50 protein-coding genes and 1 tRNA gene (1 of these 51 only partly in view) are annotated in these 57,671 nt (G+C 42.6%); 26 read left to right on the forward strand and 25 right to left on the reverse strand.

The annotated features are described in order from the left end of the window. Positions 1-534, forward strand: the 3' portion of a protein-coding gene (mdh, locus tag L4C39_RS12560; protein WP_017051159.1) for a malate dehydrogenase. The gene continues 402 nt to the left of window position 1, outside the view; the window shows 534 of its 936 coding nt (coding positions 403-936); its start codon lies off the left edge, out of view; the stop codon is at positions 532-534. Positions 535-718: 184 nt separating this feature from the next. Here the strand turns inward: mdh and ispB are convergent, their stop codons facing one another. Beyond that, complete coding sequence (ispB, locus tag L4C39_RS12565; protein WP_429746206.1) at positions 719-1,690, reverse strand: octaprenyl diphosphate synthase; 972 nt, start codon at positions 1,688-1,690, stop codon at positions 719-721. 268 nt (positions 1,691-1,958) lie between these two features. Between ispB and rplU the strand changes: the two genes are divergently transcribed. From rplU to folA, 6 genes are all read left to right on the forward strand, one after another. Further along, entirely contained in the window at positions 1,959-2,270 is a 312-nt protein-coding gene (gene rplU, locus L4C39_RS12570; RefSeq protein ID WP_017051157.1) for a 50S ribosomal protein L21, read from the forward strand. A gap of 19 nt (positions 2,271-2,289) precedes the next feature. Beyond that, complete coding sequence (rpmA, locus tag L4C39_RS12575) at positions 2,290-2,547, forward strand: 50S ribosomal protein L27 (RefSeq protein ID WP_017051156.1); 258 nt, start codon at positions 2,290-2,292, stop codon at positions 2,545-2,547. A 231-nt stretch (positions 2,548-2,778) separates the two neighbouring features. Beyond that, positions 2,779-3,951 carry an Obg family GTPase CgtA gene (cgtA, locus tag L4C39_RS12580; protein ID WP_017051155.1) on the forward strand — a complete coding sequence of 391 codons (1,173 nt, stop codon included), beginning with the start codon at positions 2,779-2,781 and terminating at the stop codon, positions 3,949-3,951. 124 nt (positions 3,952-4,075) lie between these two features. After that, positions 4,076-4,843, forward strand: a complete 768-nt coding sequence (locus tag L4C39_RS12585) for a threonine/serine exporter family protein (RefSeq protein ID WP_017051154.1) — start codon at positions 4,076-4,078, stop codon at positions 4,841-4,843. Further along, positions 4,825-5,322, forward strand: coding sequence for a threonine/serine exporter family protein (locus tag L4C39_RS12590; RefSeq protein ID WP_029203212.1), 498 nt, complete (start codon positions 4,825-4,827; stop codon positions 5,320-5,322). The genes L4C39_RS12585 and L4C39_RS12590 overlap by 19 nt, the downstream gene beginning before the upstream one ends. 71 nt (positions 5,323-5,393) lie before the next feature. Continuing rightward, positions 5,394-5,921, forward strand: a complete 528-nt coding sequence (folA, locus tag L4C39_RS12595) for a type 3 dihydrofolate reductase (protein ID WP_371730205.1) — start codon at positions 5,394-5,396, stop codon at positions 5,919-5,921. A gap of 45 nt (positions 5,922-5,966) precedes the next feature. Here folA and apaH read toward each other — a convergent pair whose 3' ends face one another. From apaH to lptD, 6 genes are all read right to left on the reverse strand, one after another. Beyond that, positions 5,967-6,770 (reverse strand): bis(5'-nucleosyl)-tetraphosphatase (symmetrical) ApaH, encoded by an 804-nt coding sequence (gene apaH, locus L4C39_RS12600; protein ID WP_429746209.1) that lies wholly within the window; start codon positions 6,768-6,770, stop codon positions 5,967-5,969. Positions 6,771-6,790: 20 nt separating this feature from the next. After that, on the reverse strand, positions 6,791-7,171 hold the full coding sequence (apaG, locus tag L4C39_RS12605) for a Co2+/Mg2+ efflux protein ApaG (protein WP_017051150.1): 381 nt from the start codon (positions 7,169-7,171) through the stop codon (positions 6,791-6,793). A 71-nt stretch (positions 7,172-7,242) separates the two neighbouring features. Beyond that, positions 7,243-8,058, reverse strand: coding sequence for a 16S rRNA (adenine(1518)-N(6)/adenine(1519)-N(6))-dimethyltransferase RsmA (gene rsmA / locus L4C39_RS12610; RefSeq protein ID WP_017051149.1), 816 nt, complete (start codon positions 8,056-8,058; stop codon positions 7,243-7,245). After that, on the reverse strand, positions 8,055-9,047 hold the full coding sequence (gene pdxA / locus L4C39_RS12615; protein ID WP_017051148.1) for a 4-hydroxythreonine-4-phosphate dehydrogenase PdxA: 993 nt from the start codon (positions 9,045-9,047) through the stop codon (positions 8,055-8,057). The genes rsmA and pdxA overlap by 4 nt, the downstream gene beginning before the upstream one ends. Beyond that, the gene (surA, locus tag L4C39_RS12620; RefSeq protein WP_429746212.1) at positions 9,047-10,336 is read right to left on the reverse strand and encodes a peptidylprolyl isomerase SurA; all 1,290 of its coding nucleotides are present in this window, start codon (positions 10,334-10,336) and stop codon (positions 9,047-9,049) included. The genes pdxA and surA overlap by 1 nt, the downstream gene beginning before the upstream one ends. A 74-nt stretch (positions 10,337-10,410) precedes the next feature. After that, positions 10,411-12,753 (reverse strand): LPS assembly protein LptD, encoded by a 2,343-nt coding sequence (gene lptD, locus L4C39_RS12625; protein ID WP_429746214.1) that lies wholly within the window; start codon positions 12,751-12,753, stop codon positions 10,411-10,413. A gap of 152 nt (positions 12,754-12,905) precedes the next feature. Between lptD and djlA the strand changes: the two genes are divergently transcribed. Further along, a complete protein-coding gene (gene djlA / locus L4C39_RS12630) occupies positions 12,906-13,751 on the forward strand; it encodes a co-chaperone DjlA (RefSeq protein WP_371712016.1) in 846 nt (281 codons plus the stop codon). A 13-nt stretch (positions 13,752-13,764) separates the two neighbouring features. Continuing rightward, positions 13,765-14,301, forward strand: a complete 537-nt coding sequence (locus tag L4C39_RS12635; RefSeq protein ID WP_261888571.1) for a DUF924 family protein — start codon at positions 13,765-13,767, stop codon at positions 14,299-14,301. A 31-nt stretch (positions 14,302-14,332) separates the two neighbouring features. On the opposite strand, the gene L4C39_RS12640 is transcribed toward L4C39_RS12635, so the two are convergent. From L4C39_RS12640 to leuA, 5 genes are all read right to left on the reverse strand, one after another. Next, positions 14,333-15,112 (reverse strand): DUF547 domain-containing protein, encoded by a 780-nt coding sequence (locus L4C39_RS12640; protein ID WP_429746216.1) that lies wholly within the window; start codon positions 15,110-15,112, stop codon positions 14,333-14,335. 151 nt (positions 15,113-15,263) lie between these two features. Beyond that, positions 15,264-15,866, reverse strand: coding sequence for a 3-isopropylmalate dehydratase small subunit (gene leuD / locus L4C39_RS12645; RefSeq protein WP_429746218.1), 603 nt, complete (start codon positions 15,864-15,866; stop codon positions 15,264-15,266). Positions 15,867-15,878: 12 nt separating this feature from the next. Further along, a complete protein-coding gene (leuC, locus tag L4C39_RS12650; RefSeq protein WP_429746220.1) occupies positions 15,879-17,294 on the reverse strand; it encodes a 3-isopropylmalate dehydratase large subunit in 1,416 nt (471 codons plus the stop codon). Between the two features lie 15 nt (positions 17,295-17,309). Beyond that, complete coding sequence (leuB, locus tag L4C39_RS12655) at positions 17,310-18,401, reverse strand: 3-isopropylmalate dehydrogenase (protein WP_113799557.1); 1,092 nt, start codon at positions 18,399-18,401, stop codon at positions 17,310-17,312. A gap of 83 nt (positions 18,402-18,484) precedes the next feature. Then, positions 18,485-20,032 (reverse strand): 2-isopropylmalate synthase, encoded by a 1,548-nt coding sequence (gene leuA / locus L4C39_RS12660; RefSeq protein ID WP_113799555.1) that lies wholly within the window; start codon positions 20,030-20,032, stop codon positions 18,485-18,487. 649 nt (positions 20,033-20,681) lie between these two features. Between leuA and L4C39_RS12665 the strand changes: the two genes are divergently transcribed. The 8 genes from L4C39_RS12665 to L4C39_RS12700 all read left to right on the forward strand — a co-directional run bounded on the left by L4C39_RS12665 (position 20,682) and on the right by L4C39_RS12700 (position 33,911). Beyond that, complete coding sequence (locus tag L4C39_RS12665) at positions 20,682-21,332, forward strand: TetR/AcrR family transcriptional regulator (protein WP_017051138.1); 651 nt, start codon at positions 20,682-20,684, stop codon at positions 21,330-21,332. Then, positions 21,332-22,672: an efflux RND transporter periplasmic adaptor subunit gene (locus L4C39_RS12670; protein ID WP_136994192.1), complete on the forward strand. Its 1,341-nt coding sequence runs from the start codon at positions 21,332-21,334 to the stop codon at positions 22,670-22,672. The genes L4C39_RS12665 and L4C39_RS12670 overlap by 1 nt, the downstream gene beginning before the upstream one ends. After that, positions 22,669-25,782: an efflux RND transporter permease subunit gene (locus tag L4C39_RS12675; protein WP_429746223.1), complete on the forward strand. Its 3,114-nt coding sequence runs from the start codon at positions 22,669-22,671 to the stop codon at positions 25,780-25,782. Before L4C39_RS12670 ends, L4C39_RS12675 begins: the two co-directional genes overlap by 4 nt. Positions 25,783-26,275: 493 nt before the next feature. After that, positions 26,276-27,235 carry a transcriptional regulator LeuO gene (leuO, locus tag L4C39_RS12680; RefSeq protein ID WP_017051135.1) on the forward strand — a complete coding sequence of 320 codons (960 nt, stop codon included), beginning with the start codon at positions 26,276-26,278 and terminating at the stop codon, positions 27,233-27,235. Positions 27,236-27,433: 198 nt separating this feature from the next. After that, complete coding sequence (locus tag L4C39_RS12685; RefSeq protein WP_113799549.1) at positions 27,434-29,242, forward strand: AMP-dependent synthetase/ligase; 1,809 nt, start codon at positions 27,434-27,436, stop codon at positions 29,240-29,242. Positions 29,243-29,700: 458 nt separating this feature from the next. Then, entirely contained in the window at positions 29,701-31,422 is a 1,722-nt protein-coding gene (locus L4C39_RS12690; RefSeq protein ID WP_017051133.1) for an acetolactate synthase 3 large subunit, read from the forward strand. A gap of 1 nt (position 31,423) precedes the next feature. Next, complete coding sequence (gene ilvN, locus L4C39_RS12695) at positions 31,424-31,918, forward strand: acetolactate synthase small subunit (protein ID WP_017051132.1); 495 nt, start codon at positions 31,424-31,426, stop codon at positions 31,916-31,918. Between the two features lie 133 nt (positions 31,919-32,051). Then, positions 32,052-33,911, forward strand: a complete 1,860-nt coding sequence (locus L4C39_RS12700) for a sensor domain-containing diguanylate cyclase (RefSeq protein ID WP_429746227.1) — start codon at positions 32,052-32,054, stop codon at positions 33,909-33,911. A gap of 505 nt (positions 33,912-34,416) precedes the next feature. Here the strand turns inward: L4C39_RS12700 and L4C39_RS12705 are convergent. Together L4C39_RS12705 and pykF are read right to left on the reverse strand one after the other, a co-directional pair. Next, positions 34,417-35,079 carry a GntR family transcriptional regulator gene (locus L4C39_RS12705; RefSeq protein WP_017051130.1) on the reverse strand — a complete coding sequence of 221 codons (663 nt, stop codon included), beginning with the start codon at positions 35,077-35,079 and terminating at the stop codon, positions 34,417-34,419. A gap of 173 nt (positions 35,080-35,252) precedes the next feature. Further along, complete coding sequence (gene pykF / locus L4C39_RS12710; RefSeq protein ID WP_017051129.1) at positions 35,253-36,662, reverse strand: pyruvate kinase PykF; 1,410 nt, start codon at positions 36,660-36,662, stop codon at positions 35,253-35,255. A 430-nt stretch (positions 36,663-37,092) separates the two neighbouring features. Between pykF and L4C39_RS12715 the strand changes: the two genes are divergently transcribed. Together L4C39_RS12715 and glmS are read left to right on the forward strand one after the other, a co-directional pair. After that, positions 37,093-37,854 carry a DeoR/GlpR family DNA-binding transcription regulator gene (locus L4C39_RS12715; RefSeq protein WP_017051128.1) on the forward strand — a complete coding sequence of 254 codons (762 nt, stop codon included), beginning with the start codon at positions 37,093-37,095 and terminating at the stop codon, positions 37,852-37,854. A gap of 109 nt (positions 37,855-37,963) precedes the next feature. Then, a complete protein-coding gene (glmS, locus tag L4C39_RS12720) occupies positions 37,964-39,796 on the forward strand; it encodes a glutamine--fructose-6-phosphate transaminase (isomerizing) (protein ID WP_017051127.1) in 1,833 nt (610 codons plus the stop codon). Between the two features lie 250 nt (positions 39,797-40,046). Here glmS and nagB read toward each other — a convergent pair whose 3' ends face one another. From nagB to rpsU, 8 genes are all read right to left on the reverse strand, one after another. Then, a complete protein-coding gene (gene nagB / locus L4C39_RS12725) occupies positions 40,047-40,847 on the reverse strand; it encodes a glucosamine-6-phosphate deaminase (protein ID WP_429746230.1) in 801 nt (266 codons plus the stop codon). Positions 40,848-41,301: 454 nt separating this feature from the next. Further along, positions 41,302-41,577, reverse strand: coding sequence for a hypothetical protein (locus tag L4C39_RS12730; RefSeq protein ID WP_017051125.1), 276 nt, complete (start codon positions 41,575-41,577; stop codon positions 41,302-41,304). 242 nt (positions 41,578-41,819) lie between these two features. Continuing rightward, positions 41,820-42,857 (reverse strand): TRAP transporter substrate-binding protein, encoded by a 1,038-nt coding sequence (locus tag L4C39_RS12735; RefSeq protein WP_240697130.1) that lies wholly within the window; start codon positions 42,855-42,857, stop codon positions 41,820-41,822. Positions 42,858-43,268: 411 nt separating this feature from the next. Continuing rightward, positions 43,269-43,344, reverse strand: a tRNA-Ile gene (locus L4C39_RS12740). A 173-nt stretch (positions 43,345-43,517) separates the two neighbouring features. Then, a complete protein-coding gene (rpoD, locus tag L4C39_RS12745) occupies positions 43,518-45,371 on the reverse strand; it encodes an RNA polymerase sigma factor RpoD (RefSeq protein ID WP_113799515.1) in 1,854 nt (617 codons plus the stop codon). 99 nt (positions 45,372-45,470) lie between these two features. Further along, entirely contained in the window at positions 45,471-47,216 is a 1,746-nt protein-coding gene (gene dnaG, locus L4C39_RS12750; protein WP_429746232.1) for a DNA primase, read from the reverse strand. Between the two features lie 154 nt (positions 47,217-47,370). Further along, positions 47,371-47,814, reverse strand: a complete 444-nt coding sequence (locus tag L4C39_RS12755; protein WP_017051121.1) for a GatB/YqeY domain-containing protein — start codon at positions 47,812-47,814, stop codon at positions 47,371-47,373. A 25-nt stretch (positions 47,815-47,839) separates the two neighbouring features. Further along, positions 47,840-48,055: a 30S ribosomal protein S21 gene (gene rpsU / locus L4C39_RS12760; protein WP_004396009.1), complete on the reverse strand. Its 216-nt coding sequence runs from the start codon at positions 48,053-48,055 to the stop codon at positions 47,840-47,842. A 256-nt stretch (positions 48,056-48,311) separates the two neighbouring features. On the opposite strand from rpsU, the gene tsaD reads away from it, so the two are divergent. Beyond that, on the forward strand, positions 48,312-49,328 hold the full coding sequence (gene tsaD / locus L4C39_RS12765) for a tRNA (adenosine(37)-N6)-threonylcarbamoyltransferase complex transferase subunit TsaD (protein ID WP_136994185.1): 1,017 nt from the start codon (positions 48,312-48,314) through the stop codon (positions 49,326-49,328). Positions 49,329-49,519: 191 nt separating this feature from the next. Next, the gene (locus L4C39_RS12770; protein ID WP_429746361.1) at positions 49,520-50,335 is read left to right on the forward strand and encodes an alpha/beta fold hydrolase; all 816 of its coding nucleotides are present in this window, start codon (positions 49,520-49,522) and stop codon (positions 50,333-50,335) included. Positions 50,336-50,447: 112 nt separating this feature from the next. Here L4C39_RS12770 and plsY read toward each other — a convergent pair whose 3' ends face one another. Further along, positions 50,448-51,053 (reverse strand): glycerol-3-phosphate 1-O-acyltransferase PlsY, encoded by a 606-nt coding sequence (plsY, locus tag L4C39_RS12775; protein ID WP_113799506.1) that lies wholly within the window; start codon positions 51,051-51,053, stop codon positions 50,448-50,450. A gap of 122 nt (positions 51,054-51,175) precedes the next feature. Here plsY and folB point away from each other — a divergent pair, with 122 nt between their 5' ends. From folB to L4C39_RS12790, 3 genes are read left to right on the forward strand one after another with little or no spacing between them, the layout of a single operon-like run. After that, positions 51,176-51,535 carry a bifunctional dihydroneopterin aldolase/7,8-dihydroneopterin epimerase gene (gene folB, locus L4C39_RS12780; protein ID WP_017051117.1) on the forward strand — a complete coding sequence of 120 codons (360 nt, stop codon included), beginning with the start codon at positions 51,176-51,178 and terminating at the stop codon, positions 51,533-51,535. Further along, positions 51,532-52,029: a 2-amino-4-hydroxy-6-hydroxymethyldihydropteridine diphosphokinase gene (gene folK / locus L4C39_RS12785; protein WP_136994183.1), complete on the forward strand. Its 498-nt coding sequence runs from the start codon at positions 51,532-51,534 to the stop codon at positions 52,027-52,029. Before folB ends, folK begins: the two co-directional genes overlap by 4 nt. Before the next feature lie 36 nt (positions 52,030-52,065). Then, a complete protein-coding gene (locus L4C39_RS12790) occupies positions 52,066-52,869 on the forward strand; it encodes an undecaprenyl-diphosphate phosphatase (protein ID WP_017051115.1) in 804 nt (267 codons plus the stop codon). A 56-nt stretch (positions 52,870-52,925) separates the two neighbouring features. On the opposite strand, the gene L4C39_RS12795 is transcribed toward L4C39_RS12790, so the two are convergent. Beyond that, complete coding sequence (locus L4C39_RS12795; protein ID WP_429746255.1) at positions 52,926-54,140, reverse strand: multifunctional CCA addition/repair protein; 1,215 nt, start codon at positions 54,138-54,140, stop codon at positions 52,926-52,928. An 86-nt stretch (positions 54,141-54,226) separates the two neighbouring features. Between L4C39_RS12795 and L4C39_RS12800 the strand changes: the two genes are divergently transcribed. Together L4C39_RS12800 and L4C39_RS12805 are read left to right on the forward strand one after the other, a co-directional pair. Continuing rightward, on the forward strand, positions 54,227-55,927 hold the full coding sequence (locus L4C39_RS12800; RefSeq protein ID WP_429746257.1) for an AAA family ATPase: 1,701 nt from the start codon (positions 54,227-54,229) through the stop codon (positions 55,925-55,927). Next, positions 55,928-56,878, forward strand: a complete 951-nt coding sequence (locus tag L4C39_RS12805; protein ID WP_429746259.1) for a general secretion pathway protein GspB — start codon at positions 55,928-55,930, stop codon at positions 56,876-56,878. Between the two features lie 130 nt (positions 56,879-57,008). Here the strand turns inward: L4C39_RS12805 and L4C39_RS12810 are convergent, their stop codons facing one another. Then, complete coding sequence (locus L4C39_RS12810) at positions 57,009-57,620, reverse strand: TIGR04211 family SH3 domain-containing protein (RefSeq protein ID WP_017051111.1); 612 nt, start codon at positions 57,618-57,620, stop codon at positions 57,009-57,011. Positions 57,621-57,671 lie beyond the last annotated feature (51 nt).

The raw sequence follows: 57,671 nt of genomic DNA on the forward strand, positions 1-57,671 counted from the left end.
GCGGGTGTTTATGATAAGCGCCGTTTATTTGGTATCACGACTCTTGATGTGATCCGTTCAGAAACTTTTGTTGCAGCACTGAAAGATAAAGATCCAGGCGATGTTCGTGTTCCTGTTATCGGTGGCCACTCTGGCGTAACGATCCTTCCTCTTCTTTCTCAAGTAGAAGGTGTGGAATTTAGCGATGAAGAAGTGGCTGCACTGACAAAACGTATCCAGAATGCGGGTACTGAAGTTGTGGAAGCTAAAGCGGGCGGTGGTAGTGCGACACTTTCAATGGGACAAGCGGCTTGTCGTTTTGGTCTTGCTCTTGTCAAAGGCTTGCAAGGTGAAGAGAATGTCATCGAGTGCGCTTATGTTGAAGGTGAAGGCGAACATGCTCCATTCTTCGCACAACCCGTTAAGCTAGGTAAAGAGGGTGCAGAAGCAATCTTAAGCTACGGTGAGCTGAGTGAGTTTGAAAAAGCAGCACTAGACGGCATGCTAGAAACGTTAAATGGTGACATTGCGACAGGTGTTGAATTCGCTAAATAGCACTAAAAGATAGCTTTCTATATTGGAAGGCAGTTATTGAATTGAAGTCGGCCTATGGTCGGCTTTTTTATTTTGTGTACGCTAAAAATAAAAAAGCCTATATGACCTCACTGGTGAGAGGTCATATAGGCTTTTTTGTATTTCGAATGACAAAGGAGCGTTTGGTTACGCCTCTTAACTGAACTTACTTGGTTCGATTCACGGCTAAATGAGCAAGGGTAATTAACGCCTGCTTATATTCAGACTCAGGTAGAATCGAGAGTTCAAGAATCGCTTTGTCTGCTTCTTCATGTGCTTTATCAGTGGTGTATTCCAAAGCGTCGGTTTGCTTCATTGTTTCTAGAATTGCATCTAGCTTATCTATGCCATTGGATTGCTCGATAGCTTCTTTAATCATTTCAGCTTGCTCTGGGTTTCCGTGGCGCATTGCGTAAAGCAAAGGAAGAGTAGGTTTGCCTTCTGCAAGGTCATCCCCCACATTTTTTCCCATATCTTCGCCATCAGAGGTGTAATCCATCACATCGTCAATCAGTTGGAATGCAGTGCCTAGGTATTTACCGTAGTTTTGCAAGGCGACTTCAATTTCAGTAGAAGAATCAGTCAAAATGGCCCCAATCTGAGTCGCGGCTTCAAAGAGGCGCGCGGTTTTAGAGTAGATGACCTGCATGTAACTCTCTTCAGTGGTATTGGGATCGTTACAGTTCATTAATTGCAGAACTTCCCCTTCCGCAATGACATTCACCGCTTCACTCATGAGTCCAAGGATCTTTAGTGATCCTAGCCCTGTCATCATCTGGAATGAACGGGTATAGATGAAGTCACCGACTAAAACACTAGCAGCATTACCAAAGGCGGCATTAGCGGTTGCTTTGCCACGTCGCATGTCTGACTCATCAACAACATCGTCATGCAGCAAGGTTGCTGTATGGATGAATTCAATAAATGCGGCCGCTGTCGTGTGCGCTTCTCCCTGATATCCCAAGGCTTTTGCCGATAGTATCGCAAGCAGTGGGCGTAGGCGTTTGCCACCGCCACTCACAATATAAAAGCCTAATTGGTTGATTAAACTTACATCAGAATTGAGTTGAGCTTGAATTGTTTCATTCACTTTTGCCATATCATCGGCAGTAAGCGTTTGGATAGCTTTAAAATCCATTATATACCCGGCTGAGGTTAGACCCTGTAAGGTTTATTTGTTCTATTTAATTTACGAATAGTACACTAAAAAACGTTGATTAATACATCACTAAAGGGCATGATTGCCGCACTTTTCTTTGGCGATTAGCTTTTCGCCAATTATTTTAAAATATGGCTTGTCATAGACGTATGGTTCACGTAGAATCTGCGCCCTATTGATTAGTTTAGCGCACACCCGAGTTGTTCAAATAACAACCATAGGCTGTGCGGAAAAAGCGGAGTAAAATATGTACGCTGTTTTCCAATCTGGTGGTAAACAACACCGAGTAAGCGAAGGTCAAACCCTTCGTTTAGAGAAATTAGACGTTGAAACTGGCGCAACAGTTGAATTTGATAAAGTTCTACTAATTGCAAACGGTGAAGAAATCTCAGTTGGCGCACCTCTAGTAGAGGGCGGTAAAATTACTGCTGAAGTAGTACAACACGGTCGTGGCGATAAAGTTAAAATCGTTAAGTTCCGTCGTCGTAAGCACTCTCGTAAGCAGCAAGGCCACCGTCAGTGGTTCACTGAAGTGAAAATCACTGGCATCAACGCTTAAGTATTAGGAGAGTTCTACAATGGCACACAAAAAAGCTGGCGGTTCTACTAATAACGGCCGCGATTCAGAAAGCAAACGTCTTGGTGTTAAGCGTTTTGGTGGTGAATCTGTTCTTGCAGGTAACATCATCGTTCGTCAACGTGGTACTAAGTTCCACGCTGGCACAAACGTTGGCATCGGTAAAGACCATACTCTTTTCGCTCTTACTGAAGGTAAAGTGAAATTTGAAGTTAAAGGTCCTAAAAACCGTAAATTCGTAAGCATCGATTCTGAGTAATTCTTAGTTTCAAGCTGAATTCAAAAGCCCTGCCTTTAGGCGGGGTTTTTTATTTATAGAGAGAACAAAAAGTAAGATCACTGCTCATAATGATGAGCTTATCTTCCTTTTTGTTCCTTTCGCAGGTGAACAATAGTTTTGAGGTGATCGATCTATTGATTCTCGGATCTGCTAGAATTTATATCATGCTTAGTTGGATGATATTGCAACGCACAAAATGCGGAGTAAAAGATGAAATTTGTTGATGAATCGACAGTAAAAGTAGAAGCGGGCGACGGCGGTAGCGGCGTTGTTAGTTTTTGGCGTGAAAAATTTGTTGCTAAAGGCGGCCCTGATGGCGGCGATGGCGGTGATGGCGGCGATGTTTATATCCAAGCTGACGAGAACCTAAATACTCTTGTTGACTACCGTTTCGAACGTTTCCATAAGGCTGAGCGTGGCACTAATGGTAGCGGCGGTAACTGTACTGGTAAGCGTGGTAAAGACAAAGTATTACGCGTACCTGTTGGTACTCGTGCTGTTGATATCCACACCAATGAAGTGGTGGGTGAAGTTGCTGAACACGGCAAAAAAATCATGGTTGCTAAAGGCGGCTGGCACGGTCTAGGTAACACTCGCTTTAAGTCGTCAGTGAACCGAGCTCCTCGTCAGAAGACTTTAGGTACTAAAGGTGAAGTTCGCGAACTGCGGTTAGAGTTATTGCTACTGGCTGATGTTGGTATGCTAGGTTTGCCTAACGCAGGTAAATCAACCTTTATTCGTTCTGTATCAGCAGCGAAACCAAAAGTCGCCGATTACCCATTTACTACGTTAATTCCAAGCTTGGGTGTGGTGAGTGTCGTTCCTGAGCGTAGCTTTGTTGTTGCCGATATCCCGGGTCTAATTGAAGGCGCTGCTGACGGTGCCGGTTTGGGCATTCGTTTCTTGAAGCACCTTGAACGTTGCCGCGTTCTTCTGCACATGATCGATATCATGCCAATTGATCAATCAGATCCTATTCAGAATGCACTGACGATCATTGATGAGCTAGAGCAATACAGTGAAAAAGTGGCAGAAAAACCTCGCTGGTTAGTGTTCAACAAAGTTGACTTAATGCCTGAAGAAGAAGCTGACAAGATCATTCAAAGTGTTCTTGATGCTCTTGGTTGGGAAGATGAGTACTTCAAGATTTCAGCAGTAAACAAGCAAGGCACTAAAGAGTTGTGCTTCAAGTTGTCTACCTTCATGGAAAATCTACCTAAAGAAGCATTAGTGCTAAGTGAAGACGAAAAAGTTGACTTCATGTGGGATGATTACCATAAAGATGCGATGAGCGGTAAAGACGTCGTAACGGAAGATGACTGGGATGATGAAGATTGGGATGACGAAGAAGATGACGGCCATGTTGTCTACGTTCGTGACTAACTTCAGCTAGTTGACTAAAGCCGCAATGTGAATTGCGGTTTTTTTGTATCTATATCATATCCCGTAAGCTATTTTTCATGCAGACTACTGCTCTTATTGAATAATTGGCCAAATGGAAGGATTCATGGCATCAAAACAGAGAGCAACGTCGCGATTGATTGCTCAAGCAGGGCAAATGTTGTTGGCTCACGGAGCTGAAAGCGCATTAGTTGGTGACATTATGCGTCGAATTGGACTCGCAAGTGGAATGGATGAAGTGGAAGTCGCGCTTTCCGCTAACTCACTTGTGGTAACAACTATGATGGATGATCACTGCATCACAACAACCCGAAGTTGTCCTGATCGTGGGATCAACATGCGAGCGGTCACTCAGATCCAAAGGATCTGCATTATGCTCGAAAAAGGCATTGTAGATTACTCCCTTGCTCAGAAAAAACTGAATGAGATAAGTCCCGAGCGTTATAACCGTTGGCTTGTCGTACTCATGATTGGTTTATCTTGCGCTTCATTTAGTCATTTGGCCGGTGGTGACTGGTCTGTTTTTGCGATGACATTTCTTGCTTCTTCCTCTGGAATGATTGTTCGTCAAGAGATCGGGCATCGACACTTTAACCCTCTAATGAACTTTGCCGCGACGGCTTTTGTGACGAGTGCTATTTCAGCCCAAGCCGTATTGTATAACATTGGTAATCTGCCTGAGATTGTCATGGCTTCTTCTGTATTAATGCTTGTTCCCGGTTTTCCGCTGATTAATGCCGTTGCCGATATGCTTAAAGGGCATATTAATATGGGCATTGCACGATTTGTTATGGCGAGCTTATTAACCTTAGCCACAAGTTTAGGCATTGTTGCAGCAATGAGTTTAACCGGAGTATGGGGGTGGGTTGGATAATGGATTATCAATTGATGGATTTACTTCTCGGACTGCTGAACGATATGTTTTTTGCCGCTATTCCTGCCGTTGGCTTTGCATTGGTGTTTAATGTGCCGCAGAAAGCATTAATTTACTGTGCGCTTGGTGGCTCTATTGGCCACGGAAGTCGCTATTTAATGATGCAGTTCGGTATTCCTATTGAGTGGGCCACCTTTTTTGCAGCCACCATTGTCGGCATGGTAGGTGTCCATTGGTCGCACAAATTTTTAGCTCATCCTAAGGTGTTTACCGTTGCGGCTTTGATTCCTATGGTTCCTGGAGTCTTCGCATTTAAAGCGATGATTGCTATGGTTGAAATTAATCATATGGGGTACACCCCTGAACTCGTCGCCACTTTAATGGAAAACTTTTTGAAGGCGATGTTCATTATCGCAGGTCTTGCGATTGGATTAGCGGTACCAGGGTTGTTATTCTATCGTCGCAGACCCATTGTGTAATCGTATAAAGATTTACCCAATGAGGGAAATAGGTATAATCTGTGTCTCAGAAATTGTAGGGGTATAGAGTTGTGAAAATTAGCTTAATTGCAGCTATGGCTCATGGTGGAAAAATCGATAAGGAAAACGGCTTTTTACCAGAGTCAGGTGACAGAATAATTGGCAAAGAGAATGCCATGCCATGGCATTTGCCTGCTGATTTTTCTTGGTTTAAAAAGCACACTCTAGGTAAGCCAGTAATCATGGGGCGAAAAACTTACAACTCAATCGGTCGTCCTCTACCGGGAAGGTTGAATATAGTTATAAGTAGAGATCCTGAACTAACTATAGATGGAGTAACAGTAGTTACTTCAACTGAAGATGCTCTCAAAGCTGTTGGAATAGTTGATGAGGTTATGGTTATAGGTGGCGGTTCAATATATGAATCCTATCTTCCTATAGCAAATAAATTGTACCTAACATTCATTGAAGCTGAAATTGAAGGGGATACGCGTTTTCCTAATTGGGGATCCGAAGGATGGGTTTGCGTTGAAGATTATTATTACGCCCGTGATGATAAAAATTTATTCGACATGCATTTTGTGATATTAGAGCGTTAACGATACTTGCTTTATTATGATATAAAGCAAGTAATATCTTAAACTTTAGTTAGCTGGCTGAGTAAAAAATTGTTTATCTTCCCATCTGATCATAGTTAAGTGACCACCCCAAACACAGCCTGTATCTAACCCGATGACATCCTCTCCAGAGTATCCTTCAAGTGCAGCCCAGTGACCAAACAGAATAGGCTTTTCAAAGGCGACTCGTTGTGGAAGTTTGAACCAAGGCATAAGCTTGTCGTCATTGAGTTCATTAGGGGGGAGTTTACACTCCATATCTAAACTCATGTCATTAAAGCAGAAACGCATTCTGGTATAAGCGTTAATAATGTAACGGTAACGCTCTATTCCTATAAGTTTGTCATCCCATAAGTCGGGTTTGTTATCGTACATATTCGTGAGTAACCAACGCCACTGGTCACTAGATAACACCTCTTCCACCTCTTTGGCAGCTGCTCTTGCCTGTTCCAAATTCCATTGTGGTGAGACGCCAGCATGGCACATAACAAATTCATCATGTTCAGCTAAAAGAGGCTGTTTACGTAGCCAATGGAAGAGCTCATCTTTATCAGGGGCATCAAAAATATCGGCTGTTCTATCTTTTTCCTTGATCGGATGTATACCAATTGAGATTGCGAGAAGGTGGAGATCATGATTACCAAGCACCACTTTGGCTGCGCTACCTAGTGATTTTACGAATCGCAATGTTTCAAGTGATTTTGGACCACGAGCCACAAGGTCACCCGCAAGCCAAAGCGTATCTTGATTCGTGTCAAAAGAGACCGTATCTAAAAGCTGACGTAATTCATCGTAGCAACCCTGTATATCTCCAACGACATATGTGGACATAAATGGCTCTCTATCTGGCGTTAATTTAGGATGTTGGGAATCGCTAAGCGGAATGGATCAATTTCAGCAGCAAACTCTTGCCCGTGCTCATCACGCATGATGTATTTTCCTTGCATGACTCCAACAGGGGTTTCAATTGCCGTTCCGCTGCTATAGCTATACTCGTCGTTTGCATCAATAAATGGTTGTTGGCCAACCACACCATCCCCTTCAATCACAAGCTGCTTTCCATTGGCATCGGTGATCAGCCACTGACGGCTAATAAGTTGAACCGTTTGAGTGCTGAGGTTTCGGATAGTCATTAAATAAGCAAATACGTAGCGTTTCTGTTCTGGCTGAGATTGCTCTTCAATGTATCTGGTTTGAACTTGGCACTTTATACAAGGGATGGATACGTCCATGTCATTCTCCTATAAAGGGGATTGCTAGCCGATAGAAAAAGGGTTCTAAATCTAATTTAGAACCCTTTATTTTAATTTGAAACGGCGTGATTATCTTCAAGCCAGTTTGCCATATCAACAAACTGTTTTAGCGTTAAATTCTCTGGACGCATACTAGGGTTAACGCCCAACTCTTCCAAAATTTCTGTACTAAGAAGTGTTTTGTAGCAATTACGAACCGTTTTACGACGCTGGTTGAAACCTTCGCGACATACGCGATCTAACCATTTTAGGTTCTTCGCAGGGTAAGGTAACACTTCGTATGGCATTAAGCGCACGACAGCTGAATCCACTTTTGGTGGTGGGATGAATGCCGTTGGCGGCACTTCCAGAACCGGAACCACTTTACAAAAGTATTGTGCCATTACGGTTAAACGACCATAAGCTTTACTGCCAGGGCCGGCCGCTAAACGGTTCACCACTTCTTTTTGTAGCATGAAGTGCATATCTTGAATATCTTTATGAAACTCAAAGAGATGGAACATTAGAGGCGTTGAAATGTTGTATGGCAAGTTACCAAAAATACGCAGTTTGTTATTTGGTTTCACTAACTGTTCAAAATCGAAACGCATAGCATCACCTTCATGAATGGTCAGTTTATCTGCCAATTCAGGGTGGTTGCGAAGGCGTTCTGCGAGGTCTCGGTCAAGCTCGATAACTGTAAATTTATCAACTTCACGACCAACAGGCTCAGTGATGGCACCAAGTCCAGGACCAATTTCCACTAGGTTTTGACCTGGAAGTGGGTTGATAGCTGATACGATACCGTCAATGATATAAGGATCATGAAGGAAGTTTTGACCAAAACGTTTACGCGCTTTGTGTCCTAAGTGGACATCATTTCTCATTGTTTATTCTCTACTAATTCAATCGCGTGCGTGAGCGCTGTTCTAAAGCTCCCTGTATCCGCTTGGCCTGTCCCAGCCAAATCTAAAGCAGTACCGTGGTCTACCGATGTTCTGATAAAAGGCAGTCCAAGAGTAATGTTTACTGAGCGACCAAAGCCTTTGTATTTCAATACAGGCAGTACTTGATCGTGATACATTCCTAAAACAGCATCTGCATCTTGCAAATACTTGTCATTAAAGATGGTGTCTGCTGGCAATGGACCAATCAAATTTATACCATCTTGTTGTCGAATTTTATCTAGCGTTGGAGTGATCGTTTCGATCTCTTCACGTCCTAAACAGCCATCTTCTCCTGCATGCGGGTTTAAGCCACACACGTAGATTGATGGGTTTTCTATAGCAAACTTCTCGACTAAATCTTGATGCAAAATCTTGATGATTTTCTCAAGGCGTTCTTCCGTGACCGCTTTCGAGACGTAAGCGAGTGGGATATGAGTTGTAACCAGTGCAACTCGCAATCCTTCGGTCGCCAACATCATCACCACTAGTGGTGTATTGGACTTTTCAGCAAAAAACTCAGTATGGCCGCTAAAAGCGACGCCAGCTCGGTTAATTACTCCCTTGTGAACAGGGCCGGTGACAATAGCATCAAATTCATCATTCATACAGCCTGTAGCGGCTCTTTCTAATGTATTTAATACGTAATGTCCATTCGCTTCATCTAAAGCTCCGGCGACGACAGGTGCCGCCAAGGGTAGATGATCAACAATCAAAGAGCCTGCTTTTTGTGGCTGAGCGGCTAACGTTGAGTCATAATCGATGAGTTCAACATCAATATTTAGCTCACGAGCTCTTTGATTTAATAAGTTTTTATCAGCACATACGACAATTTGATGAGTCCAAGATTCTCGTGACAATGCAAGTACGAGATCTGGTCCTATACCTGCTGGTTCACCAGCGGTTACGACTATGCGTCGAGTAATTGCCATTATTGCTCCTTAGCTTCAGCCATTTCAACAAATGCACTCGCACGAATTTCTTGCATCCATGCCCCTGCTTCTTCGTTAAATTTGCGATTGAAAAGGATGCGGTATGCTTTGTTTTTCAATGCTGCATCGGTTTTGTCGACTTCTCTGCGATCAAGAACTTCCACAATATGCCATCCATGAACCGTTTTAAATGGTTCGCTGATTTTGTTGACTGGCAATGTTTCTATTTGATGTTTGAATTCTGGAACATAAAGATCTGGCGTTTGGTATCCCAGCTCACCATTTTGAGCAGCAGAACCAGGGTCTTGGCTATATTGTTGAGCAAGATCTGCAAATGTAGCTTCTCCAGAATTGATACGTTGCGTGATGTTTAATAGCTCTTTCTTAACACCTTCATCGCTAAGGATTAAGGTCGGCTTAATCAATATATGACGAGCATTCACTTCCGTAACGGCAACAGTCTCTAGCCCTTTAATGTCTTCAATTTTTAGGATATGGAAGCCGACACCACTTCTAAATGGGCCGATGATGCTGCCTTTATTCTGTAGCTTAATTTGATCGGCAAAGATCGTTGGCATCTCTTCTTTACGCATCCAACCCCAATCACCGCCTTGTAGCGCTTTTGGGCCTTTAGAGTAGGTGTAAGCCATTGTGCTGAAATCAGCGCCATTCGCGAGTTTTTCTGCAAGTTGATTTGCTTGTTCTTTGATCTCTGACTTCTCTTGCTGGTCATTAAATCGTAGCTGAATATGGCCAATTTTGTATTGTACGGTTGCATTCGTTTCTTGAGCTAGGATATTCGCAAGGTTATCCACTTCCGCTGGAAGAATGTTAATGCGGCGGCGAACCAGTGCATTACGCGCTTCACTGGCTGCGATTTCTTTACGAACTTGCTCGCGAAACGCAGGGTAGCTTAACCCTTCAGCCGCAATAGAAGCGCTGAGTTGTTCAATGGTTTGGTTATTCTCTTTTGCAATTTCAGCAATCGCTTCGTTCAGACGGTTATCATCAATACGAACCCCAATACGATCGGCTTCTTGGGTTTGAATTGTATCGAGAATGAGTTTCTCAATAACCTGTTCACGTAATACAGCTTCGCTTGGTAACGTTTGGTTGTTTTTCTTCGCATTGGCACGCAGTGTCTTCAGTGATGCATCAATATCGCTCTGCAATACGACACTTTCATTGACAATAACCGCCACTTTATCAAGCTCGACAGGGGCAGCATTCGCTTGTGCCATATTAAGAGTTGCCAATAGACTCAATAGAGTACATTTCCACGATTTCATTCAAAGTCTCATTTTGTTGGGGCTTACCTCATTAGAAGTAAGCCAAAATAGTAATTTAGTTAATACTTAGAGCATTAATTGTTTAGATAAAAAGGTCTACCGTAAGTGATCGCATTATCTGAAGTATCAATATCTCTTAATTCAGTTCGGGCTGAGCTGTTGGTTGCAAAACCTTCAATACCAAAGTTGATGCCAATGTTGTTTTCATAATCAGGTTTTGAGCCTTCAGAGCCAATGACTGCTTTATTCCAGCCTCGAATCTGATTTGAGTAAGTGAAGGCGATATACCAACAATCAGAGCGGTAACGCAAATTGGCTAGCCACTCAAGTTCCACATCTTCAGTCAGATCATGGTAATACTGACCGCTAATCGTCCATTTAGAATCAATATTGTAAGCGCCTAATATCCCAGCTTGAGATATACCATCTTTTGTCACTTTGTTTAGGTCAGTAAACTCAATGGTATCTTCAATGTACTCTTTGGTTACGTAGCGATAGTTTGTCTGGATAAAGCCCTTTTTAAATTGGTATTCAAAAGTGCTGTTAGCCAGTTGCATTGAACCTAAGTCAATGTCGTACTGCATGCCACCATGATAAAATAGGAAGTCATCATAGTTAAAATCGGTTTCAATCGCCCATGATGAATAGTTGGATGATGACTCTTCATTCGACGCGATTTTAGTGGTCTTATCGATGTAGTAAATCTGACCAAATGAGATATTCAGACGCTCTTTGTAGCTCTCATCAAAAAAGCGAGTACTTGCGCCATAGCTGACTTGGTTTGCGGGTGCGACTTTATCAACACTGCTGTATTTACGACTGCGGAACAGTCCGTAATAGTCGGTTTGTAGCAGAGTTGTATCGTAGTTATAAATATTGGTTTGATCTTCATCTGGTACATATAAGTATTGAACTTGTGGCTCTAAACTTTGTACATAGCCATCAAATATTTGAGTTTCACGCTCTAGATAAATTCCTGCATGAGTTCGAAACTCTGGAATGACGCGAGAAACTCTCTCATCTAAGCTATTTTTTAGATTGTTGGTATCTTGTGTGATGCTATCTAGATCTTGCTGATAGTAGGTTGCTAAGACTCGAGCTTCGGTTGTCCAACTCGCCCATGTATTTGATAGGGGAATGGTAATTCCGGGCTCTATATGAGCACGAGTAGCCGATGGTTTGGCTTTGTCATTAGTATCAAAGCGGCTAACTTGACTCTTTAGATCAAAGTTAACGTAGTTCCCCCAAAGAGGTGTGTAATAATTAAAGCCAACCTGCGGCAGTAGTCGGTAGGGTGAACTATCGTCAACTAAGACTTGGAAGTCACGAACTTGCAGCGACATATCCCAAAATTGTGAACGATAAAATACCGCGCCTTCTTGCATGAGTTGGCCATCTTCACGCTTACCAATATCAGAGTCTAAATCACGGAAATAATCGTTATCACTGACTTGAGAGTAGTCTGCCATGACCCTCCAGTTGCTATTGATAATACCGTCGTGTTTATATTGAAAAGCCCAACGCTCACCTGGGTCGGTATATTTTCTATCTGAACCTAAATATTCGGTTTTGATCTCGCCTTCACCAAATCCATCGGTTAGGTAGCGGAAGTCAGCATCAAACTTTGTTCCACGCTCTTGCATATAAAGCGTGGTAATGGTGGCATCATAATCCGGAGCAATATTCCAATAAAATGGCATCTCAAATTCAAAACCATCACTAGAACCATAAGCGATGCTTGGGAATAAGAAGCCCGTCTTTCTTGTATTACCGATTGGTACCGTTATATAAGGGGCATAGAAAATAGGGACATCGAGCACTTCAAATCTTGGGTGATAGAATGTGGCACTTTCTTCGTTTTGATCGACTTTGATTTCAGATGCGACCATGCGCCACGAATTGTCACCATCGGGACATGAGGTGATAGAACCGTCTTGTAATTGGTAAACCGCTTTACCTGTTTTTGAGATATAAACGGCATCCCCACGACCTTGTTGGCAAACAAAGTTATATTGAGTATTTTCTAATTCAAACTCATTGCTGGCTAAATCGCTAGTTACGCGGGCCGAATTGGCTTCAAATTGCCCATCAGTAAAATGCACGTTACCTTCAGCTATTGCAATGTTATCTTGTTGATGCAGTGTGATTTTATCGGCAGAAATAACCTTCTGGCCTTGAGTGATTTTGACGTCACCAGAGTATGAAGCTTTATCGCCATTAATCGCTTCTAAGCTATCGGCAGTGACAACAATAGGCTCTTGATTCGCATTAGAATTGACAGAAGAGTCGATCAAACATTGATCTGTAGAGGGCATTTCCTGCACACTATCAGTTGCGGTAGTTTCTGCCTGGGCGGTTGGCACTAACAAAGCGGCGCTAATAGAAGCGGCTAAAAAGGTGCGGGAAAAACATTGCATTGAATTGAACTATCCTTTGTCACTAACTTAGCGGTTGTTTAACATACAACCGAAATGAGAAAAAATTATCTCCCTTATGATAAAGGAAATAAATGCATCCAGCACTATAAGACCACATTACTCCTAAAAAATTCATAGATAGAGAACACATAATGCAGATTTTTGGCAAAATTCTTGGCGCCTTTTTTGGTTTTTTATTTGGTGGCCCGTTGGGCGCCATGTTCGGACTTTTTCTAGGTCATCAATTTGACAAAGCTCGTCGCTTAAATCAGGCCGGCTTTAGAACGGCTGGTTTTGGTTCAGGGCCAAGCCAAGTGGAGCGTCAGAACGAGTTCTTTAAAGCCGCATTTTCGGTGATGGGACATGTAGCAAAAGCAAAAGGCCAAGTTACACGTGAAGAGATCCAATTGGCTTCAACCATGATGGAGCGCATGAATCTTCATGGCGAACAACGGAAAGCGGCGCAAGATGCATTTCGTGATGGTAAAGAGTCAGATTTCCCTTTAGATGAAGTGCTACAACGCGTCCGTGTTTCGACGGGAGGGCGTTTTGATTTAATGCAGTTCTTCTTAGAATTGCAAATCTCCGCCGCATTTGCAGATGGTCAACTAGATCCGAGTGAGCGCAGTGTTTTACATAAAATAGCGCAAGGTCTTGGATTTTCTGCTGAACAACTAGAACGTCGTTTGCACATGCAAGAGGCCGCGTTTCGTTTTCAGCAGGGCGGTGGTCAACAAGGTGGGCATGGCCAGCAAGGTAATTGGCAACAAGCCTCACAAGCAAGTCAATTGGCAGATGCCTATAATGTACTAGGTGTGAGTGAAGATGCTGAGCCAAAAGAGCTTAAACGTGCTCACCGTAAACTGATGAACGAACATCACCCTGATAAGTTGATGGCGAAAGGCTTACCACCAGAAATGATGAATGTTGCAAAAGAGAAAGCACAAGAGATCCAAAATGCTTATGACTTAATTAAAAAAGTGAAAGGTATTAAATAGCAAGGAGCTATCTATGTATAAGGATGTACTGACGTTTTGGTTTGAAGAGTTGACTCCCGCAGATTGGTTCAGTCGTAGTGATGAGCTGGATTCTTGTATTCAGCAGCGCTTTGGGGGTTTGTTGATTCAAGCTGCTCAAAGTGAGTTGTTTGACTGGAGGGATAGTGCGGAAGGGCGTTTAGCAGAGATCATTGTTCTTGATCAGTTCTCGCGCAATGTATATCGAGATACTGCACAAGCGTTCTCTGCTGACCCACTTGCATTAGGATTAGCTCAAGAGGCGATTGCGCAAGGCTGTGATCAACAACTGACGGCGATTCAGCGTAGTTTTTTATACATGCCTTTCATGCATAGTGAATCATTAAAAATTCATCAACAAGCGGTGACGCTGTTTGAATCGAATGGTCTTGAAGGGAACGTTGAATTTGAACATAAACACAAAGTGATTATTGAGCGTTTTGGGCGTTACCCTCATCGTAATGATGTTTTAGGTCGCCCTTCAACGGCTGAAGAGGTTGAGTTTTTAACCCAACCGAACTCTCGCTTTTAATGGTTGCAGTCGTACGCTCATTCTTTCGTACTTACTTTTTATTTAGGTTCCAATCGTAGTCGTAAGTGATCTTTCCTTTGAAATCGGCAAGATCATTTCGATAGGTAACTAAGTGCTTAAATAATACCTCTTCTGAACCAAAATCCTCAATGAACCAGTCATATATCGAAGAGAGCTGTAAGTTCTTACCTTGTCGCAAGACACCTTTGTCACTATTAATGTATTGAGTCGCTGCGAGCTCAAGCAGTTGTTCGGCATTGTCGGCGCGGAATGCTGTAGCTTGTAAATTTGGACAACCTAAACTGGCGCAATTAACGGCATAATGGGTACGTGGATCTTGCCAGATTGGACGCAAGATTCGGTGTTCAATATCATTTAAGGTCAACGTTTTTCCTGCAACCGTCGTGATGTCCTCTCCCCAAGGTCCAAAACTGAAGAACCCACCAAGCTTGGTTATTGACTCTATCGGGTAATTTTCGATGATGATGTTGACGGTTAGGGCGTTATAGAAGTTGATCCAATAGGCATATTGTTCGTCTTTTGAATAGTGGCGAGGATCCAGTGATGCGAGTTGCTTTAGATAATTCGTGAGTTTGTTTTGATCGGCAATAGTCACTTTGTCATACGAAAAAAGGGTGTTTTCACCTTCAACGCTCAAGTATTGATTTAAAATCTCCTGCCAAGATTGATGAGGTATTTTGGCTGTGTTTGTTTCGTCACTTTGATTCCAATAAGACCACAAGTCAGATTTTGGCGCCGCAAGGCTAGAGGTGGAGAAGAGAATGATGAGGATGGATAAAATGTATTTCATTGAAGGCTCCACTAGAAATTTGAATGATACAGCTTAACTTATCAGACCTTGTCGCTTCGTATTATATTTCAAGTTAAACAAGAAAAAGGTGAGCCACATACATGGCTCACCTTTATCGCTATTCTTACCTTTAAAACGATGACTGAATTATCTATTTTAAAAAGTTAGGAATAGTGGTTTCGTATTGATCAATCTTATCCGCGTGTTGCAGCGTTAAACCAATATTATCTAACCCATTTAATAAGCAGTGGCGACGGAATTCATCAATCTCAAAAGAGTATTGCTTACCATTCGCTGTGACTAACATGGCTTCCAAATCTATTGTAACTTTAGCCCCTTCGTTTGCTTCGATAAACTGGAATATTTCATCGACTTCAGATTCCGTTAAGCGAACGGGTACCATTTGGTTATTGATGGAGTTGCCGTAAAAAATATCAGCAAAGCTTGGGGCGATCATCACTTGGATGCCGTAATCCGCGAGTGCCCAAGGTGCGTGTTCACGCGAGGAGCCGCAACCAAAGTTTTCACGAGCAAGCAGAACCGTAGCGCCTTGATAGCGAGGGGCATTCATCACAAACTCTGGATTAGGTTGTTCACCTGCATCATCAAGAAAACGCCAATCGTGAAATAGGTGTTTACCAAAACCAATGCGATTTACTTTTTGTAAAAATTGCTTTGGTATGATGGCATCCGTATCAATGTTTGCCGTATCTAAAGGAACGACTAGACCTGTATGTTGCTTAAAACCTGACATAGTAAATTCCTTTTATGCGTGTTCAGTAATGGTGCGAATATCAACAAAGTGACCCGCAATTGCGGCAGCCGCAGCCATCGCTGGACTGACTAGGTGAGTTCGACCATCACGGCCTTGGCGACCTTCAAAGTTACGATTAGATGTTGATGCACAACGCTCCTGTGGGCCTAATCGGTCGTTGTTCATGGCAAGACACATAGAACAACCCGGTAGACGCCATTCAAAGCCAGCTTCTTTAAATATCACATCCAAACCTTCTTTTTCTGCTTGTGCTTTTACTTGTTCAGAACCTGGAACAATCAGAGCTTGCACATGAGCCGCCACTTTATTGCCCTTGGCTACAGCCGCCGCCGCGCGCATGTCTTCAATACGTGAGTTAGTACATGAGCCAACAAATACTTTATCGACATTGTAATCAGACAGAGATTTACCCGCTTCAAGCCCCATGTAAGCTAATGCTTTTTCAGCAGACGCTTTTTCTACTGGGTCAGCAAAACTCTCAGGTGCAGGGATTGGTTGATCAACGGCAATCACTTGGCCCGGGTTTGTGCCCCAAGTCACTTGCGGTTTAATCTCTGAGGCATCAAGGGTGACTACCGCATCAAATTCTGCGTCATCATCCGTTTTTAGTGAAGACCAGTACTCGATAGCTGCCGTTAAATCTTCCCCTTGAGGTGAAAATTTACGGTCAGTGATGTAATCAAATGTGGTTTGGTCTGGTGCAATTAAACCGGCTTTAGCGCCTAGCTCAATTGCCATGTTACATACCGTCATACGACCTTCCATCGTTAGATCGGTAATGGCTTCACCGCAAAATTCAACCACGTAGCCTGTACCACCCGCAGCGGTTGTTTTGCCGATGATGGCAAGAACGATATCTTTTGCGGTAATGCCTTCAGCAACTTTGCCTTTAACTTCGATTTTCATGGTTTTAGCACGCGCTTGTTTTAGCGTTTGTGTCGCTAATACGTGCTCAACTTCAGAGGTACCAATACCAAAAGCCAAAGAACCAAATGCGCCGTGGGTTGCTGTGTGTGAATCACCACAAACAATCGTCATACCCGGTAAAGTGATACCAAGCTCTGGCCCCATAACATGAACAATACCTTGGTATTTATGGTTGAGATCGTAAAGGGTTACGCCAAACTCTTCACAGTTTTTAGACAGTGTTTCCATTTGGATACGAGCCATTTCACCAGAGGCATTAATGTCTTTGGTTTGGGTCGATACGTTATGATCCATGGTTGCGAAAGTTTTACCGACTTGGCGAACTTTACGGCCTTTTTCACGTAGGCCATCAAACGCTTGTGGTGAGGTCACTTCGTGCACCAAATGGCGATCGATGTATAAAATTGGGTTTTCACCTTCTGCTGCAACGGCAACATGGGCATCGTAAATTTTTTCGTATAATGTTTTTGCGTTAGACATTGCTTCTTCCTTGAATTACGAATTCAAAATGTATTCAGCGATTTTATCGCCCATTGCTGAGGTCGTTAGGGCTGGCTTATCACCGGCTAGATCCGCCGTAAGTTCCCCAGCTGACAGCGCTTTAGATACGGCAGCTTCAATGCTTTGTGCTGCTTCTTCTTCACCTAGGCTGTAACGTAACATCAGTGCTGCAGATAAGATCTGAGCTACTGGGTTTGCGATGTTTTTACCTGCGATATCAGGCGCTGAACCGCCAGCAGGTTCATACAGACCAAAGTTGCTTTCATTCAAACTTGCAGAAGGAAGCATTCCCATTGAACCTGTGATCATCGCGCACTCATCAGAGATGATGTCACCAAAGATGTTTGAACACAGCATCACATCAAATTGAGAAGGATCTTTGATTAGCTGCATGGTCGCGTTATCAATATACATGTGGTTTAGTTTTACATCTGGGTAATCTTGAGCGATCTCTTCGACCACTTCACGCCATAAAATTGAGCTTTGTAGAACGTTGGCTTTATCGATTGAGTAGACGTTCTTATTACGTAGACGAGCCGACTCAAAAGCAATTTTGGCGATGCGTTCAATTTCATAACGGTGATAAATTTCAGTATCAAATGCTTTCTCGTTTGGCCCTTCGCCTTCACGACCTTTTGGCTGACCAAAGTAGATACCACCAGTCAGTTCACGAACCACCACGATATCAAAACCACGCTCTGAAATGTCTGCACGCAATGGAGAGAAGTTTTCTAATCCTTTATGGATCTGGGCTGGACGAAGGTTACAAAACAGTTGGAAATGCTTACGTAAAGGTAGTAGAGCACCACGTTCCGGTTGATCGTTTGGTGGAAGGTGCTCCCACTTAGGACCACCAACAGAACCAAATAATACGGCATCAGATTCTTCACAGCCTTTCACAGTACTTTCAGGAAGTGGACAGCCGTGGTTATCAATCGCAATACCGCCAACATCATGTTGTTCGCGAGAGAATGAAATCGCGTGTTTTTTCTCAATGGCATCCAGTACTTTATGCGCTTGTTCCATCACTTCTGGGCCAATACCATCGCCCGGTAAAATGGCAATCTTGTATGTTTTATTCGTCATGTTAATCCTTTAATCTTTTTATTTAACTTGGTCAGCCAGGGGAGAGTTTACTTCCTCTGACTTAAAATTATTGTCTGCTTCTTCTAAACTGCGGCAATCTTCTTTTGTTTCATTTCAGCAATTTGATCTGCTCGGTGAATGCTATTGATTACATGCAGTAGTGCTTGGCCAGACGCTTCGATAATATCGGTCGCTAAGCCAGTACCGTGATATTTACGACCTTTATAGTTAGCAATGATATCGGCTTGGCCTAAACCATCCTCACCCTCACCTTTCGCGGTTAGGTGGAACTTGTCCAATACGATTTCGTAACCCGTTAATTTGTAAATACACTGGTAAAGAGCATCAACGGGACCATTTCCGACAGCGGCTTCGCATTTTTCTTCATCACCACATAATAACTTGATGCTGGTGGTCGCCATGACACTGCCTGATTGCACACTTAGATAGTTCAGCTTATAGAAATCATCTTCATCACGAAGGTTAGCGAAATGCATTAATGCTTCTAAATCATAATCAAAGACTTGGCCTTTACGGTCGGCCAGTTTCACGAAATCAGCGTAAAGCGTATCGAGGTTATACTCTTCTTCTTTGTAACCCATCCCATCCATGTGGCTCTTAACAGCTGCACGGCCAGAACGACTGGTTAGGTTCAACGCTTGGTTTTTCAGACCAATCGACTCTGGAGTCATGATCTCATAAGTATTTTTATTCTTAAGCATGCCATCTTGGTGGATACCAGAAGAGTGGCTAAAAGCGTTCGCCCCAACAATGGCTTTATTGCTTTGAATTGGCATATTGCACAGTTGACTGACTAGCTTGCTGGTGCGGTGGATTTCATCATTTTTAAGCCCTGTTCGAACCCCTAGAAACTCAGAACGGGTTTGAAGGATCATTGCAATCTCTTCTAATGAACAGTTACCCGCACGCTCGCCAATACCATTGATGGTGCCTTCTACTTGGCGAGCCCCGGCTTGAACCGCCGCAATAGAGTTAGCAACCGACATGCCTAAATCATCATGGCAGTGAACCGAAATGATGGCTTTATCGATGTTCGGTACGCGGTTGAATAGCTGCTGGATAATGCCACCAAACTCATTAGGAACCGTGTAGCCAACCGTATCTGGAATGTTGATGGTGTTAGCGCCAGCATTAATCGCCGCTTCAACCATGCGGCAAAGATTATCGATCGGTGTACGACCAGCATCTTCGCAAGAAAATTCCACATCATCGGTATAGTTACGAGCGTGTTTTACCGCTTTGACGCCCATCTCGACAACGTCATCATAGCTGCGACGAAGCTTATCTTGAACATGAACCGTCGAGGTTGAAATAAAGGTGTGAATACGGAACGCTTCTGCCACTTTTAACGCTTCGGCAGCGGCATCAATATCTTTGGCGACAGCACGAGACAAACCACAAATACGGCTGTTTTTGATATTTCTCGCGATAGTTTGGACGGATTCAAAATCGCCAGGTGAAGAGACTGGAAAACCGGCTTCGATTACATCGACACCCAGTCGTTCAAGCGCATAGGCAATTTGCAGTTTTTCTTTCACTGTCAAACTGGCGGAGAGTGCTTGTTCGCCATCACGTAATGTGGTGTCGAAAATGATGACTTGATCGTTCATGAGTGCTTCCTTCTTCCGATGTAGACCGTTTACTTCCATAGAATAATTTTAAGGTAATCGTTGGTTTTATATGCGTAGCACGCTTAAATTTTTACCGTTATAAAAAAACCCGCATCAAGTGCGGGTTTCTAGAAATTGTGTACATATTCGCCGTTCACAACCTACCCGCGTGCATTGCTCACGATCAGGAGGAGGTTCAGTAGAAGTGGCGAAGTTAACATCATTACACAAGTATCCTTAAAATTTGTTAACCACATATTTACCGTAAATTTCATTAAGCGTCAAACAAGAAAATCTATTATCCTCCTCACACTTAGAAGGGAATCTTTGCAATTGACTCTTGTGGGTGCTTTATTTGGTGTTTTATGCTGATTATTCCAATGTCTTCCTGCTGATGATGTCACGTGATTTTATATATGCAGGTTAATATTTTATATGTAGAGTTGGTTTATTGTTAACAAGAGAAAGAGAGGAAAATAGACGATAGGCGTGTTGAGTTAATGACCACTAAATTAACATTGTCCGTTTCTATGAGCTTGGTTCTATTAATTAATCATTTGATTGATTAGTGTTGAATTAATCTCCTGCTTATTTGATTCATTTCTACCTATAATTAATCGCATGATTAATTGAGTAGAGAAGGGCGGTCGTGACAACGAGAAAAGCAGGGAGACCTCAGCAAGATGTGGATGTTAGAGCGCTGTTGATTCAGCATGCTCGTGATCTGTTTGTGGTTCAACCTTATGACAAGGTATCAACTCGCCTCATTGCAGAACGCGCGGGCGTCAACATCGCAATGATCCGGTATTATTTTGGTAATAAGGCGGGGTTGTTCGAAACCATGTTGCGAGAAACATTACGCCCGATGCAGTTACAGATGAATAAGTTAGTTCAAGATAGCAACCAAGAGAACTTTCTAGACTTGATGCGAACTTATTATAAAGAGATGGTTAAGGTACCGAAGTTTCCCCGTTTGATTGCCCAAGTGATGAATATGCCGCCCTCTGAAATGCAAAGGGAGTTACTAGAAAAAGTATTCCTTGATGTGACGAAACCGGCTCAAGATGTCATTTTTGACAAGCTTGTTGAACGTGGTGTACTGAAACCCGGAATGGATCCCAAGCTATGTCGGGTCTCTTATATAAGCTTAATGGTTTTTCCCTTTATCGCTCCTCCCCCTCTACTTGCTTTTCATGGCATCGAAATCAATGAAGAATTTCTAAATCGATTACTCGAACATAACATCAAATTGATGACTCATGGTTTTATCCAAAAAGATAATATTCAAGGACCAGAATAATGAAAGTGAACCGCAAATTTCTTTTCTTCCCTGCGTTAGCGGTAGGTGTTGTCGTTTTAGTACTGGCGATTAATTTACGCCCTGATTTACCGACAAACCCTGCCACCGATAGAGCCCGACTCGTGGATACGATGCCGTTAGAACTTAAATCCATGGCTCCTGTCGCTATTGGTTATGGCAAAGTGACGCCTAAATTTGAGTGGAAAGCGATCGCAGAAGTCACAGGGAAGGTGGTGTATCGTCACCCCAATTTAGAGAAAGGCCAGGTACTTCCGAAAGATACTGAAATTATCAGAATTGATCCCCTAGATTACGAATTAAAGTTGACCCAAGCTCAAGCGGATCTGAAGTCAAGCCAGACTCAATTAGCGAAACTGTCGTTAGAAGAGCGAAACTTGCAACAAACGCTTGGAATCGAACAAAACCGTTTGTCATTGAGTAAACAAGAGTTAGGACGTATCGAAAATTTGCGTAAGAAGGGTCTCTCTTCTCAGTCTGATGTGGATCAACAGACGCAAAGCTATTTATCCCAGCAAAAACTCGTCCAAGATATGAAGAATCAACTACAGCTTTTTCCTGACGAGCAGAAAGTTGCGCAAGCTGTTGTTAGAGTGAATCAATCGAAGGTCCAAGAAGCCCAGCGTTCATTAGATAAAACATCGATCCGCTTACCTCGTTCTTTACGAATCGCCAGTGTGGATATCGAGATAAACCAAGTGGTGAACTTACAGCAAACGATGGTGGTAGGGCATGGAATGGATGTAATGGAAGTGGAAGCACAACTTTCGATTCATGATATGCATACCCTTGCTTCAAGTGTTGGTTCGTTTACTCGCGATGATGCAGGTATTCCTAAACCGGATATGGCGTTCATTAACGCAGAAATTGAATTGAACAGTGGTAATTTAAAAGCCATTTGGCCTGCGAAAGTTGCACGTATCAGTGAAACGGTTGATGTGAATCAAGCGACTGCTGGTGTCATTTTAGAAGCGACGCAAAATTACGCCGATCTGACGCCGGAAAGTTTACCGCCTTTAGTCAATGGGATGTTTGTGCAAGCGACCATTGAAGGTCAGCAGCAACCAAGCTGGGTGATTCCTGAAAGAGCATTGCATGGCAATCGCATCTACCTTATGAGCCCTGAATCTCGATTGGAAATCCGAACGATTGAAGTGTTGTATCGCAGAGATAACCAAGTCGTTATCAATGGGGATATCGAACAAGGAGAGCGCTTGGTTCTGAATGATCTTCTTCCTGCGATTGATGGAATGATGCTACGCGAAGCGACGGTGAACTCAGTCAATAGTACAGGAGCGAATCAAGTAGGAGACGAGTCATGATCCGTTTTTTCTCTCGCCATCCAACGGCCGCAAACTTATTGATGCTGGGTTTGCTCGTACTTGGTATCACATCTTTATCGACGATCAAACGTGAAACCTTTCCAGAGTTTGATCCTCCATACATCATGGCGAGTGTTATCTATCCCGGAGCCTCCCCTCAAGAAGTTGAGGAGAGCTTATGTGTACGTATGGAAGATTCGGTGGATGGCTTAGCTAATATTGAAGAGACTCAGTGTGAAGCGGTTGAAGGTTCGGCTCGGTTGATCTTAAAGTTGAACGAGAAAGCAGACATCGGGCGAATGCTGGTGGATGTTCAAACTCAGATCAACTCAATCAATGATTTTCCCACTGAGATCGAATCACCAATGGTTCAAGAGCTTGACTGGAATGAGCCCGTTGTTGATGTTGCGATCACAGCCGATACCAGTTGGCCAGAGTTAAAGGCTTATGCTGAAGATCTTAAACGTACCATGAAGCTTGATTATGGCGTCTCTTTGGTGTCGGTTAGTGGCTTTTCAGATCACCAGTATCGTGTAGAGCTCGATACTCAAGCTATTCGTCAATTAGGGTTAAGCGTCGGTGATATTGCGGAACAGATCGGGCGTCAGAACGTTAAATTACCGAGTGGTAGCATTGAAACTCGAGATAAAAACTTTTTAATCCGTTTTGATGAACGTCGAGTGACGCCAGAAGAGTTGGAATCGATCGTCGTAGCATCGGGCGCAAATGGATCCTTGATCCGTTTACGAGATATCGCCACGATCACCGATCGTTTTGAGTTGGATGAACAGAAAGTATTGTTTGATGGTAAGCCATCTGCGTTACTGAAGATCAGTAAAAACAAAGAAGATGACGCGCTGAGAATCAAAGATCAAGTCACGCGATTTGTGGAAGACCAACGTAAAATTGCACCGGATGGCGTAACGCTACAATTGACCAATGATCTCTCATCTGTATTGTGGGATCGTCTGACCATGATGGTCAAGAACGGGTGGCAAGGGATCATTCTTGTGTTTGCTACCATGTGGCTATTTTTTAGTTTCCGCTACTCTTTTTGGGTAGCGGCAGGTTTACCCGTCGCATTTTTGGGCGGTCTATTCTTGATGGCTAATATCGGTTTATCGATCAACATCATGTCACTGGTTGGTTTGCTAATGGCAATAGGGATCATGATGGATGATGCGATTGTGATTGCTGAATCGATCGCGTCCCACTTAGACAGAGGGCAGAATATTGACGATGCGGTCTATAATGGCGTTCGAAAAGTATTCCCTGGCGTGCTCTCCTCATTTTTAACCACAGTATGTATTTTTGGTAGCTTGCTCTTTTTAGAGGGTGAAATGGGGGCCGTGTTAAAAGCGGTGCCGCAAGTACTGATTTTAGTCTTATCATTAAGCCTAATCGAAGCGTTTCTAATTCTACCCAACCACCTTGCTCATTCATTGCATAAAGAGAAGAAAGAGAAGGCTCCGCTAAAATTCAAACGTGTTTTGCTAGATAGATTTGAGCAATTTCGTAATACCACGTTGGTTAATGCCGTTGGAAAAGTGGTTCAGTTTCGTTATGCCTTCTTGGGTGGTGTAGTTGCGCTGATGCTGATATCCATCTCTTTAATCGTAGGTGGTGGGGTGAAATTTGTTCCGTTCCCTGATCTTGATGGTGATACTGCTGAGGTTCGCATCATCCTGCCTCCCGGCACATCACTGATGCACACTGAAAAAGTCGTTGAGCAGGTGGTCTCATCAGCGAAGCGACTTAATGAAACGTGGTCTAAAGAGGTTGAGAATGGGATCCCACTCGTAGAGCATATTACCAGTAAGTTTAATGTTAATGCGGATGCCAATGAATCTGGACCACATCTGGCGACAGTGCGTTTAGATCTCCTTGGGGCTGAGAGCCGTAACACTCGAATCGATGATTTTGTTGATGCATGGCGCAAAGATGTCGGAGATCTTGCGGAACCGATCTCCATGGTCTTCAAGCAACCAACTATGGGGCCTGGTGGCCGAGCTATTGAGATCCGAGTAAAGCATGATGATTTGGATGAACTAAAACAGGCATCCATTGATATTCAAACCTATTTGAACACATTCGATGGTGTGACGGGTGTGCTTGATGACATGCGAATGGGTAAAGAGGAGATTCTCGTTAAGCTCAGACCCGGTGCGGAAACGTATGGCGTGAATGGGCAGATGATCGCGGCACAGCTAAGGGCTGCATTTTTTGGTCAAAGTGCCGATGAAATACAGCTTGGTGTTGAGAATATTTCGATTGAAGTGCGTTTAAATAAAACGGAAGCGGGTGATCTTCAACGCTTGTCTAACTTCCCCATTATTACACCAGATGGAAGTCAAATCCCACTGGCCACACTGGCAACATTAGATTTCCAGCGTAACTATGTACGAATTCAACGTATTGATGGTTTAAGAACGATCAGCGTATATGGTGACATAGATAATAAGAAGGCCAGTTCGACTGAAATTGTTCGCCAGTTTCAAAGTGATGAAATGCCGAAATTGTTAGATAAGTACTCAGGACTTCGATTTGATTTTGAAGGCGAAGCAAAAGACTCCGCGAAAACGGGAGCCTCAATGGGGAAAGGTTTCTTACTTGGATTGTTTGGTGTATTTATTATCTTAAGTTTCCAGTTCCGTAGTTACTTAGAACCTTTTGTCGTGATGCTTGCGATCCCATTGGCTTTCATTGGTGTTGTGTGGGGGCATTGGCTATTAGGACACTCTTTAAGTATGCCGAGCATCATGGGGTTTGTATCGTTAGCGGGGATAGTGGTCAATGACTCTATTCTATTAGTGCAGTACATTCGTCACCATGTGGATGAAGGTGATAATGTCCATGATTCAGTCGTAAAAGCGAGTCGAGAAAGATTCCGCGCAGTGTTTTTAACTTCGATGACAACCGCCGCTGGGTTATTACCACTGCTAATGGAAACGAGCCTTCAAGCGCAGGTGATTCAACCTCTAGTCATCTCCATCGTCTTCGGGATTTTTGCTTCTACATTATTGGTGTTGTTCATGATACCAGCCGCTTATGCGGTGTTGGCTGACTTTGGCTTAATTCATAAACATGAGCCAATTGATATGGAAGCCTAATCTTCGTTCGTTTGATTCTGTGATACAAAAAATAGGCCCTGAATGCTTGATGCGTTCAGGGCTTTTTAGTCTCAATGTTTCTCAACTACCCGGAGTTTGATTTGTGCACAACAGCTAAATATCAATGTTATCTATTTTAAGGCTGACCCATTTACGCTGTTTTTAGGTTTGGGTCGTTACTCATTCATAGCGGGAATGAAATGTAACAAATGTAACAAAACCCATAACTCACCATGATGTTTAATGTAAAAGTGATAAAAAGGTGGTTTTTATAGTTTTTTATAAAACTGTAATAGTCTGTTTTAAAAGATAAATTATATAAATAGGGTAAAATTAGCTGATTCTTTCTCAATCTTGTTGGTGTCGCTAGATTGATTGGTTAATAGTTGTGTTGTTCCTAGATATATCTGAGTCGTCAATATGACAATTTCTGGTTATCTATTACGACTAACTTTAAGCAAATACTATTGACTACCAGTAAGAGGCGTCCCCTATGTTAGATAAGAAAAATGCAATGAGTGCCATTGCAAGCTACCGAATGGAAAGTACTTTACGTGGAGTTGATTTGAACCTTCTGACAGTGTTTGATGCTGTTATGCAGGAGCAAAATATTACCCGTGCAGCGCACAATTTAGGGATGTCTCAACCAGCAGTCAGCAATGCAGTGGCTCGGTTAAAAGTTATGTTCAATGATGAACTCTTCATGCGTCAAGGCCGTGGTATTCAACCCACTCAACGAGCTCGTCAACTATTCGGACCGATGCGCCAAGCGTTGCAATTAATTCGTAATGAACTGCCAAGTTCTGTATTTAATCCTGAGTCTTCAACTCGACTGTTCAAGCTGGCGATTTGTAGCCCTTGCGACATGCGTTTTGCACCGAAAATCATGACCAATATCCATGAACAAGCACCCGATGTTCAACTTCATATGGATGCGGAATTTGACCGTAAGCTTTCTGAGCGTATGCGTTACCAAGAGATCGACTTTGTGATTGATTACGCTCGTTTTGATGAGCAAGGCTTCTCTAGCACTGAAATATTCCAAGATGAGTTAGTTGTTGTTACTTCAAGTTCTCACCCACGTATTCAAGGTGATGTGACGGCAAATCAGCTGCTGAATGAGAAACATGCCAAGCTCTCTAAAATTCACGGTCAGCGTAGTTTCTCTGAGCAAGCGTATCGAGACTTAGATTGTCCTGCTTACTATGAAGGGACGAGCTTAAGTAATGTATTGTACGTGGTGGGTCAGTCAGAATTAGTGACTATCGCACCACGCTGGATGGTTGAAAATGCGGCAAATAAGGATCAACTGAATATCATCCAATTCCCATTTGATAATGCATCTATTTGCGGCTACTTGAGCTGGCATGAGTCGAGCGAAAAAGACAAAGGCCATATCTGGCTACGAGATCAGCTGATGATGATCTGCGGTGAAGTTGTCGCAGTGAAATAACGGTCCGATAGCTCTGTTGCTTTAACCCTAAATCGTGAATCACTGTTTAGGGTTTTTTTATGGTTTTAAGACGAGGTATTATTTTAGGGTATAGCAAACTATTAGTGATAACTTTGACACTCGTCAGTTGCCTTTTTTTACATCGAAGGTACACTTGTGCGCTCAAACGCTTACAGGTGTAAGCCAAAGGTAAGAGACATGGCCAACTTAGATTTTCACATCGTAAAAAAAATCCGTGAGCAAGTAGCAAAAGGCGGAGACCGTGCAGCCCTAAAGCATAAAAAAAATAATGCTTGGCAAGATATTAGCTGGAAACAGTTTGGTCAGCAGATAGACACACTTTCTTTAGCTTTACTCTCTCGAGGTTTAAAAGTTCAGGATAAAATTGGTATCTTTTCGAACAACATGCCTGAATGGAGTTTCGCCGATTTTGGTTCGCTTCAGGTTCGTGTTGTCACGGTTCCTATTTATCCGACCAACACACCAGCACAATCGTCATACATTATTCAAAATGCAGATGTTAAAGTTCTGTTTGTTGGAGAGCAGGCTCAATTTGATGCTGCTGTTACTCTTTATGAAGAGTGTGAGCAATTAGAGTTAATTGTTGCAATGTCGGCAACGGTCGATCTTCAAGGTCATGAGTTTGCGATGTCATGGGCTGATTTCATGGCAACGGCGGATGAGGCTCATCAACCAGAGCTGGATAAACGTATTGCTGATGCCAATATGGATGACTTGCTGACGTTAATCTACACTTCTGGTACCACAGGACAGCCTAAAGGTGTGATGCTTGATTACATGAATATCGGCTCTCAGCTTAAAGCACATGATGAGCGATTAAGCTTAACGCCTGATGATGTCTCTCTTGCATTCTTACCACTATCACATGTATTTGAACGTGCATGGAGCTTCTACGTATTGTACAACGGTGCGACTAACTGTTACCTGCAAGATACGATGCAAGTTCGTGATGCGCTAACTGAATTACGCCCAACCGTGATGTCAGCTGTACCGCGTTTTTATGAAAAAATATTCTCAGCTATTCATGAAAAAGTGTCTAAAGCCCCGTTTATCCGTAAAGTGCTCTTTACTTGGGCGGTGAACATGGGTGCGAAAATGTCGGTGTGTCATCAAGAAGGTCGTACTCCGTCATTTATGTTACAGAGAAGCCATCGCTTGGCGGATAAATTAGTTCTGTCTAAGTTACGAGCACTGCTTGGTGGTCGAATCAATTTCATGCCATGTGGTGGTGCGAAGTTAGATGAAACGATAGGCCGTTTTTTCCATGCTATCGGTATTAACGTCAAGCTTGGCTACGGCATGACTGAAACGACCGCAACGGTATCTTGCTGGGATGATAAATGCTTCAACCCAGATTCTATTGGTATGTCGATGCCTGGCGCACAAGTTAAAATTGGTGCGAATAATGAAATTCTTGTTCGTGGTCCTATGGTGATGCGCGGCTACTACAAGATGCCAGAAGAGACCGAAAAAACGTTTGATGAACACGGTTTTTTGAAAACAGGAGATGCTGGTCATTTTGATGAGAATGGCAATTTATTCATTACCGACCGAATCAAAGAGCTGATGAAAACATCAGGTGGTAAATACATCGCACCGCAAGTGATTGAAGGTGCGATCGGTAAAGATCACTACGTTGAACAGATTGCGATTATTGCCGATACGCGAAAATTTGTGTCTGCATTGATTGTTCCTTGTTTCGATACGCTAGAAGAGTACGCGAAAGAGCTTAATATTAAGTATCACGATCGCTTAGAACTGATTAAGCATAATGAAGTGGTTGAGATGTTTGAAAAGCGAGTGAATGGCTTACAGACTGAGCTAGCGAAATTCGAGCAAGTGAAGAAATTTAAGTTGCTACCGAAAGCTTTTTCGATGGATAAAGGTGAGTTGACACCAACTCAGAAATTGCGTCGTAAAGTCATTAACGATAGGTATCAGGACGAAATTGAAGAAATGTACACAGAAAAGAAGAAAGATAAGTAATTTTCTGTGAGATAAATTTTCAGTTGCTTAAAAATCCCCCATTTTAATATTGGATTATTAGTGGGGGATTTTTGTTGCAGCTTACAAATTGAAATCTGTTTTATCACACACTTTTATTTCGTATTTTGATGACGATTTAGTGCTTTCTATTAAAATATTATCCTCTTTTATTTACCCACTATGAAAGTTAAACCTGATCTGAGCTTGCTAGTTGGCATCTTCATCTTTTATTTTTACTAACGATAGAATATTTATAAAAACCTTTCAAAACCCCCATTAGACCCAATGATAATAAAGGGTTACAGTTGTTGCGTACCCTCTCTTTTTGTTATGACAAAAGGAAGGCATAGCCGAAAAGTGGAAGTATTTCGATTTAGGCTAAAAATAAGACCTAGACTATGGAAAACCAGAGCCAACCGTATTACCAATACAGATGGTTTCAGGTAAGGAGAATATAGATGGAAATGTTATCTGGCTCAGAGATGATCGTACAGTCTTTGATTGATGAAGGTGTTGAGCAAATTTTCGGTTATCCGGGTGGTTCAGTGCTTGATATATACGATGCTTTGCACGCAAAAACGGACGATATACAGCATGTTCTTGTTCGTCATGAACAAGCAGCGACACACATGGCGGACGGCTATGCGAGAGCATCGGGTAAACCGGGTGTGGTACTTGTCTGTTCTGGACCTGGAGCGACGAATACAATTACGGGTATTGCGACTGCTTATATGGACTCCATTCCTATGGTTGTGCTATCAGGAAACGTGCCTAATAACCTTATCGGTAATGATGCCTTCCAAGAGTGTGACATGGTGGGGGTTTCGCGCCCTGTCGTGAAACATAGCTTTTTGGTTAAGAAAGCAGAAGACATTCCAGAGACCATAAAGAAAGCCTTCTATATTGCATCAACGGGCAGACCTGGACCTGTGGTGGTCGATTTGCCAAAAGATGTAATGAATCCACAAATAAAATTCCCTTACCATTATCCTGAGTCGATTAAGTTGCGTTCATACAACCCAACAACGACAGGTCATAAAGGACAAATAAAGAAAGCCTTGAAAGCGCTTTTAGAAGCTAAGAAACCCGTACTTTATGTTGGGGGAGGTGCCATAATTTCGGAAGCGGATCGTCAAATTATGCAGCTATCTGAAAGCTTAAATCTTCCAGTGGTAAGCACCTTAATGGGTCTTGGCGCTTTTCCTGGCACCCACAAAAATGCGTTAGGCATGCTAGGTATGCACGGCACCTACGAAGCCAATATGACCATGCATAATGCGGATCTTATTTTCGGTATTGGTGTTCGTTTTGATGATCGTACGACCAATAACCTTGAGAAGTATTGCCCCGATGCAAAAGTAATTCATATCGATATTGATCCGTCATCGATCTCTAAAAACGTACATGTTGATCTTCCCATTGTTGGTTCTGCTGAAGTTGTACTTGATTCAATGTTGACACTGCTTATCGAGCAAGGTGGATCGAATGATGAAACCGCGATAGAAAGCTGGTGGAAAGATATTAATCAATGGCAGTCACGTAACTGCTTGAGTTATGACAAGTCGAGTGAGCGGATTAAGCCTCAACAAGTCATCGAAACTTTACACAAACTAACGGGTGGTGATGCCTTTGTGGCGTCAGATGTTGGCCAACACCAAATGTTTGCCGCTCTCTATTATCCGTTTAACAAACCACGTCGCTGGATCAATTCTGGTGGCCTCGGCACTATGGGGTTCGGTTTTCCTGCCGCTTTAGGCGTTAAATTTACTCATCCAACGGAAGAGGTGGTATGTGTGACGGGGGATGGCAGTATTCAAATGAATATTCAAGAGCTGTCTACGGCAATGCAATACGATATACCCGTGAAAATAATCAATTTGAATAACCGTTTTCTCGGTATGGTGAAACAGTGGCAAGATATTATTTATCAAGGTCGCCACTCTAACTCTTACATGGATTCTGTCCCAGATTTTGCGGCCATTGCAGAAGCGTACGGCCACGTTGGTATTCGAATTAACACACCTGATGAGCTTGAAGCAGGATTGAAAAAAGCATTGGATATGAAGGACCGTTTGGTTTTTGTAGATATTAATGTAGATGAAAATGAACACGTTTACCCTATGCAAATAAAAGGCGAGGGCATGGATAATATGTGGCTAAGCAAGACGGAGAGAACCTAATATGAGACATATTCTTTCACTATTATTAGAGAACCAACCGGGTTCATTATCTCGTGTTGTAGGGCTATTTTCGCAGCGTGGTTATAACATTGAATCACTGACGGTTTCACCAACTGATGACGAGACACTCTCTCGCCTCAACATTACCACTGAATCTGATTCATTAGAGCTTGAGCAAATTCAGAAGCAACTGCATAAACTGATAGATGTACTTAAAGTTCAAGAAATATCTGAATTTGAGCACATTGAACGTGAGTTGATGATGGTGAAGGTAAAGGCAGGTGGTTTTGCGCGCGCGGAAGTTAAGCGTACCGCTGACATTTTCCGAGGACAGATTGTTGATGTCACAGCGTCCCAATATACCGTGCAGCTAGCTGGTACAAGTGAAAAGCTTGATGCATTCATTCAAGCCATTTCTGAGGTTACCGACGTAATCGAAGTCGCTCGAAGTGGCGTAGTAGGAATTGCTCGTGGAGAGCGTGCCTTAAAAGCCTAACCATTGATCGCGGTAATTAATTGACCACTTATTGATTTGAGCCACTTATTTGAAGTGGCTTTATTATTTTTAAAGTATGATGAGTGGTATAATGTTTTTTCATTAATTAGTGCCGTGAAGTGTAGGAATGGTAGTGAGATATAAAAAAGAAGCGGCTGTTATTCTAGCCGTGAGTTTGTTCTTGGGATCATTACTTTCGCTTTACTATCACCAACGGGCTGATTCAATTTATACAGACACGGCAAGGCAGATCGCCAATCAAACACTTGACCAGTTAGAGTTTACTGCACGCGAATCTGAACATCTGCGTTACCAAATGAAATCAGTGGTGAGTTTACTTAGCCACAGTACTGTTTTACTGGACTATACATCCTCTCCTGAGCCTGATAAGAAGAAATTTCTCGAAGATAATTGGAAATCCATAGCGTCGAAACAGAAGTGGTTCACACAGATCCGCTATTTGGATCTTAATGGTATGGAACAAGTCCGAGTTAACTATGATGTCAAAAATGATCTTGCGAGTACTGCCGCAGAGCTGCAAGATAAATCTCAAAGAGATTATTTTAAGTTATCTCAAAATATAGAAAGTGATGAAATCTTAACAACTAAGATAGGTCTTGAAGTTGAACACGGGAAACTTGTCCAGCCTTATATCCCTACATTACGTTTAAGCACACCGGTGAGCAGTAGCTCCGGTAGAATTGGCTTTTTGATTACTAACTTAGATCTCTGGTATATCGCGGACCGATTGAGCTACTCGACAGATAAAAATCTTAACTTAGAAATTTTAGATGAGAGTGGTTTCTTTCTTTCCAGCGATGACAAAGACAAATTATTCGGTTCGGTTTTATCTCAGCGCAGTCAGTTTAATCTCCCTTATCAACATCCTAAAATATGGCAATTGATGCAAAAGAAAAAAAGTGGTTATACCTACGAAGATAACAACTTATTTGTCTTTAACCGGGTTGAATTAAGAGGTGAAGAGACTCTATATTTATTGGTAAAAATTGAACCTCATCGAATACAACATTATGCATTGCCACAAATTAAATCGTTAGAAAAACAGGTCTCTTTTGTTTTAGGGCTCGTGCTGCTTTTTTCGATACCATCTCTATTTTTTAGTCTGTACTCACGACGAAGAAGTATGGAAAGTAAACTCGCTCAAGCAGCACTAAGTGGCATGTCTGCTGTCATGATCACCGATCTCTCGTATCGAGTTTTAATGGTGAATCAGGAGTTCGAAAATATAACCGGTTATAGCTCGGGGTCAATTGAAGGGAGAGGGATCCTTCGACTTCTTTTTCGTAATAAAGCTTCAGATGAAGCCTTCTCTATATGGTCAAGCTTGGCTAAAGACCGCCGATGGGAAGGGGAGATAGAATGTCTCACACAGATGGGCTCTCCTTTTATCGGATTGATTCGAATTCATGGTGTATTGGATCATTCAGATAAAGTCAGTTATTACATAGTATCGATTGTGGATATTACTGAGCGAAAAGAGTTAGAAGATAAATTCCGAAACTTAAGTGAAAGAGATGCATTAACTCAGTTATGGAATCGTCGTAAATTTGATGAAACGATAGATCATCATACGGCTCTTTTGCCGCCTGGTTCTGAAAGTAGTCAAACTTGTTTAGCCTTGATTGATATTGACCATTTTAAGCTGATTAATGATAACTCAGGACATGATGAAGGCGATCGAGTGATAAAAGTGGTGGCCTCTTTATTGGCAGAGAATGTCAGAGACTCGGACTTTGTCGCGAGAGTTGGCGGAGAGGAGTTCGCTATCATTATGCCTTGTATAGGCCTTGATAATGCGGAGTTGTTGTTAAACCGGTTACGACGATTGATTGAGGGCTCTATGGAGGCTCCTGTGACGATAAGTATCGGATATAGCAACTTTACTTTAGATAGCAGTGAAACTTATAAGAAGTCAGATATTGCACTTTATGAATCAAAAGCATTGGGTCGTAACAGAGTGACATCGGCTTAATGTCGGCTTTCTAAGCAATATTTGCTAAGTAAGACTTCCTAAGCAATACTTTGCCATTTAGCGGTGATTGGTGGTTAGACTAAAGTCTAATGCTTAACCAATTTTAGGCTAAACTTGGTAGAAGGTAAGTGGATATATTTTTGAATTGACCATGCTTCATTCAAAAATTCTTATCTTTTTGAGAAAGGATTCGTGCAGTAAAGCAAAAAATAATAAGGAAATCATACAGTCTAGTTACAGAGGCATCGTATGTTAAGCCATTTTCTAGTGAGGCTCACGATAGGTATTTTGGTGGTATTGGGTATTCAATTAAGTGCTCTCTACTTTTTACCTATGGTTTTGTTACTCAACACACACCATAAAGAATTTTTTGGATGGTGAACATTGAAGACATTAAGCAATGTTAGTAGCACTATTCATATTATTCTAAATAGCAAAAAATCGGGATTTAACCCGATTTTTTGTTTTCAGCATGGCCGCTCTTTAGCGTGTAACCGCCATCAAATTAAGCGGCGTTAATGATGGTCTCAATTTCTTTCATTGAACCAGCAAGGTGCTTATCAAGTAAATCAAGCGCTTGATCGGTGTTCTTTGCTAAAACAAGCTTCATGATCATTTCGTGTTCATCAATGTTGAACAGTTCGCTTGAGCTATCTGGGTTCGATGTCATGGCTAAGTAGCGATAGCGTTTAACTTGATTGATTAAGTCGCTGAAGAATTCAAACATATTCTTTGAGTCAGCCCCTTCTAATAGAGCGACATGAAATTGGTGATGTCTCTCTTCCCATTCCGTATAGTCAAAATGGTCTTGATTATTCTTCACACGTGAAAGCTTATGGTAAGACGTTAATACATCAAGCTCCCAGTTTTCATCTCCGGAGTTAATCGCTTTCTTCAGTAAAACAGAAGAGACGACACGTAGGCTTTCATACAAGTCATGAAGTTCGACGACGGATACAGGTGCAACCCAACAGCCTTTTTGTGGTGCTAACTTCACGTATTTGCTCCACGACAATTGAACCAGCGCTTCACGAATTGGAGATGCTCCAACATTATATTTGTCTTTTAATTCAGCAACGACCAATTTTTGGCTAGGAAGTAGCTCGCCGTTAAGAATATCTTGGCGAATCATTTGGCAAACTTTATCTGTCAGAGTTGGGCTAGACACGTTGGAACCTCATTTAATAGTCGTGTGGAGTCGAGACACGATGATAATTAATTTAACGGTACGAAGTACCAATGAGATCGATAATACAGCGTACTGATTAATTGGGCAAGTAAGATTCATAAAAAAAGAGAGCCGAAGCTCTCTTTTATATTTTTTTGATAAATACGTTGTTCTTATAGAACTTGTACAGATACTGTGTTTGTGCAAGAAGATACTAATGCACCAGATACCATTACAACGATATCGCCTTTATTACCTAAACCAGACTCAAGAGCAAGTTTCTTACCGTTGATGTAGAAGTCATCAGTGCTGTCTAGAGAATCAACAACAACAGGAGTTACACCTTTAGTAAGAACAAGCTGAGCTGCTGTTTTAGTGTTGTTTGTTAGTGCGATGATGTTTGCTGTTGGGAAGTACTTACGTACTGAACGAGCAGATTTACCACCTTCAGTTGAAACAACGATTAGCGGAGCTGCTAGTTTCTCAGCTGTATCTACAGCACTTTTACATACTGCTTCAGTGATACGTAGACGCGGGCTGTCTAGACGAGAGCTTAGCTCTGCTTTTAGAGCGCCATCTGTACGGTTACAGATTTGAGCCATGATAGTTACAGCTTCAACAGGGTATTTACCTTTAGCTGTTTCGCCAGAAAGCATTACTGCATCAGTACCATCCATAACCGCGTTCGCAACGTCGCCAGCTTCAGCACGAGTTGGACGTGGGTTGCTGATCATAGAATCAAGCATTTGAGTTGCAGTGATAACCATCTTACGAGCACGGTTACACTTCTCGATCATCATTTTTTGAGCGAAGATTACTTCTTCAGCTGGGATTTCAACACCTAGATCGCCACGAGCAACCATGATGCCGTCAGAAGCTTCAAGAATAGAATCGAAGTTATCAACACCTTCTTGGTTCTCAATTTTAGAGATGATGTGGATGTTTTCGCCGCCGTTAGCGTTTAGAAGCTCACGGATTTCTTTAACGTCTTCTTCTTTACGGATGAAAGAAGCAGCAACGAAATCTACGCCTTGCTCACAACCAAACTTAAGGTCAGCTTTGTCTTTCTCAGAAAGAGCAGGAAGTTGAACAGAAACGCCAGGAAGGTTAACACCTTTGTTTTCGCCTAGAGCACCGTTGTTAAGAACTTTACACTTAACTTCAGTTTCTGTTGTTGCGATAACTTCCATTTCGATTAGGCCGTCATCAACAAGAATAGTGTTACCTGCTGTTAGGTCTTTAGCGAAACCTAGGTAAGTTACTGCTACTACGTCTTTGTTACCAACAACTGTTGCGTCAGTTGTGAAAGTGAACTCTTGACCAGCTACTAGATCTACGTCGTTACCATCTTCAAGTTTGATAGTACGGATTTCTGGACCTTTAGTATCTAAAAGGATAGCAAGTTGCTGACCTTTTGCTTCCATAACAGAACGGAAGTTCGCGATGCGAGTACCATGTTCAGCGAAGTCACCGTGAGAGAAGTTTAGACGCATAACGTTCATGCCTGCATCTACAAGTTCAGTTAGTTTCTCTACAGATTCTGTTTTAGGGCCAATCGTACATACGATTTTGGTCTTTTTCATGGAAGGTGCTCTCCGGTAAATATAATTTAAATTGAAATTTTTGTATTGGTATCTGAAGGCTACTCGTTCAATCACTTTTCATATCAGCAATCGTCTCATCTTGAGCAGTATTTAAAGCCATCAGATCTGAAAGTCTTTCATCAACTTTAGTCATTTTATGACCAGTTGGTCTGTCTATTTTGGCTGTTTTTTGTGACTTACTCGACTATATCGGGAGAAAGTGGCAAAAAAATGACAGCTAATTTTGTAATTTATTTTCTTTTCGGAGGCGGATTCTACCATTGAATTGATCTTATTTCACTGCTTAAGAATTGTCTTAGGACAAGGTTTTTGCGCTATTTATTAATTTTTTAGGTCGAAATAAATAGACCTTATTGTTTCGACTTGATTATAATAAGTTCTGAAACGAAACTTTGTTTAAGAGTATTAAATGTCGAAACGAAACACTCAGTTAAGAAGGCACACAATAGCCAATCTTGTAACAGAGAAAGGTGAAGTGAGTGTTGATGAGTTATCTATCAAATTTGGAACATCGGAAGTCACCATTAGAAAGGATCTTGCTTCTTTAGAGAAGAATGGTCAGCTCCTGCGTCGTTATGGTGGCGCTATTGCTTTACCAAAAGAGGTAGTGAATGATGAGTTGAGTCAAAATGTTTCGGATCGAAAGATAGCACTTGCGAGTGCCGCAGCTGAACTGATCAGAGACCATAACCGGATCGTGATAGACAGTGGTAGTACGACTGGGGCATTAATTCAGCAGCTTAATCATAAGCGCGGCCTCGTGGTTATGACTAATTCATTGAATGTTGCGAGTGCTCTCAATGAATTAGAAAGTGAACCTACACTTTTAATGACAGGCGGAACTTGGGACATGCATTCGGAATCTTTCCAAGGGCAAGTCGCTGAGTCTGTATTAAGAGCTTACGATTTTGACCAACTATTTATTGGTGCTGATGGAATCGATTTAGAGCGTGGCACGACGACATTTAATGAGTTAGTTGGGTTAAGTAAAGTCATGGCAGAAGTGTCACGTGAAGTGATTGTCATGGTGGAATCTGAAAAAGTAGGGCGAAAAATCCCGAATCTAGAGCTGTCATGGGAAAGCATTGATGTATTAATTACCGATGCTGAGCTCTCTGAAGCCGATTTACAAACAATAGAATCAAATAATGTTCGAGTTATTCGAGCATAAATAAAATGCAATTAATTTCTTATCACTATACTGAATAGATTCAGTACCAGTGGGTTTGCTTGCCGCCGATAAGAAATAATCAAAAAATTAATAATATTGGAGACGTTTTATGTGTGGGATTGTTGGTGCAGTAGCACAGCGTGATGTAGCAGAAATTTTAGTTGAAGGTCTACGTAGGCTTGAGTACCGTGGATATGACTCTGCGGGTGTTGCTGTTGTCGATCAAGATTCAAAACTAACTCGAGTTCGTCGCTTAGGTAAAGTGAAAGAACTTGCTGCGGCAGTGGAAGAGCAAGAAGTGCTTGGCGGCACTGGTATTGCACACACTCGCTGGGCAACGCACGGTGAACCTTCAGAAGTGAATGCACATCCACATGTTTCTGGTGATATTTCATTAGTACATAACGGTATTATTGAAAACCATGAAGAGTTACGTTCTCTGCTTAAAAGTCGCGGCTATGAATTCCAATCTCAAACAGATACTGAAGTTATTGCTCATTTAGTAGAGTGGGAACTGCGTACTTCTGAGACTCTTGTTGAGGCACTACAAAAGACAGCTAAGCAGCTAGATGGCGCATATGGCACCGTAGCCTTTGATCGTAAAGATCCTAGTCGTGTTGTGGTTGCTCGCTCTGGTAGCCCTATTGTTATCGGTTTTGGTGTTGGTGAAAACTTCCTTGCATCTGACCAACTTGCTCTTTTAAGTGTGACACGCCGCTTTATGTACCTAGAAGAAGGTGATGTTGCTGAAGTTACTCGTCGTGACGTAACCGTTTATGATCAGCAAGGTGAACAGGTTGAGCGCGAGATTGTTGAGTCTAATATCGAACAAGATGCTGGAGATAAAGGAAAGTTCCGCCACTTCATGCAGAAAGAAATTTTTGAGCAACCAAAAGCTCTTATTAATACGATGGAAGGACGAATCACTGATAAAGCCGTGATCACAGAAAGCATAGGTGTGAATGCGGTTGAGATCTTAAACAAAGTTGAACACGTACAGATCATTGCTTGCGGTACTTCTTACAATGCAGGTATGACGGCGCGTTACTGGTTTGAATCTCTTGCGGGTGTGAGCTGTGATGTTGAGATCGCATCAGAATTCCGTTATCGCAAATTTGTCACTCGTCCAAATAGCTTATTGATTACGCTTTCTCAGTCAGGCGAAACCGCAGACACGCTAGCCGCGCTTCGATTAGCGAAAGAAAAAGGCTACATGGGAGCGATGACGGTTTGTAACGTTGCTGGTTCATCATTAGTTCGTGAATCTGATTTTGCCTTCATGACTCGTGCTGGTGCAGAAATTGGCGTTGCATCGACCAAAGCATTCACGACTCAATTATCAGCTCTACTTATGCTTGTGACAGCCTTAGGTAAGCAAAAGAACCTGATCTGTACTGAAAAAGAAGAAGAGATTGTAAAAGCGCTGCATGAATTACCTGCTCAAATTGAAACGGCACTTTCATTCGATAAAGAAATTGAAGCGTTAGCACCAGACTTTGCCGATAAACACCACACGTTATTCTTAGGACGTGGAGAGTTTTACCCAATCGCGGTTGAAGCATCACTTAAGTTGAAAGAAATTTCTTACATTCACGCTGAAGCTTACGCTGCGGGTGAATTGAAACATGGTCCACTGGCTCTGATTGATGCGGACATGCCTGTTGTTGTTGTTGCTCCAAGTAATGAATTACTAGAGAAATTAAAATCGAATGTAGAAGAAGTGCGTGCTCGTGGCGGCCTACTGTATGTATTCGCTGATGAAGAGGCTGGTTTTGAAGCTGATGAAGGAATGAAAATCATCACAATGCCGCACGTTAGTGAGATCACCGCACCAATCTATTACACAGTGCCAATGCAACTGCTGTCGTATCACGTTGCACTGATTAAAGGTACGGATGTCGATCAACCTCGTAATTTAGCTAAAGCAGTGACGGTAGAGTAATAAACGTCATCACTTAGCATTAAAATCCTCATAGTAAATGGCGATGTGTCTTTTGGTTACATTGCCATTTTTACTCCTTTCTTTTCTCCAAAATCCATTACTACTCACAGCCAATATTCGAAAACTCGATGGCTAATAACTCGAACTACTGAAAGGCTTCTATTGGTTTTCGTTGGTATCCAGTGACGCGGAAAATAAAAAACCACTTTAATATAAAGTGGTTTAAGTCAGTTATTAAGTGAGCTGTAACTTATAGATCTTGAATGTTCTCAGCTTCTAGATCTTGGAAATATTTAAGCGTTTTCACTTTTAGTTCTTGCTGTGCTGGTTCATCAGCAACGATAACGGCTTTTGGGTGCATTTGAAGCGCAGTAACCGTCCACATGTGGTTCACAGAGCCTTCGATAGCCATTTGAAGCGCTTGAGCCTTGTTATGACCTTGCGAGAGGATCATGACTTCTTCAGCGTCGAGTAGTGTTGCCACACCAATGGTTAATGCAAATTTTGGTACCTGATTCATATCATTATCGAAGAAGCGTGAGTTCGCGATACGAGTATCTGGCGTTAGAGTTTTGATACGAGTGCGAGAAGATAGAGAAGAACCAGGTTCATTGAATGCGATATGACCGTCGATACCAACACCACCCATGAATAGGTTGATTTTACCGTAAGAACGAATCTTTTCTTCATACTCAGCGCAGTGTGCATCCACATCTTTCGCTAGGCCATCAAGTAGGTTGATGTTCTTTTCTTGGATGTCAACGTGATTGAAAAAGTTGTCATACATGAAAGAGCGGTAAGATTCAGGATGGTTTGGATCGATACCGACATATTCATCCATGTTGAAAGTCACAACATTTTTGAAGCTAACATCGCCAGCTTTACAAAGGGCAATCAGCTCTTTATATGTCGCAAGAGGTGTACCACCCGTTGGTAAACCAAGAACAAATGGACGGTCTGCTGTTGGGTTGAATGCGTTGATTTTGCTTGCAATGTGACGAGCTGCCCATTTACCAACTTGTGCAGCATTATTTAGAGGAATTAGTCTCATTTGTCTTTTCCTATAGAAATAGTATTGGATGCGATTCTTAATTTTCATTATAAAATAAGATTGAAATATTGGCTAGTTTTTTCGCGATTCAAGCAATACTTTAACGATAGTAAGATTTACATTAATGCCATCATTGTGAATTTAGATAAAAATGCACCTCGTTTTTTAGCTTGGTTAAAAAAGAATGAGAGACCCGTTTGATTACGAACTATTGGCTTGTAAGCTCGCTAGGGAATCTCATCTCTTAAGATATAAGTAGGGTTCTTGTTACTGAGGGCGAACTATTGGGAAAATCTTGCAATCGTGAATGTGGTATTAAGTCGGCAGTTCTTGGATAGAGATGTTTTTAGAAGTAAGAGCCCATCAGTATCGGGCTCTTCTGAAAATACTAACTTGGAAAACTAGACATTATCGCTATTTAAGAAAAATGTAAGATATGGCCTATCAGTCGTACTTAGAATTGTTCATTCTTACTTTTGTTTAATTGGTATTCTTGAACAGCCACAATCAATTCTGGGCGATTGATAAACTTCCAAATGAAATACGGTGGAATAAGGAAGGCTATGAAATACAAAGATTCATGGAAGAAGGTACTCGCGATGATATCTTCATGACTGAAATATGCGATGCCTCCCATGATATCGAGTAGGAAACTCAATACAGCAAACGCAGTTGAAACGATTAGAGCCAAGCCCAGCAAGTCCCTTAGAAAATTTTTAGACGCTGTCATATATATTCTCCTCAATATGAACGCCAGTAAAAATACGCCTCTCATCGCTATCTTTATTTGATCTCCATCACTATTTTTTTGTAAGTAATAAGAATAGATTTTATATGCCTGTACTTACATTTTGGATGGAAATTACTGCATTGAATAACATGATTTTTTAACAAATTAGCCCACTAAAATCATAGTGGGCTAATGTGCTGGTTTAAGGGTTTAAGGGTTTAAGGGTTTAAGGGTTTAAGTATCTAATTGTTATTCAAATATGCCTTTGTTGAGATATCTGTCCACCCACGGACTTTTTGTAGATAGTTTGCCTGTGATTCGATGATTTTTCTGGCTAGAGGATCTTGGCTTGCTTGCTCTTCTAATAGTTGCTCTGTCGCTAAACGCATGGTACTCAAAACTTCAGGCGGAAAATCTCTAACTTTAATATCAGGATATTCAGCAAGCATCGAACTCCAGCTATTTGCATTTGCATCTATGGCTTGTACGTACATATCAAATGCCGCAACGCGGAAAGCGGTTTCTAAAATTATCTGTAAATCTGCTGGTAATTTATCCCACGTTTTCTTATTCACTAGGAACTGGGTTTCTGAACCTGGTTCATGCCACGCTGTATAATAGAAAGGAGCAATTTTCTGAAAGCCCATACGAAGATCAAAAGCGGGCCCAACCCACTCTAAGGCATCTATTGTTCCACGTTCAAGAGAGGTAAAGAGTTCTCCTGGTGCAATGTTGGTTGGCTTTGCTCCTACCTTTGCGAATACCTCGCCAGCAAAACCTGGAATGCGCATTTTAAGCCCTTGTAGGTCGTCGATAGATTTAATCTCTTTCTTAAACCAACCTCCCATTTGGATATCAGAGTTACCTCCAGGGAAGGAGAGTAAGTTATGCGGTGCGTACACCTCTTGCATTAGCTCCATGCCCCCACCACGATAAAACCACGCATACTGCTCTGTTGTCATCATTCCGAATGGCATTGATGAGAAGTATAGGGTGTTTGGAACCTTGCCTTTCCAATAGTAAGAGCTTGAGTGGCCTAGATCGTATTGCCCTGACTTCACCATGTCGAAAATACCCAACGGCGCTTTGTGCTTGTTTGCGGAATCAATGCGGATCTGTAAGCGGCCGTTAGACATTTCATTGGCAAGCTTCGCCATATTTTTAGTCGCATCGCCAAGGATAGGGGTATTTGGTCCCCAGGTTTCAGCGAGTTTTAATCTATAGGTTTTCTCTGCGGCATGTAGTGACAAAGAGAGTGTGGCAATCGCTGCCATAGCCATTGTTTTTAAAAGTAATAGGACTTTATTGTTAGTTTTCATTCATTCCTCTTTTCTAGCTTTAATTATTATTGGCAAAGCTAGATTCACGGGGTATGTGTGTTAGGTCAAATGAGTTATAGGTAATCTTGGGAGATAAAACTGATCGTATATTCTAGAGGTAGGAGAGAGGTGATTGGTTATATGTTGGAATATTCATATATGGATGGTTGTTAATTCTTTCTTGCTTAGTGTAGATGGTGGTTTATCGTTATTGTTTAATTGATGCTCTTATCACGTAGTTAGCTGTGATCATGCATTCGAATGTAGGAATCGCTAATGGTTCGATGCTGAATTGTGATTTGTCTTAGAGAGTCGTTAATACCCAGAAAGCAAAAAGCCAGAGCAGCGTAAACTGTTCTGGCTTTTCTAATTTGGTGGCCCCTCCCAGATTTGAACTGGGGACCGAACGATTATGAGTCGTGCGCTCTAACCACTGAGCTAAGGGGCCGAATAGGGGATAGATTATAGGGGATGCTGCCTAATGTGTCTAGATGCTAAATAGGGCATTTGCGCTTAGTTTTTATCCACTTAGACTAGTAGATATAAAAAAAGGTGAGCCAACGCTCACCTTTTTCAAATGTTGCTTATAAATCGTTCTATCTGCCGATACTTTACTAACGATTACTCGTCTAAGAAGCTACGCAGTGTTTCTGAACGACTTGGGTGACGCAGTTTACGAAGTGCTTTTGCCTCGATCTGACGGATACGCTCACGAGTCACGTCAAACTGCTTACCTACTTCTTCCAAAGTATGGTCAGTGTTCATATCGATACCAAAACGCATACGCAGTACTTTAGCTTCACGAGGAGTTAAGCCAGCAAGAACGTCTTTAGTTGCGCCACGTAGGCTTGTCGCCGTTGCAGAGTCTAAAGGTAGCTCTAGAGTTGTATCCTCGATGAAATCACCTAGATGCGAATCTTCGTCGTCACCGATTGGTGTCTCCATTGAGATTGGCTCTTTAGCAATTTTCAGTACTTTGCGGATCTTGTCTTCTGGCATCTGCATGCGTTCAGCAAGCTCTTCCGGTAACGGTTCACGGCCCATCTCTTGTAGCATTTGACGCGAGATGCGGTTTAGTTTGTTGATCGTTTCGATCATGTGAACTGGAATACGGATAGTACGCGCTTGGTCAGCAATAGAACGTGTAATTGCTTGACGGATCCACCACGTTGCATAAGTCGAGAACTTATAACCACGACGGTATTCAAACTTATCAACCGCTTTCATCAGACCGATGTTACCTTCTTGGATTAGATCCAGGAACTGTAGACCACGGTTGGTGTACTTTTTAGCAATTGAGATTACTAGACGTAAGTTTGCCTCAACCATCTCTTTCTTCGCACGACGAGCTTTAGCTTCACCGATAGACATGCGACGGCTGATGTCTTTAATGCTTTGAACCGTTAACGATGTTTCACGCTCAATGATGTTCAATTTTTGAATCGAACGGCGGATTTCGTATTCGTTACGCTTCACTTTTTCTGCGTATGGTTTACCAGAAGCAAGCACTTCATCTAACCATGCTTCACTAGATTCGTTACCAGTGAATAGCGCAACAAAAGATTTCTTCGGCATTTTTCCGTATTCAACGGTTTGACGGATGATCAAACGCTCTTGAGTACGAACACGGTCCATCGACGTACGAAGTTCTTTTACTAGGTAATCAAACTTTTTAGGCGTCAGACGGAATTCGCGGAAAACGTCTTGCATCAATTCTGTGGCTTTAGCTGCTTTTGCGCTGTCAGCACCATGTTCATTGATAGCAAGCTGACGATTCTGGTAGCTATTTCGAAGATCGGTAAATTTCTCTAGAGCAAGCTCTGGATCAATACCTGTATCTTCTTCTTCCTCATCCTCTTCGTCGTCTTCTTTATCTTCGCCTTCTTTATCTGCGTCTGCTAAATCTGTTTCAGCTAATTCAGAACCGATGTGAGTCGCGGTTGGAGCCGCAGTGCCATCGTCATTTGGATCAACGAAACCAGAGATAATATCGGTAAGACGAAGTTCTTCAGCAAGGACTTTATCAAACTGTTCAAGAATGTATGGAATAGTACCAGGGTATTCAGCCACAGAGGATTGAACTTGGTAAATACCATCTTCAATACGCTTTGCAATATCGATCTCGCCTTCACGAGTCAATAGCTCAACAGTTCCCATTTCACGCATATACATGCGGACTGGATCAGTTGTACGGCCAATTTCGCTCTCTACACTAGATAGTGCAGCAGCGGCAGCTTCAGCTGCATCTTCATCTGTGACAGATTCGTCATCATTCAATGCAAGATCATCAGCATCAGGAGCAGTTTCAACTACCTTGATACCCATGTCATTGATCATTTGAATAATGTCTTCTACCTGCTCTGAATCAACGATCTCTTCAGGTAGGTGGTCATTTACTTCGGCGTAGGTCAGATAGCCTTGTTCTTTGCCTTTAATGACAAGTAATTTTAGCTGTGACTGCGGACTTTGATCCATAGACGATATCCAACTTCAAGTTCTGGTGGCGGAATTAGTATGCGAAATGCAAACCACTAATATTAACAAATTTATTCACTGCTGACTAATCAATCTGGGTTACGCTTTTAAATCTAGCATTAGTGCTAGTAGCTCCCGTTTCTCTTCGGCTGATAAACCGATACTTCTTGCTTTAGCCTGCAAGTTTTCAATTTGTTTTTCTACGCATTGGGCAAGAATTTTGTCCAATGAGTCTAAGAATAGATCTTCTTGGTTGTCTTCATCGAGTGGGATCTCCCAACTCGCAAGACGAGACAGAAGTGCCTCATGTTTGTTATTGCGCCAATGTTCTAATAATTGACCCGTGCTGATATGGGGATTCCCTCGACATTTATCAAGGACTTCTATCAATAAACTTAATCCCGGTAGTGTTAATTCTATAACACTGGATAAATCCGGTACCATATCAGCATAGCTTGGATTTTGAATAAGCAAAGCAATAACTTCGCGCATTGGAGTTCGCTTGATCTCTTTATGCGGTTGAGCTGTAGGCCGATTCTGCGGTTTTTTATGGGACTTGTTTTCCATAAAAACGCCGGTGCGTTCGCCTAGAATTTTAAACAACTGAGCTTGAAGAAAATTATCAGGAACTTTTTCTATCAATGGGGTTGCTAGTGCCGCTAATGCCGCTTTTCCTTCATTACTCCCAACTTTTACCTGGCTGGTTAAGTTAGTAAATAGATATTCAGAAAGCGGCGTCGCATTTTGTACTTCTTTTTCAAATGCTTCTTTACCAAATTGACGAATATAGCTATCTGGGTCTTCACCATCTGGTAAAAACAGGAACTTTAAAACATTGCCACTTTTAAGATAGCTTAGCGCATTCTCTAGTGCTCGCCATGCGGCTTCTCGGCCTGCTCGGTCACCATCGTAGCAACATACCACGGTGCTCGTTTGTCTAAACAGCATTTGAAGATGATCACCTGTAGTCGATGTGCCAAGCGATGCGACGGAATAATCAACCCCGTATTGCGCTAAGGCGACCACATCCATGTAACCTTCCACAACAAGAACTTGTGGCGGTTCTCGGTAGGCTTGAAGCACTTCATAAAGGCCATAGAGCTCTTTGCCTTTATGGAATATCGGTGTTTCTGGTGAGTTAAGGTATTTCGGTGTTCCATCTCCAATGACTCGGCCACCAAATCCAATTACGCGCCCACGGCGATCTCGGATCGGGAACATCACGCGGCCTCGGAAGCGGTCGTAGCGATTGCCGTTGTCATTTTCGATTAACATGCCACCAGTCACGAGCATCTCTTGTGCGTCTTTCTGTTGGCCGAAGTTTTTCCTTACTGCATCCCATTCATCAGCGACAAAACCGATACCAAACTTTTGTACAATCTCACCGGATAGACCGCGATCTTTAAGATACTCAATCGCATGTTTGTTTGCTGATTGTTTTAATTGAGAGCGATAAAATTGGCTAATGCTGCCCATTAAATCGTATAAATTGCGCTTTTGCTCTGTGTTGGCTCTTGGCCCCGATGAAACACTGCCATTACGCTCTTCCCTTGGAACATCAAGGCTCAAGTAAGAGGCTAGCTCTTCAATCGCTTCAACAAACTCTAAGCGTTCGAACTCCATAATGAAATCAATGGCGTTGCCATGAACACCGCAACCAAAGCAGTGATAGAACTGTTTTTCTTGGCTAACACTGAAAGAGGGGGTCTTTTCATTATGGAAAGGGCAACATGCCCCGTAGTTCTTGCCTTTTTTCTTAAGTTTTACGCGTGCATCGACGATATCGACAATATCGAGGCGAGCGAGGAGGTCATCAATGAAACTACGCGGGATGTGTCCTGACATAAAACCTAAAATAAATAAGTGATGAAAGAAGAATTAAATCATTATTTGTAAACGAAAGATGAGAGCTTGCTCGGTTTAAAAATAAAGACTTCAGATACAAACAAGCCGTGCCTTCCAATGGATAGCACGGCTTGTTGCAATATAGCGCTGGATATTAAGCGAGTTTAGAACGAACTAAACCACTTACTTTACCCATGTCTGCACGCCCTTGAATTTGTGGTTTCAAGATAGCCATCACTTTACCCATGTCTTGCATGCCCGCAGGTGTAGATTCTGCAATTGCGCTTTCAACAAGAGCAACAACTTCATCTTCAGTTAGCGGTTGAGGCATAAAGCCTTCAAGTACAGTAATTTCTACTTGTTCCACGTCAGCAAGATCTTGACGACCCGCTGATTCATATTGAGCAACAGAATCGCGACGTTGTTTAACCATTTTTACCAGCACAGCAAGAATGTCTTCGTCGGTCAGAGTGATCTGCTCGTCGACTTCACGTTGCTTAATTGCTGAAAGGGCTAAACGAATAGTGCCAAGGCGCGGTTTGTCCTTGGCTTTCATCGCTAAAATTTGCTCTTTTTTGAGTTGTTCAATCAGAGCCATAACTCAGTCCTTATGGATTAAGTTATTAGTACAGGCGAACGCGACGTGCGTTTTCGCGAGCTAGCTTCTTAGCGTGACGCTTTTGAGCTGCTGCTTTAGCGCGTTTGCGAACTGTAGTTGGTTTTTCGTAATGCTCACGACGACGCACTTCAGAAAGGATACCTGCTTTTTCACAAGAGCGCTTGAAACGACGTAGTGCAACGTCGAACGGTTCGTTTTCACGTACTTTAACTATTGGCATATGCCTTTCACCTCAGGGGTTATTCATTATCGCTGGTTACTCATTTCCAAATCAGAGAAGTTGCCCATTAAGCTAACTCTCTATGTTGTTTGGTCTCTAACCAGCTTGATCAAAAATGGTGCGGAATTTTAATCCGATCACAGTGGCTTTGTAAAGCACTTTGTCGATTATAGTCTGTGCAAAATTTGTTTGAGAAGCCTCAACAAGGTAATATTGCGCTAATTTCCGATTTAAGACAAAGCGTGCTGAGAAAAATATGCGAATTATTGGTATCGAAACCTCTTGTGATGAAACAGGCATCGCTATTTATGACGATGAGAAAGGGCTGCTTTCTCACCAATTATATAGCCAAGTAAAGCTGCATGCTGATTATGGCGGTGTCGTACCTGAGCTAGCTTCTAGAGACCATGTAAAGAAGACCATCCCACTGATTAAAGCGGCGCTTGCTGAAGCTAATTTAACTAAAGATGATATCGATGGCGTTGCGTATACCGCAGGGCCTGGTTTAGTTGGTGCTTTATTGGTTGGTGCGACAATCGGTCGTAGCATGGCGTATGCGTGGGATGTTCCGGCTATTCCTGTTCATCATATGGAAGGGCACCTGCTTGCACCAATGCTAGAAGATACCCCACCACCGTTTCCTTTTGTTGCGTTGCTCGTTTCAGGCGGTCACACAATGATTGTTGAAGTGAAAGGGATTGGTGAATATAAAATTCTTGGTGAATCGATTGATGATGCGGCGGGTGAAGCGTTTGATAAAACCGCGAAACTCATGGGATTAGATTACCCAGGCGGTCCTCTGCTTTCTCGATTAGCTGAGAAAGGGACGCCGGGTCGTTTCAAATTCCCACGTCCAATGACAGATCGACCAGGACTGGATATGAGCTTTTCTGGTTTGAAGACATTTGCGGCAAACACGATTCGAGCAAATGACGACGATGACCAAACCCGTGCTGATATTGCATACGCCTTTCAGGAAGCGGTATGTGCGACCTTAGCAATAAAATGCAAGCGAGCTTTGATTGAAACGGGTATGAAGCGCATTGTCATTGCCGGTGGTGTGAGTGCGAATAAACAGCTAAGAGCAGAGTTAGAAGCACTGGCGAAAAAAATGGGCGGGGCGGTGTACTACCCTCGTACGGAATTTTGTACCGATAATGGTGCCATGATCGCTTACGCAGGTATGCAGCGTTTGAAAAATGGCGAAGTGGCGGATTTAGCTGTTCAGGCAACTCCTCGCTGGCCAATTGATCAACTTGAACCTGTAAAATAAGAGTCACTCTACTCATGAGTCATTACACGGTCGCTTTATCGCGGCCGTTTTATTTAGTGCTCAGGACTGTTTTATTTGGTGCTCAGAGAGGTTTCCGTAAAATATGAACGGGTTCCTTTAATACATGAGCTGATTCTCGTCAAACAGATGATAGTATTAACGTTTATAAAATAATAACAATGGATGAAATGATGAAAACATTTGCTGTAGATGGCCGCACCATGACCTATCAAGACGAAGGGCAAGGACCAGTGCTTCTTATGGGACATAGTTACCTATGGGATAGCAAAATGTGGGCACCTCAAGTTGAGGCATTGAGCCAATCTTATCGTTGTATTGTGCCGGATCTTTGGGCGCATGGCGGGTCTGAATTTGCCCCTCAATCTACACGTAACTTAACGGATTACGCGAAGCAATTGTTAGCGTTAATGGATCACCTCGAAATAGATGAGTTCTCTGTTGTTGGGTTATCCGTAGGCGGAATGTGGGGCGCTGAATTAACGGCTCTGGCCCCATCGCGAGTAAAATCGCTAGTGATGATGGATACCTTTGTCGGGTTAGAGCCTGAGGTGACGCATAAAAAATATTTCACAATGTTAGATGCGATTACTCAGTTGAAACTGGTTCCTCAGCCAGTATTAGACTTAGTGGTACCGATGTTCTTCTCTAAGAACGTAAAACAGACATCTCCAGCTTTAGTTGAAAATTTTTCGACTTATCTGCAATCTTTAAAAGGTGAGCAGGCAGAAGAAGTATCACGAATGGGGCGAATGATTTTTGGTCGCAGGGATTTGATTGAAGAGGTGGAAACTTTTGCTCTACCAACACTGATTGCGGTTGGTGCGGAAGATTCCCCAAGAACGCCTTTGGAATCTTACTTGATGAATGATGTGATTACTGGCAGTGAATTGGTCGTGATCCCCGCCGCTGGGCATATCAGTAATTTGGAACAACCTGGCTTTGTGACCTATATGCTGAAAACATTTTTGGCGAAAGTTCACCAATAGTAAGGTTTACCTACAGTAAATTTATTGCCGATTGAGTCAATATCAATTCAAGGTGCTTAAAGGTCTCAGTGAACTTAATGGTGATTGCACTATTGAGCGACAGAGGCCTTTTCTATTGATTAGACGATATTTTTTTCTCGCCAAACTTAGGTTCATTACCTTCAAGTAAACGACGAATGTTTTGATGGTGTCGTAACACAATCAAGCAGCAGAGCATGGCAACGGGTAGGGTGTAGTGAGGCTTTACGAGCCAAGTATAAAAAGGCGCTAACAGAACGGTAATGATGGCAGCTAAAGAAGAGTAGCGAAATAGAAAAGCGATCACTAACCATGTCAGCATGATCATGCCAGTAAGATCCAGTCCTATTGGCGCAATGGCACCTAATGCGGTCGCGACCCCTTTACCACCTTGAAAGTGAAAAAAGATTGGATACATGTGACCTAAACAGGCGGCAATCGCGACGACCCCTAATAATATAGGGTCAATGTTTAAGAAATACCCACCCCATACCGGGATCGTTCCTTTAAGCATATCGCAAATTAATACGGCAAATGCAGCGCCTTTGCCACCAATTCTTAAAACATTGGTCGCCCCAGGGTTATTTGAGCCGACTCCCCTTGGATCCGGTAATCGTAAAAGACGGCAGATCAGCACGGCACTCGATATCGAGCCTAACAGATAGGCGGCAATAATCATGATGAGAGCCAAAGAAGTCATAGTGGTCCTTAAGGAGGGGAAATTAATGCTCAATCAAAGAGTAATTGATATCATATCCTGAATGGCAATAATAATACGATTTTTTACCCGCTTAGGGTATCCGACCTCTAAAGGGACAGTAAATGACATTGGATAAAGTTTTTATCGAGCAATTAGAAGTAATCACAACCATCGGTGTTTATGATTGGGAACAAGAAATAAAACAGAAGCTAGTTCTTGATATTGAAATGGCTCACGACAACCGCCCTGCGGGTAAAAGTGATGATGTAGTTGATGCTCTGGATTATTCAAAAGTGAGTACCGCAGTGTTGGAGCATATAGAAGGTGGGCGTTTTCTACTGGTTGAACGCGTTGCAGAAGAGATTGCGGAATTAATTATGTCTCGCTTTTCAGTGCCTTGGGTTAAAATCCGTTTAGCGAAACCTGGAGCTGTACCACAAGCAAAATCTGTTGGTGTTGTGATAGAGCGAGGCGCGGCATGAACACCGTGTATGTTGGTGTCGGAACCAACATAGAACGAGATAAGCATGCCCAAGCGGCATGGGATGAGCTTGCTCTTCTAGGGGAACAACTACGCTCATCGCCAGTATATGAGTGCGAACCTGTTGGTTTTGATAGCCACGCTTTTTACAACTTTGTCATTGAGCTAAAAACGGATCGCTCTTTAACTGAATTCTCACTTTTGCTTCGTCAAATCGAGCTAAAATGGGGGCGTTTAGAGAATGCTCATAAATATCAAGATCGTAATTTGGATCTTGATATCGTGTTGTTTGGTGATGTGATTTCTCAATCTTCACCAGAGTTGCCGCGCAGTGATATTTTTAAATATCCATTCGTTACCCAGCCGCTTTATGATTTATGCCCAGAGAAGGTCATCCCTTCTGACGGGCGAAGCGTGGCACAAATCTATCAACAGATGGATAACCTCGATTCATTGCAAGCTGTAAGTCTATGTTTTAACCAAGACTTCAAATAAAACCAAAGGTCTAAGGCCTAATAATAAGAGTAAAAAATGAGTTATATAGAAGCGTTTATTTTGGCACTCATTCAGGGCTTAACTGAATTCTTACCGATCTCTAGTTCAGCCCACTTGATTTTACCATCGGCCATTTTGGGTTGGGAAGATCAAGGTTTAGCGTTTGATGTTGCTGTTCATGTGGGAACTCTAGCGGCCGTAGTGATCTACTTTAGAAAAGAGGTCGTGACACTGTTTGGTGCACTATTTGGATCCATCTTCAAAGGCGATCGCAGTAAAGAGGCGAAACTGGCTTGGATGATCGTACTTGCGACGATCCCTGCTTGTGTCTTTGGTTTATTGATGAAAGACATTGTTGAACTTTACTTACGCAGTGCGTGGGTAATTGCGACTACCACGATTATTTTTGGCTTACTATTGTGGTGGGTTGATAAGAACTCATCGCTGGCTGATGATGAATACCAAGCTGGTTGGAAAAAAGCCTTGTTTATTGGTATTGCTCAAGCAATGGCGATCATTCCTGGAACGTCTCGCTCAGGTGCGACCATCACCGCCGCGCTGTATTTAGGTTTTACTCGTGAGGCTGCCGCGCGTTTCTCATTCTTAATGTCGATTCCAATCATCGCTCTTGCTGGTGGCTATCTAGGGCTTAAGCTTGTCATTAGTGGCGATCCGGTTCATGTCGGCTTCTTGTTGACGGGGATTGTCACGTCATTCATTAGTGCCTATATCTGTATTCATTTCTTCCTAAAACTCATTTCACGCATGGGTATGATGCCGTTCGTTATCTACCGCTTACTACTTGGTGGTGGTTTGATAGCATTTTTGCTGATGAACTAGAGAGCTACTCAAGCATCTAGAAAAGGCTCACGATTAATCGTGAGCCTTTTTTATAGTCAGACGATTGAGGCGATGGTTTCTACTCTTCTTTTTTCCATCTCATCTCTGATCTGTTTACCTTGAAAGCCGTCAGCGATGATTGATTGCACTTGAACGGTGAGGGCTTGGCGATAAGCCTTTTCAAAACGATCTCGTTGAGGGTATGGATTCTCTTCACACCCTTTCCGACCTGCGTGATCCGCTTGGCAACAGATGAGAATATCATTGAGTCTTTCAGGTTTACGCCAGACATCAAACTTATTAAGGATCTTCAATATCGTTGCTGGCTTAAGCTCCATCGCGCGGTGAATATTGGTATGTTGTTCGCATACTAGAAGGGCAAGATCTTTAAATTCATTAGGAATTCGAACCCGGTCTGACAGCGATTGGATGAGCTTGATACCCGTATGACAATGCATTTTGTGGCTCGGCCATTCGCTTTCAGGCGTCACGCCTTTGCCTAAATCGTGCAGTTGAGCGGCGAGGCGTACGGGTAACGACGGGCTGAGTATAGCGGCCTGTTGTGCGACCATTAAAGTATGAATGCCAGTGTCTATTTCTGGGTGCCACTTCTCAGGCTGGGGAACGCCAAATAAAGCGTCAATTTCAGGCAATACCGCTGCCAATGCACCGCATTCTCTTAGAGTCGAAAGAAAGACTTCAGGGTTCTGAGTGCTGAGTGATTTATGCCACTCTTGCCAAACTCTTTCTGGTGTCAAGTGTGCAAGCTCACCAGAACGGACAATATCTCTCATTAAGTTGAGAGTCTCATCGGCAACTCGAAAACCAAGGTGAGCCAGTTTTGCCGCAAAGCGTGCGACTCTTAATACTCTGAGAGGATCTTCAACGAAAGCGTGAGAAACATGGCGAAGAATGCGGTTGTTGAGATCATCCTTACCGCCGTAAGGATCGATAAGATCACCATTCGGAGCTTGAGCTATCGCGTTTATCGTAAGATCGCGACGTTGTAGATCGTCCTCTAAAGAGACATCTGGTGAAAAGTGGCATTCGAATCCAGTATATCCAGCTGATGTTTTTCTTTCCGTTCGAGCAAGAGCATGTTCCTGCTTAGTTTTGGGATGCAAAAAGACAGGGAAATCTTTACCTACGGGTGTATAACCTTGTTTGATCATCTCTTCTGGGCTCGAACCAACAACCACCCAATCTTGATCATAAACGTCAATATTCAACAATCGATCGCGAACTGCGCCGCCAACTAAGTAAACTTGCACGTATTACCTCTAATTTTTTCAGATGCTGTTGGACATTGTAGCAAGCAATGGTACTTTCCTTTAACCATGATTGTAGAGACGAGAGTATGTATAAGGATTTTTTTGGATTTAATGAGGCACCATTTTCGATTGTGCCAAACTCTCGTTATCTTTTCTTAAGCCAACGTCACCAAGAAGCGATGCAGCATTTACAAGCCGGACTAGGTGATGGCGGTGGTTTTGCCATGCTTACTGGTGAAGTGGGGACGGGGAAAACAACGGTTGCTCGTGCAATGCTGGCTAATTTAGATAGCAGTACGAAAGCGGGTTTGATTTTAAATCCCACCTTCTCAAGCTCTGACTTGCTTGAAGCCATTTGTGATGAATTTTCACTAAAGTATCCAGAGCAAGCGAGCCTTAAACAACTTAGTCAAACGATCAGTCATTACTTGATTGAAAACCATGGTAAAAATATCCAAACCCTGCTGGTGATTGATGAAGCCCAACACCTAGCAGCTGAAGTGCTAGAACAACTACGTTTATTAACCAACCTTGAGACAGACCAACGTAAGCTGTTAAAAGTACTGTTGGTTGGCCAACCTGAGTTACAACAACAACTGCAAACGACTCAGCTTCGTCAACTTGCCCAGCGCATCACAGGGCGTTATCACTTGCTTCCTTTAAACGTAAGTGAGACCGGGCAATATATCGATTTTAGAATCAAAATGGCGGGTGGTTCTCGTGACATCTTCCAAGCGAGTTCAATAAAGGTTATCGCGCAAGCAACGCAGGGCATTCCAAGGTTAATTAACTTAGTGTGTGATAAATCTTTGCAATACGCCCATCATCATGGGGAGCCTAACTTGAGTGTGCAGACGGTGAAGCGAGCATGTCATGATGTCATGCAGTATCAAGTTTCTCCGCATGGCAGTGATATCAATCATTCGAAAAAGTCATCTCGCCAAGCACTCAGCACTCAGCCTGTATGGAAATATTTAAGTGCACTCTCGCTTGGGTCTGTATTAGCGGTTGCAAGCTATAACGTGGTTTTGCCATACATTGATGTCATAGGGAAAGAAGCTCAACAAGGTACAATTTCAACCGTTCAGATGACGGCTCAACAACAAAATATTGACTCAAAAGACGATGGCGATGCTGGTTTAAATGCTACGACTGCTGATGATAATGAGATTTCCATCCCCGCTGAACTTGTGAATGTCTTGCAAAAAGGCGCAAGCCAAGTAGAAGCAATACAAGAGCTGTATAAGTTATGGGGCTATCAGGCATCCGTACGAGACGGATTATGTACTGAAAACCTACAAAGCCTGTTTATCTGTGATACGAAGAAAGGGCGCTTAGTGGACTTAATCAAACAACAAACCCCAGTTGTTTTACTGTTGAGTTATAACCATGAAGAGTTGTATGCCGTGCTTTATGCCGCATCGAAGGATCAGGTTGAAATTTTGGTCGGACAGCAGCGAATACAGATGTCATCATCTATGCTTCAAAGCTTATGGCGTGGTGAATATTACGCCATTTGGAAGAGTGAACTGCGCGAAACGTTAAAAAAATCTCAACGCAGTGAGAAGGTTCGAATACTCGAACGCAAGCTTTCTATCGTACTTGGAGAGCCATCACTCGATAGTCCATACTTTGATAGTAATGTTGAACAGAAAGTGAAAACGTTCCAACGTTGGCAAAACATGTCGGTCGATGGTATTGCGGGCAAGCAGACGTTGCAACGTTTAGAGCAGTTAGCTCAACCCGATGCGCCTAAACTACGCACGATTGAACCGGAGGTGGCGTAAATGTCACAAGTCATGAGTGCATTACAGGATTCAGAACAAAGCAGACAGGCAATGTTGACTCCTTATCAAAACCTTTCTAACGGGCGAAATGAAGAACACAGGCCTCAGCTCAAATTGTCTTATATGCTGATGCTTGGGGTACTTCCTATCGTTGCGGTGGCGAGTTATTTAGGGCTCGAAGCTTATCGTGCTAACGAGGTGCGTCTGATTAGCGAGCAGCACCCGATAGTCAATGCCGCTGCTATTCAAGCGGATACTCCAATTCGGATTCAGGCTCAAAGCCAAGCTCAAGAGCAAGGCCAAAATGCAGTCAAAACGGTGAGCGCATCAGTAGAGGAAAAATCGGAGTTCAAATTACTGAGCTATCCAACTTATTCTCAACTTGAGCCTACCCCTCAGTTAGTTGATATTGAGAGTCTCGATGATACTTCGCTCTCTTCCGCAATAGTGCCTGTAGCCGATTCTAAGAGTGTTGAACCATCTGATGAGGTATTAACGAAGTTAGACCGACTAACAGCACCAGAGCTCACGTCCCCACCTCTTAAGGAGAATCCGGACGCGCCTCTTTCAATGGATCAAAATATGGGATTAGAGGAGCTAGACTTAAGCTCCTTATCACCAGAGTTAGCCTTGAAGTTTCAGTCGGCTTTACAGGCAACGGCAGACTCAGACTCATTCAGCGCCAGTGAGAAGCTATTTAATCGTGAAACCATCGATATAGACAAGACTGGCGATCAATATCAAGGCCGCTTGCCTGCGCTGAACTTGCAGACTCATATGTACTCGAGTGACAGGCAGAGACGCTGGGTAAAAATTAATGATCATGAATATAGCGAAGGGGATTGGATCGAGAATCAAATTCAGCTATTGAAAATCAAACCACAATCGGTGATCGTTGAATTTGAAGATCAATTACTTGAACTTCCTGCTTTGTATGAATGGCAAGGTTAAGCGCTGATATTGGCGTTTGTGTCTACGCCTGAAGTGATGCATGACAAATGTTTAAGCGATCAAAAAAGGTCACTCCAGTTAGGGTGACCTTTTATCTTTTTACTACCGCAATACGATTAGAGTATTGTTATTATGCCCAGCCGTTTGGTGCTTTTTTACGGCGAGGGATAATGTGAGGAAGTAGTAAACCAAGAAGCAAACCAATACCTGCAACACCACCACCGTAAGTGAAGTATTTCAGTAGCAAATCATCTTTCTGAGTATCAAGCTTGGCACGTAACTCTCGATTCTCTGTTTGAGAAGAGGTGAGCTTTTGGCTGATATCGCTGTAGCTCTGTTCTAAATCTGAAATCTGTTTATTACGAGTCGCAAGTGAGTCCGCAAGACCCGCTTTTTCATTGTCCGCATTTTTACGTGCGTTAGCTAAAAGTGCCTTAACATCGGTGAGCTCTTTTTCTAACTTAGGCAAACGGATCGCCATGCTTTCTTTGCGAGTGATGAACTTGCTTTCAACCCAGCCTTTGCGACCTTTAGCATCAACGATTTCGCTAAAGCCAGTCTGTTTGTTTGTTTTGATGAACTTTACTTTATCACCAGCGTCAACACTGCCGATAATGCGGAAAGTGTTATTTGGGCCAGAATGTAGGTAAGTAAAGAGCTTGTCAGCAATATAACGGTCTTGAGCAAAGGCTGCAGGGGCAGCGAGAACAGCAAACAAAACCATACAGATCAGTTTTTTCACAGTAAATCCCTTAACAATTCAAATTGGGAGGCCATTGTCTTAATTCTAGCC

This window comes from Vibrio clamense (assembly GCF_050337905.1).
Classification (GTDB): Bacteria; Pseudomonadota; Gammaproteobacteria; order Enterobacterales; family Vibrionaceae; genus Vibrio; species Vibrio cortegadensis.

What these genes read in the sequence shown, in the direction of transcription:
- ispB (WP_429746206.1), bottom strand. Translation starts at nt 1,690, where the DNA reads ATGGATTTTAAAGCTATCCAAACGCTTACTGCCGATGATATGGCAAAA.
- rplU (WP_017051157.1), top strand. Translation starts at nt 1,959, where the DNA reads ATGTACGCTGTTTTCCAATCTGGTGGTAAACAACACCGAGTAAGCGAA.
- rpmA (WP_017051156.1), top strand. Translation starts at nt 2,290, where the DNA reads ATGGCACACAAAAAAGCTGGCGGTTCTACTAATAACGGCCGCGATTCA.
- cgtA (WP_017051155.1), top strand. Translation starts at nt 2,779, where the DNA reads ATGAAATTTGTTGATGAATCGACAGTAAAAGTAGAAGCGGGCGACGGC.
- L4C39_RS12585 (WP_017051154.1), top strand. Translation starts at nt 4,076, where the DNA reads ATGGCATCAAAACAGAGAGCAACGTCGCGATTGATTGCTCAAGCAGGG.
- L4C39_RS12590 (WP_029203212.1), top strand. Translation starts at nt 4,825, where the DNA reads ATGGGGGTGGGTTGGATAATGGATTATCAATTGATGGATTTACTTCTC.
- apaH (WP_429746209.1), bottom strand. Translation starts at nt 6,770, where the DNA reads ATGTCCACATATGTCGTTGGAGATATACAGGGTTGCTACGATGAATTA.
- apaG (WP_017051150.1), bottom strand. Translation starts at nt 7,171, where the DNA reads ATGGACGTATCCATCCCTTGTATAAAGTGCCAAGTTCAAACCAGATAC.
- rsmA (WP_017051149.1), bottom strand. Translation starts at nt 8,058, where the DNA reads ATGAGAAATGATGTCCACTTAGGACACAAAGCGCGTAAACGTTTTGGT.
- pdxA (WP_017051148.1), bottom strand. Translation starts at nt 9,047, where the DNA reads ATGGCAATTACTCGACGCATAGTCGTAACCGCTGGTGAACCAGCAGGT.
- surA (WP_429746212.1), bottom strand. Translation starts at nt 10,336, where the DNA reads ATGAAATCGTGGAAATGTACTCTATTGAGTCTATTGGCAACTCTTAAT.
- lptD (WP_429746214.1), bottom strand. Translation starts at nt 12,753, where the DNA reads ATGCAATGTTTTTCCCGCACCTTTTTAGCCGCTTCTATTAGCGCCGCT.
- djlA (WP_371712016.1), top strand. Translation starts at nt 12,906, where the DNA reads ATGCAGATTTTTGGCAAAATTCTTGGCGCCTTTTTTGGTTTTTTATTT.
- L4C39_RS12635 (WP_261888571.1), top strand. Translation starts at nt 13,765, where the DNA reads ATGTATAAGGATGTACTGACGTTTTGGTTTGAAGAGTTGACTCCCGCA.
- L4C39_RS12640 (WP_429746216.1), bottom strand. Translation starts at nt 15,112, where the DNA reads ATGAAATACATTTTATCCATCCTCATCATTCTCTTCTCCACCTCTAGC.
- leuD (WP_429746218.1), bottom strand. Translation starts at nt 15,866, where the DNA reads ATGTCAGGTTTTAAGCAACATACAGGTCTAGTCGTTCCTTTAGATACG.
- leuC (WP_429746220.1), bottom strand. Translation starts at nt 17,294, where the DNA reads ATGTCTAACGCAAAAACATTATACGAAAAAATTTACGATGCCCATGTT.
- leuB (WP_113799557.1), bottom strand. Translation starts at nt 18,401, where the DNA reads ATGACGAATAAAACATACAAGATTGCCATTTTACCGGGCGATGGTATT.
- leuA (WP_113799555.1), bottom strand. Translation starts at nt 20,032, where the DNA reads ATGAACGATCAAGTCATCATTTTCGACACCACATTACGTGATGGCGAA.
- L4C39_RS12670 (WP_136994192.1), top strand. Translation starts at nt 21,332, where the DNA reads ATGAAAGTGAACCGCAAATTTCTTTTCTTCCCTGCGTTAGCGGTAGGT.
- L4C39_RS12675 (WP_429746223.1), top strand. Translation starts at nt 22,669, where the DNA reads ATGATCCGTTTTTTCTCTCGCCATCCAACGGCCGCAAACTTATTGATG.
- leuO (WP_017051135.1), top strand. Translation starts at nt 26,276, where the DNA reads ATGTTAGATAAGAAAAATGCAATGAGTGCCATTGCAAGCTACCGAATG.
- L4C39_RS12685 (WP_113799549.1), top strand. Translation starts at nt 27,434, where the DNA reads ATGGCCAACTTAGATTTTCACATCGTAAAAAAAATCCGTGAGCAAGTA.
- L4C39_RS12690 (WP_017051133.1), top strand. Translation starts at nt 29,701, where the DNA reads ATGGAAATGTTATCTGGCTCAGAGATGATCGTACAGTCTTTGATTGAT.
- ilvN (WP_017051132.1), top strand. Translation starts at nt 31,424, where the DNA reads ATGAGACATATTCTTTCACTATTATTAGAGAACCAACCGGGTTCATTA.
- pykF (WP_017051129.1), bottom strand. Translation starts at nt 36,662, where the DNA reads ATGAAAAAGACCAAAATCGTATGTACGATTGGCCCTAAAACAGAATCT.
- L4C39_RS12715 (WP_017051128.1), top strand. Translation starts at nt 37,093, where the DNA reads ATGTCGAAACGAAACACTCAGTTAAGAAGGCACACAATAGCCAATCTT.
- glmS (WP_017051127.1), top strand. Translation starts at nt 37,964, where the DNA reads ATGTGTGGGATTGTTGGTGCAGTAGCACAGCGTGATGTAGCAGAAATT.
- nagB (WP_429746230.1), bottom strand. Translation starts at nt 40,847, where the DNA reads ATGAGACTAATTCCTCTAAATAATGCTGCACAAGTTGGTAAATGGGCA.
- L4C39_RS12730 (WP_017051125.1), bottom strand. Translation starts at nt 41,577, where the DNA reads ATGACAGCGTCTAAAAATTTTCTAAGGGACTTGCTGGGCTTGGCTCTA.
- L4C39_RS12735 (WP_240697130.1), bottom strand. Translation starts at nt 42,857, where the DNA reads ATGGCTATGGCAGCGATTGCCACACTCTCTTTGTCACTACATGCCGCA.
- rpoD (WP_113799515.1), bottom strand. Translation starts at nt 45,371, where the DNA reads ATGGATCAAAGTCCGCAGTCACAGCTAAAATTACTTGTCATTAAAGGC.
- dnaG (WP_429746232.1), bottom strand. Translation starts at nt 47,216, where the DNA reads ATGTCAGGACACATCCCGCGTAGTTTCATTGATGACCTCCTCGCTCGC.
- L4C39_RS12755 (WP_017051121.1), bottom strand. Translation starts at nt 47,814, where the DNA reads ATGGCTCTGATTGAACAACTCAAAAAAGAGCAAATTTTAGCGATGAAA.
- rpsU (WP_004396009.1), bottom strand. Translation starts at nt 48,055, where the DNA reads ATGCCAATAGTTAAAGTACGTGAAAACGAACCGTTCGACGTTGCACTA.
- tsaD (WP_136994185.1), top strand. Translation starts at nt 48,312, where the DNA reads ATGCGAATTATTGGTATCGAAACCTCTTGTGATGAAACAGGCATCGCT.
- L4C39_RS12770 (WP_429746361.1), top strand. Translation starts at nt 49,520, where the DNA reads ATGAAAACATTTGCTGTAGATGGCCGCACCATGACCTATCAAGACGAA.
- plsY (WP_113799506.1), bottom strand. Translation starts at nt 51,053, where the DNA reads ATGACTTCTTTGGCTCTCATCATGATTATTGCCGCCTATCTGTTAGGC.
- folB (WP_017051117.1), top strand. Translation starts at nt 51,176, where the DNA reads ATGACATTGGATAAAGTTTTTATCGAGCAATTAGAAGTAATCACAACC.
- folK (WP_136994183.1), top strand. Translation starts at nt 51,532, where the DNA reads ATGAACACCGTGTATGTTGGTGTCGGAACCAACATAGAACGAGATAAG.
- L4C39_RS12790 (WP_017051115.1), top strand. Translation starts at nt 52,066, where the DNA reads ATGAGTTATATAGAAGCGTTTATTTTGGCACTCATTCAGGGCTTAACT.
- L4C39_RS12800 (WP_429746257.1), top strand. Translation starts at nt 54,227, where the DNA reads ATGTATAAGGATTTTTTTGGATTTAATGAGGCACCATTTTCGATTGTG.
- L4C39_RS12805 (WP_429746259.1), top strand. Translation starts at nt 55,928, where the DNA reads ATGTCACAAGTCATGAGTGCATTACAGGATTCAGAACAAAGCAGACAG.